The sequence below is a fragment of the Halothiobacillus sp. genome, from assembly GCF_027346185.1.
In the GTDB taxonomy this organism is placed as follows: Bacteria; Pseudomonadota; Gammaproteobacteria; order Halothiobacillales; family Halothiobacillaceae; genus Halothiobacillus.
In genome coordinates this window covers 1-40,437 of the sequence record NZ_DAIESY010000004.1, presented here as the reverse complement: position 1 = coordinate 40,437, position 40,437 = coordinate 1, and the positions used below count along the sequence as shown (strand labels likewise).

Genomic DNA, 40,437 nt, shown 5'->3' with positions numbered 1-40,437 from the left:
TCGGCCACTTCGAGCAACAGGTTGCTCAAAATCTGCATGGTCTGGCGTTTTTCGACCCCGCCGATCACCTGATTGATGGCACTGCTGAATCGATCTCGATCAACGGCAAACTGCATAATGGCTGTCCTCAAAAAAATGGTGCGCGCGGGGAAGGCCCCGATCAGGGAAAGTCCGACGCATCTTATATATTTAATGTGTGTCTCAACAAGTTGTAATCGTCACTGAGCTTGGGCTCGATCTCGCGTAATTCTTCGATTTTCTTGCAGGCATGGATCACCGTGGTGTGATCCCGCCCGCCAAAGGCCTCGCCAATTTCCGGCAGACTATGGTTCGTGAGTTCCTTGGCCAGGCTCATCGCCACCTGCCGCGGGCGGGCGATGGAACGGGAACGACGGGTCCCGGTCAGATCGGTCAACTTAAGGTTGTAGTATTTCGCCACCGTGCGCTGGATATTTTCAAGCGTAATCAATTTTGCCTGCGCTGCGATTTGGTCTTTGAGTGCTTCCTTGGTCGATTCCACCGTAATGGGGCGCCCCGTAAATTGTGCGGTCGCAATCACGCGCCGCAACGCGCCTTCGAGTTCGCGAATATTCGCCCGGACGCGTTTGGCGATAAAAAAGGCCACATCGGTACTGAGCGAGATTTGTGACTGCTCGGCCTTGCTCTGCAAGATCGCTACACGCGTTTCCAGATCGGGAGGCTCGACCGCCACGGTCAAGCCCCATCCAAAACGAGATTTTAAGCGCTCTTCGAGGCCTTCGATTTCCTTGGGATAGCGATCACAGGTCATGATGATCTGTTGGCCCTGCTCGATCAGTGCATTGAATGTATGAAAGAACTCTTCCTGACTGCGCGGCTTTCCGGCGAAAAACTGAATATCGTCAATCAGCAGCGCGTTAACGGAACGGTAGAAGTCCTTAAACTCCTCGATCGTGTTGTTCTTGATCGAACTGACCATCTGCTGCACATAACGCTCACTGTGCAGATAAACCACCTTGGCATCGGGCGAACGCTCCAGAATCGCGTTACCGACGGCCTGCATCAAGTGGGTTTTCCCCAGCCCCACGCCACCGTAGATAAAAAGCGGGTTATACCCCACGCCCGGATTCTGGGCGACCTGCTGCGAGGCCGCACGCGCCAACTGATTCGATTTCCCTTCGACGAAATTATCGAAATTGAATTTTTTGTTGATATGACTGACAAATCCCTTGGAACCGGTATCTGATTCGGCCGAATCCACAGCCGGCTCGACTCGCGGCGCAACACCTGAGGGCGATGTGCCGGACTTCGATGACAGGGTTGTGGCTGCGGGCACATCGACAGGCTGCTCGGAAGGTACGCTGCCCACTTGCAGACCAAGCTGCAAATCCGGACGTTCGAGCAAGATCTGCGCCTGTTCGAGGATTTTCGACTTGTATTGCTGCGCGACCATGTCCATAACAAAACGATTCGGCGCCCACAGGATCAGATGATTTTCCGTTTTCAACTCTGCTTGCAACGGTCTGATCCACATATTGATCTGCTGGACGGGCAGATCTTGGGACAACCGATCAATGCATTGCTGCCACAGTTCTGATGTGATGGTCGACATAGGGGGTAAAACGAGCCTGCAGGAAAGAGGGCAGTGTATCACCGACCCCTACCGAATCGCAGTATCCACCGAACAAGAATTTGGACCGGATCCCCTCGATACATATGCAATGAAAATCAACGGAACCCTTTGGTTCAAAGAACATTATTAATTGACAACGCAGCTTTTTTTAAGTCTAATGCTCGGCCTTTTGGCTTGTGTTGCTTTTGCGGGCAGGTTTGCCCTCCCTGGTGGACGAGAACGCCACACTACGACACAAGTAGATAAATTTACAGGAATTTTCGCCATGAAAAGAACGTACCAACCCAGTATTATCCATCGTGCCCGCACACACGGTTTCCGTGCTCGTATGGCTACCCGTGGTGGCCGTGCGGTCATCAACGCACGCCGTGCCAAGGGCCGTAAGCGTTTAGCCGTTTAACCGACCGTCTCGATTAACCGAACCACGATGGCCTCCTCGCCAAAACGGTTTGGTTTTCCTGTTGATGTTCGCCTACGTCGCCCTGACGAGTACAAGCGAACACTCACGTCGGGTAAGCGCATTCATTGCGAACTGCTGATGGCGGTGGTCACCCCGAACCCGACCAGCTCTCCACGGTTGGGTCTGGCCATCGCCAAGCGTCAAGTGCGTTTGGCGCATGAACGCAACCGGGTCAAACGAATCGCTCGTGACTACTTTCGCCGTCATCTGGCCGAATGGCCATCGTTCGATTGTGTCGTCATGGCCAAAGCCGGTATCGAAAACGTATCCAACCCCGAATTACAGATCATGATGAAACAGCTATTCGACAAGGTGGCCGCGCGATGCGTTGGCTCCTGATTCGGCTGGTCCGGTTTTATCAGATTTTTATCAGCCCGCTTTTCCCGCCGAGCTGCCGATTCGAGCCGACCTGTTCCCAGTATGCGATCGAGGCCATTCAAACCCATGGCGCGCTTAAGGGCGGCTGGATGGCGTTGAGGCGCATAGGGCGCTGCAATCCATTTTGCGAAGGCGGGTTCGATCCTGTACCTGAAGCCAAATCCGGATCAAAAGTCAGCACGCCACGCAGATGTCACGATCATCCTGTAAACTACGGCACGCCTGATACCGACAAGGAACCGACGCCGGTTTCATCTGTCGATCATTCCCCGGAAGACGCGGATAATTGCGCGCGCCCCAGTAAAAAGAACCTGGGGCATAACCCGGGGCATAACGTTACTAACCCACCTAATTGATTGAGTCTTAAAGATGGATAATCGCCGCCTGATTTTGGTCGTTGCTCTTGGTTTTGTTTTGATTTCGCTCTGGCAAGCCTGGACGCGCGACCAATCGCAATCAGCCCAACAGGCGGCGGCCACCACACAGAATGCGGCCATTCCAGGTAGCCCGGCAGAATCAACTGCTGCCAAAGACATACCGGCATCTGTAGCACCTACAGCCAGCGGCCAGACTCAAGGCACCGTACCCGGTACCCCGGAGACCAAATCCAGCGCCAGCAATAACGCGCAAACCATTACCGTCAAAACCGACGTACTGGCGCTGAAAATCAGCCTGCAAGGCGGCGTGATCGATGAAGCGGATCTGCTCAAATATCCTCAAGAACAGGACAAGGCCGACCCCGTCAGACTGCTGACGGACAGCAATGGCTTCGTCTATGTGGCGCAATCCGGTTTGATCGGCGCGAAGGGCGCGCCGGCGCCGGACCACTATGCCCAATACACCGCCCCGCAAATGGAATATACGCTGACGCCGGGGGAAAATGAGTTACGCATTCCGCTTTCCTGGGAAAAGGACGGCATCAAGATCACCAAGTGGATCATCGTCAAACGCGGTGATTACACGGTTCGGGTCGAATACAAGATCGAAAACACCAGCCAATCTCCTTGGGCTGCCAGCCAATATCGCCAGTTGACGCGGCTGGGTACCACGCCGGGCACGCAGCTGGTTCACACCTATACCGGTACGGTTTATGCGGGTGATGTACCCGGCACGAAAGATCGCTTGGCCTATGAAAAAATTCCGTTCGAGGAAATGCTGAAAACCAAGCTTTCGAAGGATTTGAGCAATGGCTGGGTGGCCATCATCCAGCACTACTTCATGAGTGCCTGGATGCCGAGCGATCGCCAGCAGGTCAACCATTTCTACACGCTGGTGTCGGACAAGAACAATCAGACCCTGTACACCATCGGCATGAGCTCGCCGGTCACGACCATTCCGGCCGGTGGCTCGGGTGAATTGTCGTCCACGCTTTATGTCGGTCCCAAGATTCAGTCGAATCTCGCTCCGCTCGCACAAGGCCTGAACCTGACGATCGATTTCGGTATTTTCACCGTCATTGCCGATCCGATCTTCTGGCTGCTCAAGTTCTTCCACGAATGGGTCGGCAACTGGGGCTGGTCGATCGTGCTGGTGACACTGGTCATTAAACTCTTCTTCCTCTGGCCTTCTGCCATCAGCTATCGCTCCATGGCGAAAATGCGTGCCGTCACGCCGAAGATGAAGGCGCTCAAGGAAAAATTCGGCGAAGACAGACAAAAGCTTTCTCAGGAAATGATGAAGCTCTACCAGCGGGAGAAAATCAATCCGTTGGGTGGTTGTCTGCCGATCGTGATTCAGATCCCGGTCTTCATTTCACTGTACTGGGTATTGGCCGAATCGGTTGAATTGCGCCAGGCTCCGTGGATTTTGTGGATTCATGACCTGTCGCAGAAGGATCCGTATTTCGTGCTGCCGTTGCTCATGGGTATTTCCATGTTCATCCAGCAGAAACTCAACCCGGCGCCGGTTGACCCGATGCAACAGAAAATCTTTGCCTGGTTGCCGGTCATCTTTACCGTCTTCTTCTCGTTCTTTCCGGCAGGTCTGGTGCTGTACTGGTTCGTGAACAACCTGCTCTCCATTGCGCAGCAGTACATCATCACGCGGAAAATCGAGAAGCAGATGGCACTGATCAAGTCCGAGTAACGCCTCGGGCGTGCTCATGCATTCGCCACAGGACACCATTGCCGCCATTGCCACTGCCCCCGGACGTGGTGGTGTCGGCATTATTCGTTTATCCGGCACGCAAGCGCACGCGATTGCCGAACGAATCGTCACGACCTTGCCGCCCATTCGCTATGCGCGGCACGTCCCATTCAAACACCCCGATACCGGCGCGCACATCGATGACGGGCTTTGCCTCGTATTTGCGGCGCCGCATTCATACACCGGCGAAGATGTGGTCGAGTTGCAAGGCCACGGTGGCCCGGTCGTACTCGATCATCTGCTGCAACTGATGCTGCAACTGGGCGCGCGACTGGCTCGTCCGGGTGAATTCACCGAGCGCGCCTTTCTCAATGGACGAATGGATCTGGCACAGGCTGAAGCCGTCGCCGATTTGATCGATGCCGGTAGCCAGGCGGCCGCACAGGCAGCAAGTCAGGCCCTGCAAGGCGTGTTTTCCGAACGGGTTCATCGCGTCACACAACAGCTGATTGCATTGCGCATGTACATCGAATCAGCCCTTGATTTTCCCGAAGAAGAAATTGATTTTCTCTCCGATACCCGTCTCATTGCCCAGTCACAGCAACTGGTCGATGACATCGGCGAGCTATTATCTGAAACACAGCAAGGCGTACTTCTGCGCGAGGGTATGCGCGTGGCGATCGTCGGCCAGCCTAATGCCGGAAAATCGAGTCTGCTGAATCAATTGGCCGGTGATGACCGTGCCATCGTGACCGACATTCCCGGCACCACGCGCGATGTATTGCGTGCTGAAATTCAGATCGATGGCCTGCCCGTCCATATCATCGACACCGCCGGTTTGCGTGAAAGTGACGACCCGATTGAGCGTGAAGGCATTCGCCGCGCCTGGCTGGAAGTGGAACAGGCCGATGCGGTGTTGTTTCTCCAGGACGACCAACGCAACAACCCGGATGAAGATGAAAAGATCCGGGCCATGCTGCCGAGCAAGCACACGATCGGGGTCTTCAACAAAATCGACCTGACCGGTCGTCCAGCCGGATTCGATCAGGAAAAAACCCATTTGGGCATCAGTGCGAAAACCGGCGCGGGGATCAAGGAACTTCGCGCGCATCTCAAAGAAATCATGGGCTATCAGTCCACAGAAGGCGGGCAGTTCATCGCCCGAAGAAGACACCTGGATGCCTTGCTCGGTGCTCAAAAAGAGATCATTTCTGCCCACGATGCCTTGACGACCCAATCCGCCGGAGAACTGGCGGCCGAATCGCTCCGTAGAGCCCAACTGGCCTTGGATGAAATCACCGGCAAATTCACCGCAGATGATCTGCTCGGTGAAATTTTCAGCAGTTTCTGCATTGGCAAATAAAGCAGGACGCCCCCAAAGTGAAAGCTGCGAATAAGCTGGGTGCAACTCGGGAAAACAAAGTTATCCACAAAGCATAAATTTTCATCCACAACAGAACCGTCAATCCATACCTGAGTTACAAGCACGGTAACCCGTTTGAATCCATGAAGAATTTGCCCTTGACCCCGATATACTGCATCACTAATCGTCATCACTAACAACAGAACTAAAACATTCTTGAATTATTCAGACGTAACACAACGGCCCAAACCATGAAAAATACCGCCCAAGAACTCATTCGTTTGACTCAATACAGCCACGGTGCCGGTTGTGGCTGCAAGATATCTCCCGCCCTGCTGGATGAAATCCTGCATACCAGCAGCATTGAAAAAACCCATTTCAGCCAGCTCATCGTCGGTAACGATTCCAAGGACGATGCAGCCGTCATGGACTTAGGTGACGGTACCGGCATCATCAGTACCACCGATTTTTTCATGCCCATCGTGGATGATCCGTTCACCTTCGGTCGAATTGCTGCAACCAACGCCATCAGCGACATCTATGCGATGGGAGGCAAACCCCTGATGGCGATTGCCATTTTCGGCTGGCCCATCGATAAACTATCCGCCGAAGTCGCCTCACAGGTCATCGACGGGGGAAAACAAGCCTGTCACGATGCCGGCATCCCACTGGCCGGTGGACATTCCATCGATGCACCGGAACCCATTTTCGGTTTGGCCGTAACCGGTCGCGTTGCACTCGATCACCTCAAGCGAAACGATAAGGCCCAGGTGGGCGATTACCTCTTTTTGACCAAACCTTTGGGTATCGGTATTTTGACCACTGCACAAAAATCCGGTGTTCTGCGCGATGAAGATCGGGATACCGCACCCGATTTGATGTGTCAGCTAAACAAGATTGGCTATGAACTCGGTCAAATGAGTGACGTGCATGCGATGACGGATGTCACCGGTTTTGGCCTTGGCGGACATCTACTGGAAATGTGTCAGGGTAGTGGAACATCTGCCGTGATCGATCTGGCCCGAGTACCGAAAATCAGGAATGTCGATGTCTATTTGAAGGAAAAACAGACACCAGGCGGCACGCATCGCAATTTTGCCAGCTACGGAAAACACCTCGCAGAAATGACGGACGAGGAAAAGGCCATAGTCTGCGATCCGCAAACATCCGGCGGATTGCTTATCAGTGTGGCAAAAACCGCCGTGGATCAGGTTCGCGCATTGCTCCAAGCCCAAGGGATACATGCCGAACCCATCGGTCGAATTGTTGCCGCCGAGCCCAACGAAAAAACCATCCGTTTCGGCTCGTTCTGATGGTGGATTGTGCACCCAAGGAAACCAATCTGAAGCGGGTTTTGCTGGAAAACATACCGCTGCTTGATTTGCGCGCCCCGGTTGAATTCAACGCAGGCGCTTTTCCTGAATCGACCAATATTCCGCTCTTGACGGACGAGGAACGACACCTCATCGGTATCCGTTACAAGACACAAGGACAGGACGCCGCCATTGCCCTGGGTTACGCGCTGGTGGATGAGCAGCAGAAGCAACAGCGTATTGCCAAATGGGCAGAATTTTTTCAAAAACACCCGAATGGCATGCTTTATTGCTTTCGTGGCGGCCTGAGATCACGCCTGACGCAACGCATGCTCATGGATGCGGCCGGTATCACGGTTCCCAGAATCGTTGGCGGATACAAGGCCATGCGCCGTTTCCTGCTCGATCGACTTGAAGCCGATGCGGTGGAGGCGAAATTGGTTGTTCTGGGTGGGCGAACCGGCACCGGAAAAACCATGTTGCTGAATCAATGCGAACGCTTTGTCGATCTGGAAGGGATTGCCCATCACAAGGGCTCGGCCTTCGGGCAGGAACTGGAAGCACAACCGCCGCAAATCAGCATCGATAACGAGATTACCATTGCCTTGATGAGAAATCGGGTGGCCAGGCCGGATGCACCGATCATGCTGGAAGACGAAGGATCGAAGATCGGCGCGCGCAGCGTTTCCCCGCCGTTATGGGAAGCCATGCAAAATGCGCCATTGGTGGTTTTGCACACACCCGTCGAAAAACGAATCGAGCAGGTATTCGACGATTACATCACCATCCGGTTGCAAAAACTCATTCGGCTATTCGGTCGCGAACAGGCCGAAGAAACATTGAAAACGAACATTCTGCAATCACTGGATGCCATAAAGAAACGGCTGGGCCATACACGATATAAAGAATTATCCGCCCTTGCGCTCACGGGATTGAATCACTATTTCGCATCGGGTGATAAACACGGCATCGAATCTCTGATCGAGCAATTGCTGATCGGTTACTACGACCCGATGTACGACTATCAAATCAACAAGAAAAAACACCGTATCGTTTTTCAGGGCACTGAAACAGAAATTCGAGACTGGTGGTTTTCAACATGTGACCTATGAACAACAACGAATCAGAACATTCCGTGTTAATTCTGGGTGGAAAAGACAAACTGTTCGACACGCCTGAGAAACCGGGGCCATTCTGTTTCAATCAGGAAGTGGCCGCCGTGTTTCCGGACATGATCAAACGATCGGTGCCCGGATACGGATTCACCCTGGATCTGATCAAGGATATCGCGCGTTTGCTCGTGCGGGAAAACAGCAGCATCTACGATTTGGGTTGTTCGCTCGGCGCGATTACCCTGGCCTTGAGAAGTGGCGTTCTGGCGTCGGGTATCGATGCCGATTCCGTAACGATTCATGCCATCGACTCATCGCAAGCCATGATTTCCCGGGCGGAAGAGCATATTGGTTCGTTTCAGGCCAGCGTGCCGATTGTTCTGCATTGCGGGGATATCACAACGCATGAATATCGTCATGCTTCGCTGATCGTGCTGGCCTACACCCTGCAATTTATCGAACCGGAAAAACGGCTGGATCTGCTGAAAAAAATCCATACGGGATTGAATCCCGGCGGTGGGCTGATTCTGGTCGAGAAAATTCACGATGAAGACGACACGATGCAGGCCATCAGCACGGAATTGCACCATGAGTTCAAGCGTCGCAACGGTTATTCCGAACTGGAAATCGCCCAAAAAAGACAGGCACTGGAAAACGTACTGAGAACAGAAACCGAAGAAACACACAAAAAACGCTTCCAAGAAGCCGGATTTAGCAAAACCATCCTGCTCGGCAAACACTATGCATTTGCCTCATGGCTGGCGCTTAAATAAAAAATGGAACCGAACACGATCAAAGGCCGGTTTCTGGCAATGGCGTCAACAATGGGCGCCCAGGGGGATGCCAACGGCGACAAGGCAGCGTTTTCCCAATGGTTGATTGAACACGCCGCGCGATTCGATGACATCAATCACGGGCACTGGGAAGAGTGGAGTCAGGTCGTGGCCGGGTTGCCTGCCATTCCTGCCCAACGGGTCGTGACACTGGACCAGCCGGTGGTTTCGGTTCGTGCCTCAGAGAATGAATCTAGGAATGAAGACAGCAACGCGGCAAGACAAGCCCTAACGCGGCAGCTTCGCCAATTGTCGCCCTGGCGCAAAGGGCCGTTTTCCCTGTACGACGTGTTTATCGACACCGAATGGCGCTCGGATTTCAAATGGCAGCGACTGCAAGCGCACATCAGTTCGCTCGATGGCAAACGGATTCTGGATGTAGGTACGGGCAGCGGTTATCACCTCTGGCGGATGTTGGGCGATGGTGCAGCAAATGCGGTGGGCGTTGAGCCGACCTTGAGTTTTGTCGCTCAGTTCTACGCGGTGGCGCATCTTCTGGGTGAACGTCGGGCCGTGATCATTCCCACGACGCTGGAAAACTTAAGCCGTGCGCCGTTGTTCGATACCGTGTTTTCGATGGGCGTGCTCTATCATCGCCGAAACCCGCTCGGGCATATTCGGGAACTGGCCGAATGCCTGAAGCCGGGCGGGGAACTGGTTCTGGAAACGCTGGTGATTGAAGGCGATGCGCAGCAGGTGTTAACCCCAACCGATCGCTACGCGGGTATGCGCAATATATGGTTCATTCCCTGCGTGCCCTTGCTCTGCGTGTGGCTGGCCCGTCTAGGGTTCGAGTCGATTTGGCTCGTCAATCAGGAATCGACCAGTCTCGATGAACAGCGCGCTACGGACTGGACCGATTTCAAACCATCCTTGGCCGATTTTCTCGATCCGGTGGATCGTTCCAAAACGATCGAAGGCTACCCGGCGCCGTTGCGGGCGATTTTGACTGCCAAAAAGGTCAACCGATCCTGAACAAACGATCCAGATTGCGGTACCCCATTGCCTCGCTCAGGCAAGCCATATCGATTTGCGGTTTGCCATCCAGATCGGCAATCGTTCGGGCTACCTTCAAAATCCGGTTTCGGGCGCGGCCGGATAGTTTGAGTTTTTCAATGGCCTGATTCAAAAACAACTGATTTTTCGGATCGAGTTCTGCCACGCTGCCCAGTTCACTCGAAGACAACCGTGCATTGGGCTTATTCTGCCGTTGCAACATGACCGCTCTTGCTTCGGAGACGCGCGCGCGGACCTCGGCAGACGTTTCTTCAGCAGCAATTGAACTAAATTCGGTGGCGGGAACCCTTGGAATTTCCAAATGCATGTCGATGCGATCCAGCAGCGGCCCGGAAAGTTTTGCCCGATAACGTTGCGCTGCGATGGAATCGATTTCCACCCCTTGCGGCGATGGATTCATGGCAGCAATCAACTGAAATTCTGCGGGGAACTCGGCTTGCTGCGCCGCGCGGGAAATCGTGATTTTGCCGTTTTCCAGCGGTTCACGCAGGGCTTCGAGCACCTTGCGGTCGAATTCCGGTAACTCATCGAGGAACAAAACCCCAAAATGCGCCAGTGAAATTTCGCCGGGTTTCGGGTTGGAGCCACCACCAATCAAGGCCACCGAAGAGGCGGAGTGATGTGGATTCCTGAACTGCCGCAGGCCAAAGCGCTCTGGCGTGAATCCCTGGCTTGAAATCGAGGCGATACGAGCCGATTCAATGGCTTCACTTTCGGTCATGGGCGGAAGAATACCGGGCATTCGTTGCGCCAGCATGCTCTTGCCCGCGCCGGGCGGGCCGATGAGAAGTAAATTGTGCTGGCCTGCGGCGGCAATCGCTAAGGCGCGTTTGGCTCTGGGTTGGCCGCGCACCTCAGATAAATCGCCATCCAGTGCCGGATCAATCGGTGCCAACGGGCGCGGCACGATGTCATCGAGATTTTTCTGACCCGCCAAATGTGCCACAACGGCCGTTAAATGTTGGGCAGTCAGGGCGTGAATATCCTTGATGACCGAGACTTCATCCCCGCAGGTTTTGGGTAAAACAAGGATACGTCGCGCATCACGCGTGGCAATGGCAGCAGAAAGCGACCCGTTAATCGGTCGAATGCCGCCATCGAGGGATAATTCACCCAAGAATTCATAGTGTTTGAGTTGCTGCAAGGCCGTTTCGGCATCTTTGCCGGGAATTTGGCCCGTTACGGCCAAAATGGCGATGGCAATCGCCAGATCAAACCGGGCGCTCTCCTTGGGTAAATCGGCGGGCGCCAGATTTATGGTGAGCCGCTTAGGCGGAAATTCAAATCCGGAAGATAAAATCGCGGCACGCACGCGATCCCGGCTTTCGCGAACCGCCGTTTCAGCAAGCCCCACCAGTGTGATTGCAGGCAAGCCATTGGTGACATGCGCTTCAACCGTCACCAACGGTGCATCAATACCAACTTGTGCTCGGCTGTAAACTTTGGCGATGGACATGACTTTCCTTGTCTTGATCGAACCCGCCTTATGTTGGCGCGTTGAGAAAATCAGTTGAACGAATCGGGCAAGAACGCCCGCTGTTTCAGGAAAGGGTACCGGGGATTATTCGCTTTGTGCGTCGTTATTCAATGCAGCTTCAAGAGCGGCCACGCGCTGTTCGAGCACTTCGAGTTTCGCCCGTGTCCGCGCCAGAACTTGCGTTTGAATATCGAACTCATCACGAGTTACCAGCTCCATCTTCTGGAACGCATTCATCACGGCCTGGCGAATGGTTTTATCCATCTCCGTCTTGGTTTGGCGCAGACTTTCCGGCAGAGCCTGTTCGATGCGTTGAGACAGTTCTTCGATGGTGTGTGCAATAGACATAGGAATAACCTCCTGTGTGGATGGTTGGATTCTTGGGGATTATCACTGAGCTTGCAAGTCGCAGTTTTGCACCACTTTAATCCATTGCCTTTCTGGTTTAAGCACTAAATAAAAGCAAAAATTCTATTTTCAAGGCTGTTAAAACAAAAAAACATTGAATATCAACTAAATACATAGCTGGTATGGTTCTTGTTAAGGCTTTATTTTACTGAGTTCCGTTGTGGAAGGTCAGTCTAGCAGTAAAGATTTATTGAACCACGAATAAATTCCTGATGAAGAAAATTGGACTTGAGAGCACCTTGAAGAACTTTTTGGGGTGCCCGTGTGCTACTGAGATGTGGTACCGCGCAATAACGCGAAGCCAGCGCAAGCGATTGAAATAGCGTGAGTTCGTCGCGTGTCTTCCGCGACGAACGTCCTCGAAAAACCCCAAGGATGGGTTTTTTCGAGGTTCCCTTGAGTCTTCACGTAGCGAGAAGAAACAGGCCTCATACCGTGTATCTTTCTGGGAAAGATGAGCACATAGGTGTTGAGATCAATGAATGATCCGTTTTCCGCATTAGGGTTGGAATATGAAAAACGGCAAAAAACGTCGTTTTCTTCTTTTTAGGAGCACCTTTTGATGAGCACACAATTAAAATCCTCGCTTGGAACGATGCACCTTTGGGGTATTGCCGTCGGTCTTGTGATTTCCGGTGAATACTTTGGCTGGAGTTACGGTTGGGGAACGGCGGGAACTCTGGGGTTTTTGATCGCGACGATTCTCGTGGCGGCGATGTACGTCAGTTTCATTTTCAGCTTTACCGAACTCACAACGGCTATTCCACATGCGGGCGGGCCTTTTGCCTATAGTCGTCGTGCCTTTGGCGAAACGGGTGGTTTGATTGCCGGTTTGGCAACGCTGATCGAATTCGTCTTTGCCCCGCCGGCCATTGCCATGGCGATTGGCGCCTACCTTAATGTGCAGTTTCCGGCTCTTGATCCGAAACTGGTCGCCGTGGGCGCCTATATCGTCTTCATGGGTTTGAATATTGTGGGCATCACCATTGCAGCTACGTTCGAGCTGATTGTGACCATATTGGCGGTCATCGAATTGCTGGTGTTCATGGGTGTCGTCTCACCCGGTTTCAGCTTCAGTAATTTCGTGCTCAATGGCTGGGCGGGTTCAAGCGAGTTTGGCCTCCCGGCTATCTCCGGAATTTTTGCAGCCATTCCATTTGCTATCTGGTTCTTTCTGGCGATTGAAGGGGCCGCCATGGCGGCCGAAGAAGCGAAAGATCCGCAGCGCACCATTCCCAAAGCCTATACAACGGGCATTCTGACTCTGGTTCTGCTGGCCTTCGGCGTGATGATTTTTGCGGGTGGCGCGGGCGACTGGACGAAGCTTTCGAACGTGAACGACCCTTTGCCACAGGCCATGAAAATGGTAGTAGGTGAACATTCAGGCTGGTTGCACATGCTGGTTTGGATTGGTCTGTTCGGTTTGATAGCAAGTTTCCACGGCATCATTCTGGGTTACTCGCGCCAGTTCTTCGCCTTGGCCCGTGCGGGTTATCTGCCTGCCGGTCTGGCGAAACTGTCCCGCTTTCAGACACCGCATCGCGCCATCATTACCGGTGGAGTGATCGGTATTGGCTCCATTTACAGCGACAGCCTGATCAATTTGCAGGGCATGAGCCTGACTGCCGCCATGATCACCATGGCTGTGTTCGGTGCCATCGTGATGTACATCATGAGCATGTTGAGCCTGTTCAAGTTGCGCAAGACCGAACCGACATTGCAGCGACCCTTTATGGCACCCGGTTTTCCGGTTGTTCCCGGTATCGCTCTGGTTTTGGCTGTCATTTGCCTGATTTCCATGGCCTGGTTCAACCCTGTGATCGGATTGATCTTTCTGGGCTTCATGGCGGCTGGTTATGCCTACTTTTCGCTCACTGCGATGCAACGCAGTCGTGCACCGGCAGATGCCCTGTTGAGCGGTAAGAAATAAGACGACGGAGGAATCAGGTATCGTCCGATTAATTCGAGCGATATTAGGAATCATCATGGCATATGAGATGACACTGGGTGGGCATGTTCACCGTTTTGCCGACTTGAAGACCCTGATGGCCTGCGCCAGTCCCTTTCGCTCCGGCGATGCCCTGGCGGGGCTGGCGGCGAGTTCTCATGAAGAGCGAATGGCGGCTCAAATGGTACTGGCTGAAGTACCGCTCCGCCGCTTTCTTGATGAGGCGCTGATCCCGTACGAAGCAGACGAAGTGACGCGGCTGATCATGGATCGGCACGATCCGGTGGCGTTCGCTCCGATCAGTCATCTGACTGTGGGTGATTTTCGTAACTGGCTTCTGCTGGGCAGTACCGACAGTGAAATGCTCACCTCTGTAGCCGCCGGCATCACACCGGAAATGGCAGCGGCGGTTTGTAAATTGATGCGCAATCAGGATTTGATCCTGGTGGCACGCAAGTGCCGGGTAATCACGAAATTCCGCAATACCATCGGCCTGCCCGGTCATATGTCGGTTCGATTGCAACCCAATCATCCGACCGACGATGTCCGCGGCATTGCGGCCAGCATGGTTGATGGCTTGCTCTTTGGATCGGGCGATGCTGTCATTGGTATTAATCCCGCCAGTGATGCACTGCCTACGTTGACCCAGCTCTGGCGTATGCTAGATGAGGTGCGCGACAAGTTTTCCATTCCCACGCAAAGTTGCGTGCTCACCCATGTAACCAACCAGATTCAGGCCATGGAACAGGGTGCGCCCATTGATCTGGTATTCCAGTCGATTGCGGGTACGGAACAGGCCAATGCCGGTTTCGGCATCAATATTGGCGTGTTGAAGGAAGCGCACGAAGCGGCGTTGTCACTCAATCGGGGTACCGTGGGCGACAACGTGATGTATTTCGAGACCGGACAGGGCAGTGCACTCTCGGCAAATGCCCATCACGGTGTCGATCAGCAAACCTGTGAAGCGCGCGCCTATGCCGTGGCACGTGAATTTCGCCCCTTGTTGGTGAATACGGTGGTGGGCTTCATCGGGCCGGAGTACCTGTATGACGGCAAGCAGGTTACACGCGCCGGTCTTGAAGATCATTTCTGCGGCAAATTGCTGGGCCTGCCGATGGGGTGCGATATTTGCTATACCAATCACGCGGAAGTGGATCAGAACGACATGGATGGATTGATGACCCTGCTCGGCGCGGCAGGCGTGACCTTCATCATGGGAATTCCCGGCGCGGATGACATCATGCTCAACTACCAGAGCACGTCATTTCACGATGCGCTGTATCTTCGCCAGGTGTTGGGGCTGAAGCGTGCGCCGGAATTCGACGACTGGCTGATGAAGATGGGCATTTGCGATGAATCCGGCGTGATCAATCCGGTGGGTATCGGTCACGGATTGCTGAGCCAGTTACCCTATCTGCCCCAATCACTATGAAGACGCTCGTTCAACACAATCCGTGGGAAGAACTTCGTCGGTACACTCGGGCGCGCATCGCATTGGGTAACGTCGGTGCCAGTTTGCCGACGGATGAAGTGCTGCGTTTCGGACTCGCGCATGCCAAAGCGCGGGATGCCGTGCATCACGCCATGGATGTTGAGACGTTGAGGCAGAACCTTGAAGCGGCGGGCTTCCGTGTTTTACGCGCGCAGAGCACCGCCGCCGACCGCCAGACGTACCTGTTGCGTCCCGATCTGGGGCGTCGATTGCACCCCGATAGCGTGCTGACACTTCAGGGAAATCAGGCGTGTTCTTTGGCCATTGTGGTGGCCGACGGGTTATCGGCATTCGCGCCGGAAAATCACACAGTACCGCTGCTGCGACAACTGCAACAGCGCATCGATGTGGATTGGTCCCAAGTTCCCGTCGTGCTCACCACGCAAGGGCGCGTCGCCATCGGTGATGAAATCGGTGCGGCGCTCAAGGCCGATCTGGTTCTGGTACTCATTGGCGAGCGGCCGGGCCTCAGTTCACCCGATAGTTTGGGTGCCTACCTCACCTATCAGCCCAAACTCGGGCGCATGGACAGTGAACGCAACTGTGTTTCCAACATTCATGCGGCGGGTATGTCCTACGCTCAGGCGGCGCACAAGATCAGTTACCTGATTCAAGAATCGCTTCGGCGCAAATATACGGGCGTCGAGCTCAAGGACGACAGCGATACCGCGCCGTTGCCCATTCCAGATCAGGAAAAAGCGTTACTGATGCCCTCATCTGATTGATGCAAGGACGGCTGGTTGCTGATGGTTACTTTTCGCCCGCTGTAACCTCCAGTGGCAGGGCGAGCGTTTCCTTGACCTCTTCCATCACGATGTAACTCTTCGACTCCTGAGCGCCGGGTAAGGCCAGCAGGATTTCACCGAGTAGTTTCCGGTAATCGGACATCTTCGAGATCCGCGCCTTGATCAGGTAATCGAACTCGCCGGAAACGAGATGACATTCCAGAATGCTGGGCAGCTTGATGATCTCCCGTTTGAAGTTTTCGAACATCACCCCGGATTTCGCCGACAGCTTGATCTCCACGAATACCAGCAGCGATAACGCCAGCGCCTGAGGATCAAGCCGGGCGTGGTATCCGAGAATGACGCCTTCCTTTTCCAGGCGCTTGATCCGCTCGCCACAGGGTGTGACGGATAGACCGACCTGTTCGGCCAGATCGGTGACCGATATGCGGGCGTCCTGTTGCAGGATGTCCAGAATCTTGCGGTCGATTTTGTCCAGCTCTCGAACCGAATGAGTGCGTATGCGCATGAGCCGTGCCTTCTTTGGGTGCAATTCAAATTTTCGGAAAAATATACATATATTTTTAGAAAATATAGTTTTTTGTTCTTTAAATAGCCATATATACAGATATTCGTTTTTCACGAGACCAATAGAATTTCATCTGTTCTTGCTTTGAAGTTCTGGAGGTGGGCGATGCGGGTCATAGTGCTTGGAAGTGGTGTGGTAGGTGTCACCAGCGCCTATTATCTGGCGCGCGCGGGTTTCGATGTGACCGTGGTCGATCGCCAACCCGGTGCCGCCATGGAAACCAGCTTTGCCAATGCCGGTCAGGTTTCGCCGGGTTACTCCGCGCCCTGGGCCGCGCCGGGTATTCCGTTGAAGGCGGCCAAATGGCTGTTCCAGCGCCATTCGCCTTTGTCCATTCGTCCCGATGGTTCCCTGTTTCAGTTGCAGTGGATGGGCAAGATGCTGCGTAACTGCACCGCCGAACGTTATGCCATCAACAAGTCGCGCATGGTTCGCCTGGCCGAACACAGCCGGGATTGTCTGCGCGATCTGCGCAATGAAACGGGCATCGCCTACGAGCAGCGAACCCAGGGAACCTTGCAGGTGTTTCGTACCCAGAAGCAACTCGACGCGGCGAGCAAGGACATCGCTGTTCTCGAAGAATGTGGCGTGCCTTACGAACTGCTGGATCGGGCCGGTTGTGTGGGTGCGGAACACGCACTGGGCCTTGTCAGTGAAAAAATCGTCGGCGGCCTGCGTTTGCCGGGCGATGAAACCGGCGACTGCCAGATGTTCACGACCGCGCTTGAAGCGGAGGCCCGCAAGCTGGGTGTCACGTTCCGTTACAACTTCCCGATTTCACGGCTCCTCAAAACGAACAACCGGATCACCGGCATCGAGTCGCCCCAAGGCGAGCGGATCGAAGGCGATCAGTTTGTGGTTGCCTTGGGCAGCTACTCGCGCCAGCTGCTGAAATCGTTGAACATCGATATTCCTGTCTATCCGGTCAAAGGCTATTCACTGACGGTCCCGATTGCCAATGCCGAAGCCGCGCCGGTTTCCACCATCATGGATGAAACCTACAAGGTCGCAATCACACGGTTCGACAATCGTATCCGTTTGGGCGGCATGGCCGAATTGGCGGGTTTCGATCTCGGCCTCAACCCACGTCGTCGCGAAACGCTGGAAATGGTGGTCGGCGATCTGTTCCCGCAGGGTGGAAATGTCGAGGGCGCTACCTTCTGGACCGGATTGCGCCCCATGACACCGGATGGCACCCCCATTATCGGGGCGACCGGTTACGACAATTTGTGGCTCAACACCGGTCACGGCACATTGGGCTGGACGATGTCCTGCGGGTCGGCTCAAGTTTTAGCCGATCTGCTGGCCGGTCGACCTACAGCAATCGCAGCCGACGATCTGGGATTGTCTCGTTATGGCGGAAAGCAGGCACCGTATTCGAAGGCCACGCTGACTGTGCCGAAATCCGAAGCGATGGGCTCATAAGGTACAGGATCGCAAGTTCATGAGTCGCCCGCTCGTCGCCCACATCCGCTTGGATGCGTTCCGTCATAACTATCGTCTGGCCAAAGCGGCGCATGGCGGCCGTGCCTTGGCCGTGGTGAAGGCTGACGCCTATGGTCATGGTGCCGTCGAATGCGCTCGCGCCATTGCCGATGAGGCTGATGGTTTTGCGGTCGCCATGATCGAAGAAGCACTGAGCTTGCGCGCGGCGGGTATCACCGCCCCCATCCTGCTGCTCGAAGGATTTTTTGAGGCATCGGAATTGCTCGACATCCAGGTTCACAATCTCTGGATCGTGGTTCATCAGCGCTGGCAGGTCGATGTCCTGTTGGCAGCGCATCTGACCCGCCCGATTACGGTCTGGCTGAAAATGGACAGCGGCATGCATCGGGTGGGCATCGCGCCGGATCAGTATCGGGCAACCTACGAGCGCTTGAAAGCGCATCCTGCTATTGCACAAATTGTGTTGATGAGTCATTTTGCTCGCGCGGATGAACTGGAGTCACGGCACATGCTGCGGCAGGTTGAAACATTCCATGCTGCCACGATGGGCATCGACGCGCCGGTCAGCCTGTCCAATTCCGCAGCGATACTGGGTTGGTCTGGTGCCCATGCCGATTGGGCCCGGCCGGGTATCATGTTGTACGGTGCCGATCCGTTCGTCGGCAAGGCGGGCGCGTCGATAGCCGAGCGTCTGCGTCCGGTGATGCAGCTTGAGGGCGCGGTGATTTCTGTACGCGTCATCTCGTATGGGGAGCCGCTGGGGTATGGTGGCGCGTTTGTGGCAGAGCGACCGACCCGCGTCGGCGTCGTGTCCTGCGGTTATGCAGATGGTTATCCCCGAACGGCTCCAACCGGCACACCGGTCGCTGTGGACGGTCAATTGACCCGGCTGATCGGTCGGGTGTCCATGGACATGCTGACGGTCGACCTGACTCATATCCCGCAGGCGGATGTGGGTAGCCGGGTAGAATTATGGGGCGATCAGGTACCTGTAAACGAGGTGGCCTCTCGCGCAGGCACCATCGCCTATGAATTGTTATGTCACGTTAAACGGGCCCGATTCGAGTATTCGGGCCAGTCTCATTGATCAGGAGAAGAGTATGAAGCAGATCCAGACGTCAAATGCACCGGCCGCGATCGGTCCTTATTCGCAGGCGATTGCCGTCGGCACGATGCTGTTCACTTCGGGACAAATTCCGTTGCGTGCCGATGGCACGCTGGTTGAGGGCGATATCAAGGTACAAACCCAACAGGTGTTCGACAATCTGCGCGCGGTGATCGAGGCGGCGGGCGGCACGCTTGCCCAAGTGGTCAAAACCACGGTATTTCTCAAGGATATGCAAGATTTCGTGGCGATGAACGAAGTCTACGAGGCCGAGTTCGGCGGGCACCGCCCCGCGCGTTCCGCCGTGCAGGTTGCCCGTCTGCCGCGCGATGTGCGGTTGGAAATTGAAGCGATTGTCTCACTGGCGTGATCAAGCGAACCAGGTAATCGACCCATGCAATTGATCCAGGCAATCGACACAGGCAATCGCTGCATGAATCCATCCATGGCTTCATGGGCTTCCGCCCGCCTTGTGCTCCGTATTTCAATGACGTGTGTCCGTGAGCGGCAGGGCCGCCTTTACCTGCGCACGAAGAAATGCGGCCTTGTGCGGATCGTCCCGAGGTAGCTTCTTATGACCCAGCAGCACCCCATCGACTGGGGAACGGTGGCCACGCTCAATGTGGTCTCGATATTCTCGCAACTGGGGCAGTTCGGTATCGGGTTCGTGGTGCTGCCGGTTTGGCTGGCGCAGCATGGGCTCAATGCCACCGAACTTGGGATTCTTGTCTCGTCGCAATGGCTGGGCATGTTGTTGGGGCTTGCCATCGCACCCCGGCTGAATGTCCGCTTCGGCCATGCGAAAGTCATTGCCATGGGTTTGCTGGTGGCGATGGTCGCGTTTGCGCTGATGTTGAGCTTGGGGCAATCCGCCTGGCTGCCCGCGGTGGTGCTGATCGGGTTGGGCACGGGACTGCGCTGGATTGGTCTGGAACCCTGGCTGTACGGGATTACCCCCACGCAGGGTCGGGGTCGTTTGGTCGGGTTTCACGAGACCATGATCGGGATCGCGCCCATCGTGGCCCCGCTTATGACCAATTGGGTTGGTATTGAAGGGCCCGGGCCGCTGGTGCTGGGCTTGGTGTTCACCGGCATGGCCTTTATCCCGCTCGCGTTTGCAAGCGCGGCGCCGAAGGCCAAGCTGGCGAAGATCAAGTGCGCCCCGGGTCAGGGCCCGTCGCAGCTCAATCTCATTCTGGCCTTGGGCGTGGCAACGGCGGCCATTGGGGGTATCACGGAAGCGGCGTTCTCGGGCCTGTTCCCCATTTTCGGTGCGGGGCGTGATCTCAGTGCCGACCAGATGGTCAGCCTGTTGACCTATTTCGGTTTGGGCGGGTTGCTGCTGCAATACCTCATGGGTTGGCTTGCCGACCATCGAGGCCTGGTATTCGCGGTATTGGTGAATGCAGGTATGACCATCCTGATGGCGATTGTGACCAGTTTTCCGCTGGAATTCACCGGTCTTGCCGTCACATTTTTTGTGATGGGCGGCACGATCACCGGTTATCTGACGTTGGCGATTGTGGCTTCGACCAAAGCCGGTCACGGGGAGTTGTCGGTCAATGTCCGGCTCATTTCCATGGCCTATACCGCCAGCGCCATTTTCGGGCCGCTGCTTGCTGGTTTCGTCATGAAATCCTCCACCAGTGAGGCACTGATCTGGCTGGTGGGCGCTCTGGGCGTGACCTTGTGTGGCTACGTGCTGATTCAGTCGCGACGGCGTGTCTTGCTGGATCGGTTACCCGACGCCTGAGTGCCGTTAAGCGTCATTCGTTCCGAGATGTGATGACGTTTGCTGATCGCGTCGGTTAGTTTACCGTCAACGTCGTCAGGCAGTCGTCGAGCACCGTGAGCAGTGTGTCGATATCCGACGGACGGGTCTCGGGGCAGACCAGCATCATGTTGTGGAACGGGGTCAGCAGCACGCCGCGATTGAGCAGGTAGAGGTGGATGGCATGTTCCAGTTCGTCCTGCTGGGCTGCGCGCGCTTCTCGGGCATTGACCGGTGCGGTCGGGCAGAACTGCAATTCAAGTCGTGCGCCGATCCGGGTGATGCACCATGGCAGGGCATGACGTTCCAGCACGGCAGTCAATCCTTGTTCGAGGGTCGCGGCCAGCGTCAGCATATGTTCGTAGGCCGCCGGCGTGGCGACCTCGGTGAGCGTGGCATGCAGGGCCGCGAGGGTCAGCATGTTGCCGGACAAGGTCGTGCCGATACCGGAGTGACCGGGTGGCGCCGCGTCCTTGGCCGCTTGCATGCGTTTGGCCAATGCCGCGCTAAAGCCGTAGGCCGCCGCGGGCAATCCGCCGGCAATCGGTTTGCCGAAGACGATGAAATCCGGCTCGACACCGGCATTGCGCGCCCAGCCACCGCGTCCACTGGAAATGGTGTGGGTCTCGTCCAGAATCAGCAAGGTGCCGTAGCGTGTGGTCAGTTCGCGTAGGCTGGCGATGAACCCGGGTCTGGCCGGAACCATGCCGCAGTTGGTGAGCGCGGGTTCGGTGAGCAGGCAGGCGATTTCCCCGCTGGCGAGTTCGCGTTCTACCGCCGCCAGATCGTTGAAATCCACCGCCACGGTATGGAGGCCGAGATCGACCGTTTGCCCGAGTAAGCTGGCCCTGCTGACAGTTTGGCTGACTGTCTTTCCATCCTCGACATCGACCACACAATCAACCAGGGTGTCGTCCACCGTGCCGTGATAGCAGCCATCGAATACCAGCAGTTTGGTTCGCCCGGTCACGGCCCGTGCCCAACGTAGCACAAAGCGGTTGGCGTCGGTCGCGGTAGTCGCCAGTTGCCAGTAGGGCAGGCCGAACTGATCAGCCAGCGCCGCACCTACATCCGGTGTGTTTACACCGGGCAGCATGGTGGTGAAGCCGCGCTGCGCCTGTGCTTGCAGCGCGCGGGCTACCGGTTCCGGACTATGACCGAACATCGCCCCGGTATCGCCGAGGCAAAAATCCGTGTAATCGATACCGTCGGCACAAGTGAAGTGCGCACCCTGTGCTTCACGCACGAACAGGGGCGTGGGGGTGCCCCAGTCGTTCATCCAGTGCATGGGCACGCCGTAGAGAAAATGCTTGCGGGCTTCTTCGGCCAGTCGCACCGACGTGGGATGCCGTTGTAGGAATTGCTGGCGCTCGCTTTTCAGCAGGCGTTCGGCATGGGCAATCAGGGCGTCGTTGGTCGAATGCATGTCGGGCCTTTGTTGGGGGCAAATGGCCCCATCTATTTGTGCAAAATGGCCCTGTCGATTGGACCAATGTCTGGGTTAGTATCCTACCGAAATCAACGCGCTTGATAATAAATTTTTGATAAAAAACCCTGTTCGACGCCGTTCGGACAGGGTGGGAAAAGAGTGCGCCGCATAAGCGGTAGCGCGTGGGTTATTTGTGATTGATCTGAACGGAGTGACGCCATGAATCATACATTTGCCTATTTGTCTGCCGGTGGGTTCCTCGGGTTGCCGATTACGCCGGATGCGCCGCCCTCCTCCGAGTCGGGCAAACCCTTTGCCATGGCCGGTGTAACCTGGGATTGCAGCGTGACCAATCGCCCCGGTTCGCGACTCGGGCCCGGCGCGATTCGTCAGGCCAGCCGGATGCTGTGTGATGCGACCCACCCGCTGTTCGATACCTCGCCGCTGGGTGAGCTGGTTGATCTGGGCGATTTGCTGCTTCCCAACACGAGTCTGGAAACCATGCGCGCTGCGTTGATGCCCCAGGTAAACGCACTGCTCGATCGGCATGAAATGGTCTGGCTCGGTGGCGACCATTCGATCACCTTGCCGTTATTGCGTGCCTATCGTGCGCATTTCGGTCAACCGCTGGCCTGCATCCATTTCGATGCCCACTGCGATACCTGGACGGACCATTTCGGCGAGCCTTCAGGGCATGGCACCTGGGTGTATGAAGCCTTCAAAGAAAGCTTGGTCATACCGGAAGCCTTTGTTCAGGTCGGCATCCGTTCATCGGGCGTGCGCGAGGCGCGCGAATTCGTCAATGATCAGGGCGGTCGCATTTATACCGCCCGTGAATTGCGCGGCCGCGATGGTGCCGGTTTGCAGGATGTCATCGATGAGGTGCGGGCACGTCTGGCGCAGAACGGAAATCCGCCTGTCTATCTGTCCTTCGATATCGATGTCTTCGATCCGGCCTTCGCACCGGGTACGGGCACGCCGGAGCCGGGCGGACTGACCACCGCGCAGGCCATGACCCTGCTGGAGGGCTGGCATGATCTTAATTGGGTGGGCATGGATCTTGTCGAAGTGGCCCCGCCGTACGATCACGCCGAGCTGACCAGTAATGCGGCATCGACGATGATCTGGACCTGGCTCTGCGGTCGTCTGGCCGCGCGCGCCTCAACTTGATCGGAATCCACCATGCTCGCCTGCGAACAAAAACTAATTCAGAACTCCTATTACACCGCCAGTGCCAACGCTCATCCGGGCTACCCGCCGCTGGATGGCGATGCCGCAGCGGATGTGTGCATTGTCGGTGGGGGGCTCGCGGGGTTATCTGCGGCGATCGAGCTGGCGGATCGCGGCTATTCGGTCATCGTGCTGGAAGCGGAAACCGTCGGTTGGGGCGCAAGTGGCCGCAACGGCGGGCAGATCATCGCGGGCCTCGCCTGCGATCAATCGGTAATCGAAAAGGCATTGGGTCTTGAAGCCGCTCAGCAGGCATGGGATATCACCATCGAGGCGCTCGATCTGGTGCGCGAACGGGTCAAGCGGTTCGATATTGACTGCGATCTGGTGGATGGTTTTCTCGGTGTGGCCGTCGGCAAGCGCAAAGGCGCCGCCCTGCGAGACTGGTTTGAGACCATGGCGAAGCGTTACCACTACGATTCGGACGCCGAATTAATCGAACCGGATGCCCTGAATCAGTGGATCGATAGTCCGCGCTTTCACAGCGGCTATTACGATCGTCGTTCAGGGCATCTGCATCCGCTCAACTACACGCTGGGCCTGGCGCGCGCGGCGCACAGTCTGGGTGTGCGGATCTGCGAACACACACCGGTACGGACGATGACCAGTGGCGAGCCTGCCGTGCTGCATACGGACAAGGGCAGCATCACGGCGTGTTATGTCGTACTGGCGGGTAACATGTACCTACCCGAAGTATCGTCGAAATTGGCGCCTTCGCTCGCAAGTCGAATCATGCCGGTGGGTACCTATATCGTCGGCACCGAACCCTTGGACCCGGAATTGGTTTCACGCCTGATTCCCACCAAGTCAGCGGTTTGCGATACCAATGTCGTGCTCGATTACTTCCGCTTCTCCGCGGACAACCGGATGTTGTTTGGCGGCCGGGTCAGCTACAGCACCATGACGCCACCCAACCTCAAGCAAGACATGCACAAGCGGATGCAGCAGGTTTTTCCCCAGTTGGCAGATGCCAAGGTGGAATACGCCTGGGGCGGGTTTGTGGATATCACCATGAATCGTGCGCCGGACTTCGGCCGAATAGCGCCGAACGTGTTCTATCTGCAGGGTTTCTCCGGTCATGGCGTGGCGCTCACCGGCATGGCGGGCAAGCTGGTCGCCGAAGCCATCAGCGGTCAGGCGGAGCGACTCGATCTGATGGCGCGCATTCCGCACCATAGCTTTATTGGCGGCAAGCTGTTGCGCATGCCGGCGCTCGTTCTGGGCATGGCGTGGTATCGACTGCGCGACGCGCTGGGTTAAAAGCGCCGCATTACATTAATTGCTCAATGCCGCCTGAATCACATCGGCAAGGATGCGTCCATAGGTCGTGATGCGATCCGTGGCGGCATAGGCATAGCCGATAATCAGCCCTTTTTCGCGCTTATCTCCCACGCTGTAATGGGATAACGGGTAAACGCGCAGGCCTTGTTCTGCGGCCAATTCGGCCACTCGTACATCGTCACAGGTCGGGGGGAGTTCCACCACTAGATGCAGTCCAGAGCCGGCGGGCGGCAGGCGAGCGCCGACGCTGGTTACAGGAGCCAATGCCTTTTGCAGCAGGTAGCGCCGTTCCTTGTATATCTGCCGCAAGCGCCGAATATGGGTTGAGAAATGGCCTTCCTCGATAAAGTCGGCCAGCGCCGCCTGAATCACGACCTGGCCGGGGCGTTGCAGTTCATACAGCCCGCGTTTGAAGCGTTCCGCCAAATCGGGCGGCACCACGATGTAGCCCAGTTTGATGCCGGGATACATCACCTTGGAAAAGGTACCCATGTAGAGCACGCAGCCGCTTTGATCCATGCCTTGCAGTGAGGAGAGCGGCCGTCCCTCGAAGCGAAATTCGCTGTCGTAATCATCTTCGAGAATCCAGGCTCCTCGGCTGGCTGCGTAATCCAGAAGCAGGCGACGACGCCCATAACTCATGGCAACGCCCTTGGGGTATTGGTGGGATGGCGTGGTATAGATCAGACGCGGTGGATTTCGAAAATCGATGTTGCCTGGTGCCATTCCTTCATCATCCACGGCAACCGGGTGAAGTGTCAGGCCGTTGACCTCCAGAACGCGTCGCGCGCCCCAATAGCAGGGATTCTCAACCCATACGTGGTCCCCGTAATCGGTGAGCATACGGGCGCATAGGTCGATGGATTGCTGTGTGCCCGAGGTGATCAGCACCTGTTCTACCGTCAGGTTGACGGTGCGGGACATGCGCAGATAGTTGGCAATGGCGTGCCGGAGCGGCAAATGGCCACCGGCATGGCCATAGTCCAGAAAGGCGGGCTGCGGATCGCGCCATTGGCGGTTGAGAAGGCGGCGCCAGATCTGGGTCGGGAAGGCGGAGAAATCATCCTCCCCGGGCGTGAAAGGCTGCACTTCATAACTGGGTTGATCCGACGGCCCTGCCGCGATAGTGCCCCGTTTGGAGAGACTTGTTGTATTCCTTGCCGTTTCGGTTTGCGGTGTCGCACCGGATTCCTGTGTTGTGACAAAGCTCTCCGGTAACGTGGCGGCAATGCGGGTACCACTACCGATCTGCGACACGACATATCCTTCTTCATGTAGTTGTTCGAATGCGGCCAGCAGGGTGTTTCGGGACAGGCCGAGTTCTTCCGCCAGATTGCGTGTGGACGGCAATCGGGCACCGGGCGTGAGATGCTGCGTGGCAATGGCGCGGCGGATGGCTTCATATACCCGGCGATGTGTCGGCATCCGTGGCGGGAATCGCCCCTGTTTGAGCTCGGTGAGCAACCATTCCGAAATGGTTAAAGATTCCACGGCCCGTCTCCTCGTTTAAAGTGGTTCCACGCAGAACAAGTAAATGGCTCTTGTTGGTTTGCCTTTCTGGGATAAGAATAAACCCATTGTAGATGTTTATGTGAAAATTATTTGAAAAATAAATCAATATGTTTTTGATTTATATGTTTATTTTTTGAATTTGATCTTTTGGTTTGCTTTGGTGCACACAGGGTGCCATTAGACGCTTAGAATGGCCGGTCAGTACCAATTAAGAGGGTGTCGGATAAATGATTTACCGCAGTAAGCCGGTTGTTCTGATGGCCGCGGATATGAGACAGATCGACGGTCAAACATTTCATGCCGTCGGTCATAAGTACGTTGCGGCGCTTGCCGGTGCGGCGCAAGCGGTGCCGCTGGCAATCCCTGCGCTGGGCTCGGACAGTGAACTTGAAGCCTTGATTGCATTGGCCGATGGCATTCTGTTGCCGGGCGCGGTATCCAATGTGCACCCATCCCATTTTGATGAAGACGTGCTGGACCCATCCCTGCCGCTTGATCCGGCGCGTGACAGCACGACCCTGCGATTAATCGATGCCGCCGTGACGGCGGGCGTTCCGTTGTTGGGCATTTGTCGCGGGTTTCAGGAAATCAACGTGGCGTTTGGCGGTAGCCTGCATCAGGCCGTGCATGACACCGAAGGATTTGCCGATCATCGGGAAGTCGATAGCACGCTGCCGGAAGCGCAGTATGGCCCTCAGCATCTCGTTTCCACCGTGCCCGGCGGTATGCTGGCCGAGATTACGGGATGCGGCGAGTTTATGGTCAATTCGCTGCACGGCCAGGGCATCGCGCGGCTTGGCTCGGGGTTGGTCGCCGAGGCTTATGCACCCGACGGTCTGATCGAGGCGATCCGTATTTCCGATGCGAAAGCATTCGCGCTGGCGGTGCAGTGGCACCCGGAATGGGATGTACTGAACAACCCGCCTTACTTGTCGATATTTCGCGCTTTTGGCACAGCCTGTCGTGAACGCGCTGCGTCACGCTGAGCCAAGTGATAAAACGGATAAAACGGAGAACAATATGATTGAGCGTAAAGACTTTTCTCACAAGGATATGGACCAGTGGCTGGCCGCTCACAATGTCACGGAAATCGAGTGTCTTGTTCCCGATCTCACTGGCGTGGCGCGGGGCAAGATCCTACCGCGGGAAAAATTCACCGCTGAGCGTGCCATGCGTCTCCCCGAAGCGGTTCTGGGTGTGACGGTGACCGGTGAATCACCTGAAAACCGGCCGGCTTACGATAATGTGTTCGGCTTTACCGACAAGGACATGGTGCTGGTTCCCGACCCCAGCACGGTTCGTTTGGTACCCTGGGCGGTTGACCCCACGGCCCAGGTGATCATGGATTGCCTGTTCCACGATGGTACTCGGGTGGACTTTGCGCCACGCAATGTGTTGCGCAAAGTGACGGAGCTGTACAAAAGCATGGGCTGGTCGCCGATCGTGGCCCCCGAGCTGGAGTTCTACCTGCTGGCGCGAAATACCGATCCCAACCAACCGCTGGTGCCGCCGATCGGCCGCAGTGGCCGCGCAGAAACCAGTCGTCAGCTGTACAGCATCGATGCGGTGAATGAGTTCGATCCGCTGTTCGAGGAAATCTACGAGTACTGCGACATCATGGGGTTGGAGCTCGACACACTGATTCACGAGTTCGGTGCCGGGCAAATGGAAATCAATTTCCTGCACGACGACCCCATGGTTCTTGCCGACAAGGTGTTCTTCTTCAAGCGGACCCTGCGCGAAGCGGCCCTGCGTCACAACATGTATGCCACCTTCATGGCCAAGCCGATGGCCAACGAGCCCGGCTCGGCAATGCATATCCATCAGAGCATACTCGATACCGGAACCGGCCAGAATATTTTCAGCAATCCGGATGGCAGTGAATCCCCATTGTTCCAGCAGTACATCGCCGGTCTGCAAAAATACCTGCCCGCTGCCATGGCGTTGCTTGCCCCTTATGTGAACTCGTATCGCCGCATCGTGCGCGGTGGCGCTGCCCCCATCAACATCGAATGGGGTTACGACAATCGCACCGTCGGTATCCGCGTGCCTCATTCCGGGCCGGAAGCGCGTCGAGTCGAAAATCGGGTCGTGGGCGCCGATGCCAATCCTTATCTGGCCATGGCGGTCACGCTTGCCTGTGGTTATCTCGGCATTGTCGAGAAATTACAGCCAAGCGACGTGACAACTGGCAGTGCTTATGACTCGAACTATCAATTGCCCCGAGAGCTTTCGGAGGCTCTGCGCCAATTGGATGCATCCAAGCCCTTGCGTGAAGTGCTGGGAGATAACTTTATTGATGTTTATGTGGCGGTTAAAGAAACCGAGCATGAAGAATTCATGCGCGTCATCAGCCCGTGGGAACGCGAGCATCTGTTGATGCACGTTTGATTTGAACAAAATGAAACAGAATCAAAACGAGGAGAACACCATGTTGGCTACGACCCGTGCAAAGACCGATGAAATCCAAGCACTGGATTCGGCACATTACATGCATCCCTTTACCGACCATAAATCACTGGCGAGTAAAGGGGCGAGGGTAATCACCCGTGGCGAAGGTGTTTATATCTGGGATTCAGAAGGCAACGAAATTTTCGATGGCATGTCCGGATTGTGGTGTGTCAACGTGGGTTACGGCCGCAAGGAACTGGTTGATGCCGCAGCGCAGCAGATGCAGGTGCTGCCGTACTACAACAGCTTTTTCCAGACGACCAACGAGCCAGCGGCCAAATTGGCAAGGCGAATTGTCAGCCTGGCCGGGGAGCGATTCTCCCATGTATTTTTCAGCTCTTCCGGATCGGAATCGAATGACACAAATGTGCGCATGGTGCGCCATTATTGGGCAACGCTTGGCCATCCGGAGCGCAATGTCATCATCAGCCGGAACAACGCCTATCACGGCTCGACGGTGTGTGGCGCCTCGCTCGGCGGCATGGCGGGCATGCATGCTCAGGGTGGTTTGCCGGTGCCGGGCATCGTGCACATCGAACAGCCTTATCATTTCGGGCTTGCGCCGAATCAGGACAAGGATGCCTTCGGTATCGAAGCGGCCGGTTGGCTGGAGCAGAAGATTCTGGAAGTCGGTCCGGAAAAGGTCGCCGCTTTCATCGGCGAGCCGGTGCAGGGAGCAGGTGGCGTGATCATCCCACCAAAAACCTACTGGCCCGAGATTCAGCGAATCTGTGATAAGTACGGAATTCTGCTGATCTGTGATGAAGTTATCTGCGGCTTCGGGCGGTTGGGTGCGTGGTTCAGCTCGGAAATGATGGGTGCGAAACCGGATCTGATTACCTTCGCCAAAGGCGTGACATCAGGGTATATCCCGCTCGGTGGCGTCGTGGTCGGCAAGCGCGTGGCCGAGGTGCTGATCGAGCAAGGTGGTGAGTTCAACCACGGCTATACCTATTCGGGGCACCCTGTCGCCTGTGCCGTGGCACTGGCCAATCTGGATATTATTGAACGAGAAGGGCTGGTGGAGCGGGTTCACGATGTCACAGGTCCTTATCTCGCCGAGCGGTTTGCCGAATTATCCGACCACCCTTTGGTCGCGGCGCCTGAGACGTTCGGCATGGTTGGCGGATTCGAATTGATGAAAGACAAGGCAAAAAACCAGTCCTTTGATGCATCGCTGGAAGTTGGCATGATCTGTCGCGATCACTGCTTTGCCAATGGGCTGATCATGCGTGCGGTGGGTGATCGAATGATCATTGCCCCGCCCTTGGTTTGCACCAAGTCTGACATTAATGAAATGACGAAACGGGTTCGCATCTGTCTGGATGCGACTCTCAAAGACATACAGTCGCGAGGCTGGATGGATGCAGCGCACTCGGCTGAAGTGACTGCATAAAAGAGCGGCAACGCTTGTAAAGGGTTTGCAGAGGGTGTGCTGGTAACGGTCGCCGTATGTGGCCCTTTGTTGGATGTACTCGAGTTTGGTTTACTTGTGTTGGATGTAATTTTTCGAACTTGCCAATGACCCTGAAGGAGAACTTCATATGAAATCAGTGTTCAAAAAACAATTACTCGGCGGCATGATCGCCGTGGCGTTTACCGCCGGACTGGTTCCGGTTGCAGGAGCGGCAGAGGAGAAGGTCCTCAATATCTACAACTGGTCGGATTACATTGCTCCAGACACCATCTCGAATTTCGAGAAGGAAACGGGCATCAAGGTTAACTACGATAACTACGACAGCAATGAAACGCTTCACGCCAAACTGGTTGCCGGTCATACCGGTTACGACATCGTGGTGCCATCTGCCAACTGGGCCGAGCTGCAAATCAAGGGTGGCCTGTTCCAGAAAATCGACAAGAGCAAGATCCCGAATCTGGTCCACCTCAACCCGGCCATCGAGAAACAACTTGCCGTCGTTGATCCGGGCAACCAGTACCTCGTCAACTGGCTGTGGGGCTACACCACGGTGGGTATCAATGTCGACAAGGTGAAGGCAGCACTCGGCGACACGCCGATGCCCAAAAGCGCCTGGGATCTGATCTTCGATCCGAAGTATGCGAGCAAACTCAAGTCCTGCGGTATTTCCGTGCTGGATTCGGCCTATGAAGTGCTGCCTGCAGCGCTGCATTCCATGAATATGGATCCGTTCTCCAACAAGAAGGCCGATTACGAAGCGGCATTTAAGAAAATCGAGAAGATTCGTCCCTACATCAAGGAATTCTCATCCTCCAGCTACATTGATGATCTGGCAAACGGCTCACTGTGTGTTTCCCTCGGTTGGTCCGGCGACATGAGCCAGTCCGCGCAGCGTGCGATCGACAGCAAGAACGGTCAGAAAATCGAGGTTCTGATTCCAGAAAATGGTGGCCTGGCGTTCTTCGACAGCATGGCGATTCCAAAAGACGCGCCGCACCCGGAAAATGCATACAAGTGGATGAATTACATCCTGCAACCGAAGGTGGATGCCTCTCTGACCAACGAAGTGCTGTACGCGAACCCCAACAAGGATTCCCTGCCCTTTGTTACCCCTGACGTGGCCAACAATAAGTCCGTGTTCCTCTCCGATGCGGATTTGGCAAAACTGGTCACACCCAAGGCCGTCAACAGCGACACCCGTCGTCTAATGACTCGTCTTTACACCAAGTTCAAGACAGGTTCTTAATGTTCCTACACTCCGTCCGTTAAGCACGGGCGGAGTGCTTTTCTACCCAAGTGGATAGTTTGGTGGCTCGATTGGCAGTCAGTTCGAATTGCCGGTTGGTTAGAAAAGTTGAATCTCATGAGGAGATAGGTATGGCATCGGTAACGGCCAATACAGACCGAGAAGTGTTATTGAAGATTGATGGTGTCAGCAAGATCTTCGACGGTGTCGTCAAGGCAGTGGACAATGTTTCCCTGTCTGTGAAAAAGGGCGAAATCTTTGCGCTGGTGGGCAGCTCAGGCTGCGGCAAATCGACCTTGTTGCGGATGCTGGCCGGCTTTGAAGCCCCGACGAGCGGACGGATCTATCTCTCCGGACAGGATATTACCGATCTGATGCCCTATGAGCGGCCGGTCAATATGATGTTTCAGTCCTATGCGCTTTTCCCGCATCTGAACGTATGGGACAACGTGGCATTCGGCCTGCGGCGTGATGGACTGAAAGGCGCCGAACTCGCCAAGCGGGTGGACGCCATGCTCAATCTGGTGCAGTTATCCAAATACGGCAAGCGCAAACCGCATCAACTCTCTGGCGGTCAGCAACAGCGGGTGGCGTTGGCACGTAGTCTGGCCAAGCGGCCCACGCTCTTGCTGCTTGACGAACCCCTGGGCGCGCTCGACAAGAAACTGCGCGAAACCACCCAGCTCGAATTGGTCAACATCATCGAGCAGGTCGGCGTGACCTGTGTTCTGGTTACCCATGACCAGGAAGAAGCCATGACCATGGCCTCGCACATCGCGGTCATGGACGAGGGTTATTTCCTGCAGGTGGGTACGCCTGATGAAATCTACGAGACGCCCAACAGCCGGTTTGTCGCCGGTTTCGTGGGCAACGTGAATATTTTCGAAGGCAAGGTCGACGAAGACGAGCCCGATCACATCACCGTTATCTGCCCCGAATGCACGCATTATGTGGGGCATGGCATTACCGGCACATCCGGCATGCGTGTGGCGGTCGCGCTGCGGCCGGAAAAAATCCAGCTTTCGTCGGTGCAACCGAACAAGAACCACAACTGGTGCGCGGGCGAGGTGGTCGAAATCGCCTATCTCGGGCCGCATACGACCTATCACCTCAAACTCAAGACGGGCATGGTGCTCAAGGTTCAGCAGCCTAATCTGACCCGGAAAATGGCGGACGATCTGACCTGGGGCGATCATGTGTTCGCGCATTGGACCCGTGATGCCATGGTAGTGCTGACAGAATAAGGAGGGCCCGATCATGAGAAAGCAATCCATCATGCCTCGTCTGCGACGGCTGTTCACCGTACGTAATCTGGTGATCGGCATCCCGATGATCTGGCTGTTTGCCCTGGCCGCCGCCCCCTTGTTGCTGGTGCTGAATATCAGCCTGGCCCATATGGAAGTGACTTCGGTGTCCAGCCTGTGGCACTGGGCCGATGACGAGCTGACCCTGAAGTTCAATTTCGGCAACTACCTGTATCTGGGCGAGGATTCACTCTATTTTGACACCTATGTCTCTTCGCTGAAATTCGCGGCGCTGACGACACTGTACTGTCTGATCGTGGGCTATCCGTTCGCGTACTTCATCTCGCGGGCGCCAGCGCATCTGCGCACGATGCTGCTCATGCTGGTTATGCTGCCGTTCTGGACCTCGTTCCTACTGCGTATCTATGCGTGGAAAGCCCTGCTGGCCGATAACGGCATCGTGAACAGCGGGTTGATGGGGCTAGGTGTGATTGCCTCCCCGATCCACATGATGCAGACCCCGTTTTCGCTCACCATCGGCATGGTATACGCCTATCTGCCGTTCATGGTGCTGCCGCTGTACGCGACGCTCGTAAAACTGGATGGCCGCATGCTCGAAGCGGCGGCCGATCTCGGTGCCAGTCCGTTCAAGACCTTCTGGCTGGTCACGGTGCCACTGACCAAACGCGGCATCATTGCGGGCTCGCTACTCGTGTTCATCCCGGCGTTCGGAGAGTACGTGATCCCCGAACTGCTCGGCGGCCCAAGAACACTCATGATTGCCCGCGTCCTGTGGGATGAGTTCTTCAGCAACAACGACTGGCCCATGGCCTCTGCCGTCACCATCGTGATGATTCTGCTCATCCTTGTGCCCATGGCCCTGTTCAATCGCTACAACGATCAAACAAGGGTAGGAGATAAGACATGAAGCACCCTTTTGGACGTTCAGTGTTCGGTCGCACCTGGCTGATCGCGGTATTCATCTTCCTGTATATCCCAATCGTCACGCTGGTGGTGTACTCGTTCAACGATTCACGTTTGAGCACGGTCTGGACCGGATTCACCTTCAAGTGGTACGTGGATGCATCACACGACCGCGAGTTGATCGATGGTTTGATCATCTCGCTCAAGCTGGCGTTCATGAGCGCGAGCCTGTCGGTGATCTTCGGCACGTTCACGGCCTTCGTGCTGGTGCGGTATGGTCGGTTCAAGGGGCGCGGACTTCTGGCCTCCATGGCCAACGCACCGCTGGTCATGCCGGATGTCATCGTGGGTATTTCCCTTTTGCTGATGCTGGTTGCCCTGCAAAAGTGGTTGGGCTTTCCCGAGCGCGGCATCGGCACGATTCTGTTGGGGCATGCCCTGATCGGCACCTCGTTTGCCACGGTGGTGATCATTTCAAGGCTGCGCGAAATCGATCATCGGCTCGAAGAAGCCGCAATGGATCTGGGCTGCAAGCCCTTTCAGGTGTTCTGGCTGGTTACCCTGCCCCTGATCGCATCCGCACTGGTTTCGGCCTTCCTACTTACCTTTACCCTGTCATTCGATGATGTCGTGATCGCAGCCTTCCTGTCGGGGCCGGGGTCGACCACCCTACCGCTCGTCATCTTCTCGCGGGCGCGCTTGGGGCTCGATCCCTCCATCAATGCCGTCGCCACTGTCATCATCGTGGTCGTCAGCATCGGGGTTATTGCGTCCAGCCTGTACCAACTTCGGGCGGAACGTCGACGACAACGCGAAGTTGCCGATGCGTATGCGCAAGGAAAGAGTTAAGAGAAAGGGTCAAGGGAAAAGGTTAATCGGGCCGAGATTGAAACTTCGATTGTTCAAGCCTGATGTACAGGTCTGGGCTTTGGGTCTGAACGTTGAACTGGATTGGCTGATCGGCTTCGCGCCGAGCGAATCAAATCCTCCCTAACCCCCCATTTTTCAAAGGGGGGGAGTCAGCCCTTTTGAACGAAAGCGCATCCCCCTTTGTAAAAGGGGGAACGAGGGGGATTTAAGGCAGCACTGATCTGAGGCGTGCTCAAATCAAACCCCACAGTCGAGCCGGGCGGCTTGGCTATACACCAAATCTGGAGATTTTATGTCTATCCAACTCAAATATCCGGCACTCCTCAAACAAGGCGTTGCCTGGTTGGCGGGTACATGGGTCGGCGCTGATTCCGGTGCCACCTTGACGGTGACGAACCCGGCCACGGCGCAACCGATTGCCACAGTGCCCCTGATGGGGCGGGTCGAAACAGCGTGCGCGATTGCCGCCGCAGCCTTAGCACAAAAAGAATGGCGTGGCTTGACGGCCAAGGATCGGTCTTCGCGATTGAAAACTTGGTTCGCGCTGATCATGCAACATCAGGAAGATCTGGCGCGGATTCTGACCGCTGAACAGGGCAAGCCGTTGGCCGAAGCGCGCGGTGAAATCGCCTACGGTGCCAGCTTTATCGAATGGTTTGCCGAAGAAGCCAAGCGGGTGTACGGCGAAGTGATCCCGGCACCGCAGGGTGATCGTCGATTGCTGGTGTTGAAGCAGCCGATTGGCGTCACCGCCGCCATCACGCCCTGGAACTTCCCGACCGCGATGATCACCCGCAAGGTCGGCCCGGCGCTGGCGGCCGGTTGCGCCATGATCGTCAAGCCCGCCGAGCAGACCCCGTTGTCCGCCCTAGCGCTGGCCGTGCTGGCCGAAGAAGCAGGCATTCCAGGTGGCGTGTTCCAGGTCATTACCGGCGATCCGCGGGAAATCGGCGGCGCCATTTGCGAAAGCCCAGTGGTGACCAAATTATCCTTTACCGGCTCGACCGAAGTGGGCCGCATCCTGATGCGTCAGAGCGCGGACACCATCAAGAAGCTGTCGCTGGAACTGGGCGGCAATGCACCGTTCATCGTGTTCGACGATGCGGATCTGGATGCGGCCGTTGACGGCGCCATTGCCAGCAAATACCGGAACGCGGGTCAGACCTGTGTCTGTGCCAACCGGTTGTTCGTTCAGGACGGCGTATTCGATGTCTTCGCGCAGAAACTGGCCGATCGCGTGGCGCAACTGGAGGTCGGCGATGGTTTTACGGACGGCATCACACAAGGTCCGTTGATTGATGAAGCGGCGCTGGCCAAGGTGGAAAGTCACGTTGGCGATGCGATTGCCAAGGGTGCCCGTCTGGTCTCGGGCGGCAAGCGCCATGCGTTGGGCGGCACATTCTATGAGCCGACCGTGCTGGCGGATGTGAGCCCGGATGCGCTGATGTTCCGCGAAGAAACCTTCGGCCCGGTCGCGCCGCTGTTCCGCTTCAAGACCGACGAGGAAGTGGTTGAGCTCGCCAACCGCACCGAATTCGGCCTGGCTTCGTACTTCTACAGCCGGGATATCGGGCGCATCTGGCGCGTGGCGGAAGCGCTCGAATACGGCATGGTCGGCGTCAACACCGGCATCATCTCGAATGAAGTGGCACCCTTCGGCGGGGTCAAGCAGTCGGGTCTGGGGCGTGAAGGTTCCCACCACGGCATCGACGAGTATCTGGAAATCAAATACGTCGCCATGGCGGGTCTGTAAGCACGCTTGGTGAGAAACAGGGCCGCGCCACAGTTCGGCCAGCACAGCAAAAAAGCACAGCAAAAAACACGGTAAACAGGGGTGATGAAATGAACACGATTGATTGGCATGCCCGGGCGGCGGCGCTCACGATGGACGGTCGCGCCTGGATCAACGGTCAGCGCGTCGATGCGGTTGATGGCAGCACCTTCGAGTGTCTGTCGCCGGTCGATGGCCGCAAACTGGCAGACGTGGCGCGCTGCAAGGCGGCGGATGTCGACCGGGCGGTTGCGGCAGCGCGTGAGGCCTTCGAAGACCGGCGCTGGGCTGGTCTGTCGCCGCGAGCGCGCAAGACGATCCTGATCCGTTTTGCCGATCTGGTATTGGCGAACCGTGAAGAACTGGCATTGCTGGAAACGCTGGATATGGGCAAACCCATATCGGCCAGCATGAGCACCGATGTACCCGCTACGGCAAATACCCTGCGGTGGTACGGCGAAGCGATCGACAAGGTGTATGATGAGATCGCGCCGACCAACGACCGCACCCTGGCCCTGATTACCCGCGAACCCATAGGCGTGGTCGCGGCCATCGTGCCGTGGAATTATCCCATGCTGATGGCTTCCTGGAAGATTGCACCGGCGCTGGCCGCAGGCAACAGCGTGATCCTCAAGCCCTCGGAAAAGTCGCCCTTGACCGCGCTGCGCCTGGGTGAACTGGCACTGGAAGCGGGCATCCCGGCTGGCGTGCTCAACGTGCTGCCGGGCTTTGGCCCCGAGGCCGGTTCACCGTTGGCCCTGCATAGGGATATCGACTGCATCGCCTTCACCGGCTCGACCGCGGTGGGCAGGAAAATCCAGATCATGGCGGGTGAAAGCAACCTCAAGCGGGCCTGGTGCGAACTGGGCGGCAAGTCACCCAATATCGTGTTTGCCGATTGCCCCGATCTGGATCGTGCCGTGGCCGCCGCGGCCGGTTCGATCTTCTACAATCAGGGCGAGAGCTGCAACGCGCCGTCGCGCCTGCTGGTCGAGCGTTCCATCCGCGATGAATTCGTCGAGAAACTCAAGCAATACTCGCCCAAGCACATGCCGGGCGACCCGCTCGATCCCAACACCACCATGGGCGCGCTGGTCGACCAGATGCAGATGGACAACGTGCTCAAATACATCGAAGCGGGCAAAAGCCAAGGCGCGACCTTGTGCTGCGGCGGCGAGCAGGTTCGCACGGAAACCGGCGGTTTCTATGTGGCGCCGACCATTTTCGACGGCGTGACCAATGAAATGATCATCGCCAGCGAGGAAATCTTCGGCCCCGTGCTGTCGATCATCACTTTCGATTCGCAGGAAGAAGCGATTCGAATCGCCAACGACACCAGCTACGGCCTGGCCGCCGCCGTCTGGACGCGGGATATTTCGCGGGCGCATCTTATGGCCCGTGCCCTGCGCGCCGGGACCGTGCACGTCAACTGCTATGACGAAGACGACATCACCGTGCCGTTCGGCGGCTTCAAGCAATCCGGCAACGGTCGCGACAAGTCGCTGCACGCGCTCGAAAAATACACCGAACTCAAAACCACGTGGATCAGCCTCGCCTGATACGGCGAGCAAGGAACAGCGACATGACCGCCCATGCAATGACAAACAACGCCCAAACAATCGCGCCATCCGATCAATCCAGAAACGCAGATCTGCAGGCGCGCCGGCTGGCCGCCACACCGCGCGGTGTCGGCGTGATGGCCGGTTTCTACATCGACCGCGCGCAGAACGCCGAAGTGTGGGACGTGGAAGGCAATCGTTATATCGATTTCGCTGGCGGTATCGCCGTGCTCAATACCGGCCATCGTCATCCGGCGCTGGTTGCGGCCATCGAGGAGCAACTCAAGCGCTTCACGCACACCTGCTATCAGGTGTTGCCCTATGAAAGCTATGTGCGACTGGCCGAACGCATCAATGCGCTGGTGCCCGGCGATTTCGCCAAAAAGACGGCCTTCTTTTCCAGCGGCGCGGAAGCGGTGGAAAACGCAGTCAAGATCGCCCGTTCCAGCACCGGCCGACCGGGCATTATCGCGTTCTCGGGTGGCTTTCATGGCCGCACGATGATGGGCTGCGCCCTGACCGGCAAGGTGGTGCCCTACAAGGTCGGCTTCGGGCCATTTCCTGCCGAGGTCTACCACCTGCCGTTCCCGATGGCCGTGCATGGCGTCACTGTCGAGGACTCGATTCACGCGCTGCAAACCCTGTTCAAGGCCGCTATCGAACCGAACCGCGTGGCGGCCATTATTATCGAGCCGGTGCAGGGCGAAGGTGGTTTTTATATTGCGCCGCCTGAGCTGTTGCGTGGTTTGCGCAAGGTCTGCGATGAGCACGGCATCCTGCTGATTTTCGACGAAGTGCAAACCGGCTTCGGCCGTACCGGCAAGTTGTTCGCCACCGAGCACTATGACGTCCTGCCAGATATCGTGACCCTGGCCAAGAGCATGGCGGGCGGCATGACCCTGTCTGCCGTGTGCGGTCGGGCCGAAGTGATGGATGCGCCCGCACCGGGCGGTCTTGGTGGCACCTACGCGGGTAATCCGCTGGCGATTGCCGCAGCGCACGCCGTGATCGACGTTATGGCACAGGAAAAACTGGTCGAACGCTCCAATCTGCTGGGCGAAAAACTGATGGCGCGTCTGAAGGCAGCGCAGGCCATTGTGCCGACACTGAAGGAAGTCCGTGGACTGGGTTCGATGGTGGCCGCCGAGTTTTTCGACCCGGCTACCGGCGCGCCCTCGCCGGATGCCGCCAAACGCGTCCAGCAAGCGGCGCTGGGAGAAGGCTTGATCCTGCTCTCTTGCGGCGTTTACGCCAATGTGATCCGCTTTCTCTACCCGCTGACCACCGAAGATGCGGTATTCGATGAAGCATTGGATATGCTCGACCGGGCATTGGCCAAGGCACAATCATGAGTACCTCAAAACGGGACAAGGCCGAGATCGCCGCAGCCAAACAACACATGGCGGCTGCTGGCGTGCATACCGTCATCGCGCAGTTTGTGGACATCCACGGCGCGGTGAAGGCCACCTACATCCCGCTCGACCATCTCGACGACATCGTCTATCCGGGGGCAGGGTTTGGTTCGCCTTCCATTAATGGAACCGGGTTGCCGCGGCATGGCCCTCGGGCCGAGTTTTATGGTCAGGGTGATCTGACCACGTTGCAGGCAATGCCCTGGATGCCCGGCTATGCCCGCATCGCCTGCGACGGGGTGGTGCTCGACGAACCGTACAGTCGTTGTTCGCGCCATCTGCTCAAACGGCAAATGGCGCGTTTGGCCGAACGGGGATGGATGCTCAATGTCGGCATCGAACCCGAGTTCTGCCTGTTCCATCAGGATGCGGCGGGCCGACCGATTCCGGCCGATGCGGCGGATACGCTGGACAAGCCGTCCTACGATTTCAAGGCCATGGCGCGTGTCAGCGATGTTTTGCGCCGACTGGAACAAGGACTGGACGCCTGTGGTTTCGACGTGTTTCAGATCGATCACGAGGATGCCAGCGGGCAGTACGAACTCAACTACCATTACAGCGACGCGCTGACGGCGGCTGATCGTTTCGTTCTGTTCAAGATGGCGGCGCATCACATCGCCGAGGACGCGAGCTTAATCTTTACGATGATGCCCAAGCCCTTTGCCGACCGTCCCGGCAACGGGCTGCACATGCACTTGTCGTTGAGGGACAACGAGGGGCGGGCGGTCATGGCCGAAGCGTCGGATTCGCACGGTCTTTCCGACATCGGTCGGCAGTGCGTGGCAGGTTTGCTGGCGCACTGCCCGGCGTTGACCGCCTTCCACGCCCCCACCGTGAACTCGTACAAGCGGTTGGTGGTGGGGCGTTCGCTGTCCGGCACGAGCTGGGCACCGGCACACATTGCCTGGGGCGACAACAATCGCACCACTGTGGTGCGGACGACTGGCGGGCGGCTTG

At 56.5% G+C, this 40,437-nt stretch carries 34 protein-coding genes and 2 pseudogenes; 29 read left to right on the top strand and 7 right to left on the bottom strand.

Annotated features, from left to right (window positions below; all coding sequences use genetic code 11):
• Together M7R55_RS12185 and dnaA are read right to left on the bottom strand one after the other, a co-directional pair.
• Positions 1 to 116: pseudogene (locus M7R55_RS12185) on the bottom strand (DNA polymerase III subunit beta); the annotation flags it as partial.
• 65 nt (positions 117 to 181) lie between these two features.
• Positions 182 to 1,591 (bottom strand): chromosomal replication initiator protein DnaA, encoded by a 1,410-nt coding sequence (gene dnaA, locus M7R55_RS00365; RefSeq protein WP_298217494.1) that lies wholly within the window; start codon positions 1,589 to 1,591, stop codon positions 182 to 184.
• Positions 1,592 to 1,877: 286 nt separating this feature from the next.
• Here dnaA and rpmH point away from each other — a divergent pair, with 286 nt between their 5' ends.
• The 9 genes and pseudogenes from rpmH (at position 1,878) to cmoB (ending at position 10,131) form a co-directional block, all read left to right on the top strand.
• Positions 1,878 to 2,012 (top strand): 50S ribosomal protein L34, encoded by a 135-nt coding sequence (gene rpmH / locus M7R55_RS00360; RefSeq protein ID WP_012825254.1) that lies wholly within the window; start codon positions 1,878 to 1,880, stop codon positions 2,010 to 2,012.
• Between the two features lie 27 nt (positions 2,013 to 2,039).
• Complete coding sequence (rnpA, locus tag M7R55_RS00355) at positions 2,040 to 2,411, top strand: ribonuclease P protein component (RefSeq protein ID WP_298217489.1); 372 nt, start codon at positions 2,040 to 2,042, stop codon at positions 2,409 to 2,411.
• Positions 2,396 to 2,614: pseudogene (gene yidD / locus M7R55_RS00350) on the top strand (membrane protein insertion efficiency factor YidD); the annotation flags it as partial. The gene rnpA and the pseudogene yidD, both read left to right, overlap by 16 nt.
• Before the next feature lie 205 nt (positions 2,615 to 2,819).
• Entirely contained in the window at positions 2,820 to 4,535 is a 1,716-nt protein-coding gene (yidC, locus tag M7R55_RS00345; RefSeq protein ID WP_298217488.1) for a membrane protein insertase YidC, read from the top strand.
• A gap of 16 nt (positions 4,536 to 4,551) precedes the next feature.
• Positions 4,552 to 5,898 (top strand): tRNA uridine-5-carboxymethylaminomethyl(34) synthesis GTPase MnmE, encoded by a 1,347-nt coding sequence (gene mnmE / locus M7R55_RS00340; protein ID WP_298217487.1) that lies wholly within the window; start codon positions 4,552 to 4,554, stop codon positions 5,896 to 5,898.
• 251 nt (positions 5,899 to 6,149) lie between these two features.
• Positions 6,150 to 7,211 carry a selenide, water dikinase SelD gene (selD, locus tag M7R55_RS00335; protein ID WP_298217486.1) on the top strand — a complete coding sequence of 354 codons (1,062 nt, stop codon included), beginning with the start codon at positions 6,150 to 6,152 and terminating at the stop codon, positions 7,209 to 7,211.
• Positions 7,211 to 8,323, top strand: a complete 1,113-nt coding sequence (gene mnmH / locus M7R55_RS00330; RefSeq protein WP_298217484.1) for a tRNA 2-selenouridine(34) synthase MnmH — start codon at positions 7,211 to 7,213, stop codon at positions 8,321 to 8,323. The genes selD and mnmH overlap by 1 nt, the downstream gene beginning before the upstream one ends.
• Entirely contained in the window at positions 8,320 to 9,096 is a 777-nt protein-coding gene (gene cmoA, locus M7R55_RS00325; RefSeq protein WP_298217482.1) for a carboxy-S-adenosyl-L-methionine synthase CmoA, read from the top strand. Before mnmH ends, cmoA begins: the two co-directional genes overlap by 4 nt.
• Positions 9,097 to 9,099: 3 nt before the next feature.
• Positions 9,100 to 10,131 (top strand): tRNA 5-methoxyuridine(34)/uridine 5-oxyacetic acid(34) synthase CmoB, encoded by a 1,032-nt coding sequence (cmoB, locus tag M7R55_RS00320; protein WP_298217481.1) that lies wholly within the window; start codon positions 9,100 to 9,102, stop codon positions 10,129 to 10,131.
• Here cmoB and M7R55_RS00315 read toward each other — a convergent pair.
• Positions 10,118 to 11,629, bottom strand: a complete 1,512-nt coding sequence (locus M7R55_RS00315) for a YifB family Mg chelatase-like AAA ATPase (protein ID WP_298217480.1) — start codon at positions 11,627 to 11,629, stop codon at positions 10,118 to 10,120. The two genes, cmoB and M7R55_RS00315, sit on opposite strands and share 14 nt — an antisense overlap.
• A 105-nt stretch (positions 11,630 to 11,734) precedes the next feature.
• Entirely contained in the window at positions 11,735 to 11,998 is a 264-nt protein-coding gene (locus M7R55_RS00310) for an accessory factor UbiK family protein (protein ID WP_298217479.1), read from the bottom strand.
• A gap of 622 nt (positions 11,999 to 12,620) precedes the next feature.
• On the opposite strand from M7R55_RS00310, the gene eat reads away from it, so the two are divergent.
• From eat to eutC, 3 genes are read left to right on the top strand one after another with little or no spacing between them, the layout of a single operon-like run.
• Complete coding sequence (eat, locus tag M7R55_RS00305; RefSeq protein WP_298217478.1) at positions 12,621 to 13,988, top strand: ethanolamine permease; 1,368 nt, start codon at positions 12,621 to 12,623, stop codon at positions 13,986 to 13,988.
• A 55-nt stretch (positions 13,989 to 14,043) separates the two neighbouring features.
• Positions 14,044 to 15,438 carry an ethanolamine ammonia-lyase subunit EutB gene (locus tag M7R55_RS00300; protein WP_298217477.1) on the top strand — a complete coding sequence of 465 codons (1,395 nt, stop codon included), beginning with the start codon at positions 14,044 to 14,046 and terminating at the stop codon, positions 15,436 to 15,438.
• Positions 15,435 to 16,223, top strand: coding sequence for an ethanolamine ammonia-lyase subunit EutC (eutC, locus tag M7R55_RS00295; protein ID WP_298217476.1), 789 nt, complete (start codon positions 15,435 to 15,437; stop codon positions 16,221 to 16,223). Before M7R55_RS00300 ends, eutC begins: the two co-directional genes overlap by 4 nt.
• Before the next feature lie 25 nt (positions 16,224 to 16,248).
• Here the strand turns inward: eutC and M7R55_RS00290 are convergent, their stop codons facing one another.
• A complete protein-coding gene (locus M7R55_RS00290) occupies positions 16,249 to 16,752 on the bottom strand; it encodes a winged helix-turn-helix transcriptional regulator (RefSeq protein WP_298217475.1) in 504 nt (167 codons plus the stop codon).
• A 165-nt stretch (positions 16,753 to 16,917) separates the two neighbouring features.
• Between M7R55_RS00290 and M7R55_RS00285 the strand changes: the two genes are divergently transcribed.
• From M7R55_RS00285 to M7R55_RS00270, 4 genes are all read left to right on the top strand, one after another.
• Positions 16,918 to 18,237, top strand: a complete 1,320-nt coding sequence (locus M7R55_RS00285) for a D-amino acid dehydrogenase (RefSeq protein WP_298217474.1) — start codon at positions 16,918 to 16,920, stop codon at positions 18,235 to 18,237.
• 19 nt (positions 18,238 to 18,256) lie between these two features.
• Positions 18,257 to 19,345 (top strand): alanine racemase, encoded by a 1,089-nt coding sequence (gene alr, locus M7R55_RS00280; RefSeq protein ID WP_298217473.1) that lies wholly within the window; start codon positions 18,257 to 18,259, stop codon positions 19,343 to 19,345.
• 13 nt (positions 19,346 to 19,358) lie between these two features.
• Entirely contained in the window at positions 19,359 to 19,733 is a 375-nt protein-coding gene (locus M7R55_RS00275; protein WP_298217472.1) for a RidA family protein, read from the top strand.
• A gap of 204 nt (positions 19,734 to 19,937) precedes the next feature.
• Positions 19,938 to 21,116, top strand: coding sequence for an MFS transporter (locus M7R55_RS00270; protein ID WP_298217471.1), 1,179 nt, complete (start codon positions 19,938 to 19,940; stop codon positions 21,114 to 21,116).
• Positions 21,117 to 21,171: 55 nt separating this feature from the next.
• Here M7R55_RS00270 and M7R55_RS00265 read toward each other — a convergent pair whose 3' ends face one another.
• Complete coding sequence (locus M7R55_RS00265) at positions 21,172 to 22,560, bottom strand: aspartate aminotransferase family protein (RefSeq protein ID WP_298217470.1); 1,389 nt, start codon at positions 22,558 to 22,560, stop codon at positions 21,172 to 21,174.
• Between the two features lie 222 nt (positions 22,561 to 22,782).
• Between M7R55_RS00265 and speB the strand changes: the two genes are divergently transcribed.
• Entirely contained in the window at positions 22,783 to 23,733 is a 951-nt protein-coding gene (gene speB / locus M7R55_RS00260; RefSeq protein WP_298217469.1) for an agmatinase, read from the top strand.
• A gap of 12 nt (positions 23,734 to 23,745) precedes the next feature.
• Positions 23,746 to 25,053 (top strand): FAD-binding oxidoreductase, encoded by a 1,308-nt coding sequence (locus tag M7R55_RS00255; RefSeq protein WP_298217467.1) that lies wholly within the window; start codon positions 23,746 to 23,748, stop codon positions 25,051 to 25,053.
• Between the two features lie 15 nt (positions 25,054 to 25,068).
• Here the strand turns inward: M7R55_RS00255 and M7R55_RS00250 are convergent, their stop codons facing one another.
• Positions 25,069 to 26,565 (bottom strand): PLP-dependent aminotransferase family protein, encoded by a 1,497-nt coding sequence (locus M7R55_RS00250; protein WP_298217465.1) that lies wholly within the window; start codon positions 26,563 to 26,565, stop codon positions 25,069 to 25,071.
• Positions 26,566 to 26,813: 248 nt separating this feature from the next.
• Here M7R55_RS00250 and M7R55_RS00245 point away from each other — a divergent pair, with 248 nt between their 5' ends.
• From M7R55_RS00245 to M7R55_RS00195, 11 genes are all read left to right on the top strand, one after another.
• Complete coding sequence (locus M7R55_RS00245; RefSeq protein ID WP_298217464.1) at positions 26,814 to 27,572, top strand: gamma-glutamyl-gamma-aminobutyrate hydrolase family protein; 759 nt, start codon at positions 26,814 to 26,816, stop codon at positions 27,570 to 27,572.
• Between the two features lie 34 nt (positions 27,573 to 27,606).
• Positions 27,607 to 28,977, top strand: a complete 1,371-nt coding sequence (locus M7R55_RS00240) for a glutamine synthetase family protein (RefSeq protein ID WP_298217463.1) — start codon at positions 27,607 to 27,609, stop codon at positions 28,975 to 28,977.
• Between the two features lie 40 nt (positions 28,978 to 29,017).
• The gene (locus M7R55_RS00235) at positions 29,018 to 30,433 is read left to right on the top strand and encodes an aspartate aminotransferase family protein (RefSeq protein WP_298217462.1); all 1,416 of its coding nucleotides are present in this window, start codon (positions 29,018 to 29,020) and stop codon (positions 30,431 to 30,433) included.
• A 148-nt stretch (positions 30,434 to 30,581) separates the two neighbouring features.
• A complete protein-coding gene (locus M7R55_RS00230; RefSeq protein WP_298217460.1) occupies positions 30,582 to 31,700 on the top strand; it encodes a polyamine ABC transporter substrate-binding protein in 1,119 nt (372 codons plus the stop codon).
• A 131-nt stretch (positions 31,701 to 31,831) separates the two neighbouring features.
• Positions 31,832 to 32,944: a polyamine ABC transporter ATP-binding protein gene (gene potA, locus M7R55_RS00225; protein ID WP_298217459.1), complete on the top strand. Its 1,113-nt coding sequence runs from the start codon at positions 31,832 to 31,834 to the stop codon at positions 32,942 to 32,944.
• A gap of 13 nt (positions 32,945 to 32,957) precedes the next feature.
• The gene (locus M7R55_RS00220; RefSeq protein WP_298217457.1) at positions 32,958 to 33,872 is read left to right on the top strand and encodes an ABC transporter permease subunit; all 915 of its coding nucleotides are present in this window, start codon (positions 32,958 to 32,960) and stop codon (positions 33,870 to 33,872) included.
• On the top strand, positions 33,869 to 34,717 hold the full coding sequence (locus M7R55_RS00215; RefSeq protein WP_298217455.1) for an ABC transporter permease subunit: 849 nt from the start codon (positions 33,869 to 33,871) through the stop codon (positions 34,715 to 34,717). Before M7R55_RS00220 ends, M7R55_RS00215 begins: the two co-directional genes overlap by 4 nt.
• A 313-nt stretch (positions 34,718 to 35,030) precedes the next feature.
• Positions 35,031 to 36,491: an NAD-dependent succinate-semialdehyde dehydrogenase gene (locus tag M7R55_RS00210; protein WP_298217453.1), complete on the top strand. Its 1,461-nt coding sequence runs from the start codon at positions 35,031 to 35,033 to the stop codon at positions 36,489 to 36,491.
• Between the two features lie 89 nt (positions 36,492 to 36,580).
• On the top strand, positions 36,581 to 38,068 hold the full coding sequence (locus M7R55_RS00205) for an aldehyde dehydrogenase (RefSeq protein ID WP_298217451.1): 1,488 nt from the start codon (positions 36,581 to 36,583) through the stop codon (positions 38,066 to 38,068).
• A 23-nt stretch (positions 38,069 to 38,091) separates the two neighbouring features.
• A complete protein-coding gene (gene gabT / locus M7R55_RS00200) occupies positions 38,092 to 39,420 on the top strand; it encodes a 4-aminobutyrate--2-oxoglutarate transaminase (RefSeq protein WP_298217450.1) in 1,329 nt (442 codons plus the stop codon).
• Positions 39,417 to 40,437: type III glutamate--ammonia ligase (locus tag M7R55_RS00195; protein WP_298217448.1), on the top strand; the 1,021-nt coding region annotated here is incomplete at its 3' end. The genes gabT and M7R55_RS00195, both read left to right, overlap by 4 nt.

What these genes read in the sequence shown, in the direction of transcription:
- dnaA (WP_298217494.1), bottom strand. Translation starts at nt 1,591, where the DNA reads ATGTCGACCATCACATCAGAACTGTGGCAGCAATGCATTGATCGGTTG.
- rpmH (WP_012825254.1), top strand. Translation starts at nt 1,878, where the DNA reads ATGAAAAGAACGTACCAACCCAGTATTATCCATCGTGCCCGCACACAC.
- rnpA (WP_298217489.1), top strand. Translation starts at nt 2,040, where the DNA reads ATGGCCTCCTCGCCAAAACGGTTTGGTTTTCCTGTTGATGTTCGCCTA.
- yidC (WP_298217488.1), top strand. Translation starts at nt 2,820, where the DNA reads ATGGATAATCGCCGCCTGATTTTGGTCGTTGCTCTTGGTTTTGTTTTG.
- mnmE (WP_298217487.1), top strand. Translation starts at nt 4,552, where the DNA reads ATGCATTCGCCACAGGACACCATTGCCGCCATTGCCACTGCCCCCGGA.
- selD (WP_298217486.1), top strand. Translation starts at nt 6,150, where the DNA reads ATGAAAAATACCGCCCAAGAACTCATTCGTTTGACTCAATACAGCCAC.
- mnmH (WP_298217484.1), top strand. Translation starts at nt 7,211, where the DNA reads ATGGTGGATTGTGCACCCAAGGAAACCAATCTGAAGCGGGTTTTGCTG.
- cmoA (WP_298217482.1), top strand. Translation starts at nt 8,320, where the DNA reads ATGAACAACAACGAATCAGAACATTCCGTGTTAATTCTGGGTGGAAAA.
- cmoB (WP_298217481.1), top strand. Translation starts at nt 9,100, where the DNA reads ATGGAACCGAACACGATCAAAGGCCGGTTTCTGGCAATGGCGTCAACA.
- M7R55_RS00315 (WP_298217480.1), bottom strand. Translation starts at nt 11,629, where the DNA reads ATGTCCATCGCCAAAGTTTACAGCCGAGCACAAGTTGGTATTGATGCA.
- M7R55_RS00310 (WP_298217479.1), bottom strand. Translation starts at nt 11,998, where the DNA reads ATGTCTATTGCACACACCATCGAAGAACTGTCTCAACGCATCGAACAG.
- eat (WP_298217478.1), top strand. Translation starts at nt 12,621, where the DNA reads ATGAGCACACAATTAAAATCCTCGCTTGGAACGATGCACCTTTGGGGT.
- M7R55_RS00300 (WP_298217477.1), top strand. Translation starts at nt 14,044, where the DNA reads ATGGCATATGAGATGACACTGGGTGGGCATGTTCACCGTTTTGCCGAC.
- eutC (WP_298217476.1), top strand. Translation starts at nt 15,435, where the DNA reads ATGAAGACGCTCGTTCAACACAATCCGTGGGAAGAACTTCGTCGGTAC.
- M7R55_RS00290 (WP_298217475.1), bottom strand. Translation starts at nt 16,752, where the DNA reads ATGCGCATACGCACTCATTCGGTTCGAGAGCTGGACAAAATCGACCGC.
- M7R55_RS00285 (WP_298217474.1), top strand. Translation starts at nt 16,918, where the DNA reads ATGCGGGTCATAGTGCTTGGAAGTGGTGTGGTAGGTGTCACCAGCGCC.
- alr (WP_298217473.1), top strand. Translation starts at nt 18,257, where the DNA reads ATGAGTCGCCCGCTCGTCGCCCACATCCGCTTGGATGCGTTCCGTCAT.
- M7R55_RS00275 (WP_298217472.1), top strand. Translation starts at nt 19,359, where the DNA reads ATGAAGCAGATCCAGACGTCAAATGCACCGGCCGCGATCGGTCCTTAT.
- M7R55_RS00270 (WP_298217471.1), top strand. Translation starts at nt 19,938, where the DNA reads ATGACCCAGCAGCACCCCATCGACTGGGGAACGGTGGCCACGCTCAAT.
- M7R55_RS00265 (WP_298217470.1), bottom strand. Translation starts at nt 22,560, where the DNA reads ATGCATTCGACCAACGACGCCCTGATTGCCCATGCCGAACGCCTGCTG.
- speB (WP_298217469.1), top strand. Translation starts at nt 22,783, where the DNA reads ATGAATCATACATTTGCCTATTTGTCTGCCGGTGGGTTCCTCGGGTTG.
- M7R55_RS00255 (WP_298217467.1), top strand. Translation starts at nt 23,746, where the DNA reads ATGCTCGCCTGCGAACAAAAACTAATTCAGAACTCCTATTACACCGCC.
- M7R55_RS00245 (WP_298217464.1), top strand. Translation starts at nt 26,814, where the DNA reads ATGATTTACCGCAGTAAGCCGGTTGTTCTGATGGCCGCGGATATGAGA.
- M7R55_RS00240 (WP_298217463.1), top strand. Translation starts at nt 27,607, where the DNA reads ATGATTGAGCGTAAAGACTTTTCTCACAAGGATATGGACCAGTGGCTG.
- M7R55_RS00235 (WP_298217462.1), top strand. Translation starts at nt 29,018, where the DNA reads ATGTTGGCTACGACCCGTGCAAAGACCGATGAAATCCAAGCACTGGAT.
- M7R55_RS00230 (WP_298217460.1), top strand. Translation starts at nt 30,582, where the DNA reads ATGAAATCAGTGTTCAAAAAACAATTACTCGGCGGCATGATCGCCGTG.
- potA (WP_298217459.1), top strand. Translation starts at nt 31,832, where the DNA reads ATGGCATCGGTAACGGCCAATACAGACCGAGAAGTGTTATTGAAGATT.
- M7R55_RS00220 (WP_298217457.1), top strand. Translation starts at nt 32,958, where the DNA reads ATGAGAAAGCAATCCATCATGCCTCGTCTGCGACGGCTGTTCACCGTA.
- M7R55_RS00215 (WP_298217455.1), top strand. Translation starts at nt 33,869, where the DNA reads ATGAAGCACCCTTTTGGACGTTCAGTGTTCGGTCGCACCTGGCTGATC.
- M7R55_RS00210 (WP_298217453.1), top strand. Translation starts at nt 35,031, where the DNA reads ATGTCTATCCAACTCAAATATCCGGCACTCCTCAAACAAGGCGTTGCC.
- M7R55_RS00205 (WP_298217451.1), top strand. Translation starts at nt 36,581, where the DNA reads ATGAACACGATTGATTGGCATGCCCGGGCGGCGGCGCTCACGATGGAC.
- gabT (WP_298217450.1), top strand. Translation starts at nt 38,092, where the DNA reads ATGACCGCCCATGCAATGACAAACAACGCCCAAACAATCGCGCCATCC.